Here is a 55,808-nt window from a genome sequence, read left to right as displayed (position 1 = left end):
TGGTCGGCCATTGCCCCGAGTGCAACGGCGAGCTGATCATGATGGACGGCTGCCCTACCTGCTACTCCGGCTGCGGCTGGTCCAAGTGCGGCTAAGCTGAATCGCCGTATCGCAGGAGAGGTGCCCCGGGCTGTCGTCGCAGTCCGGGGCTTTCTTGTGTAGCGCCGGTTGCTCGGACATCGATATCATCCAGGGAAGCAGCGCACGTCCTTTGACGCAGGTCACGCCGCGTCGAGACAGCCCCGCCGGAAGCGGAGGGCTGTTCTAGGCTGTCAGCGACACGGGTTATCCCGCGGGGGGCTTATGGACATCGAGCTGCTCTTCAATGCCAGTTTCGCGCGAGTGCTCGACCAGGAAGTCGAGGGGAAAACGTTCTTCGCGGCCTTCTATGAGCGTTTCCTCGCCGCCTCGCCTGAGGTTGCCGAAAAGTTTCGTCATACTGACATGGCCCGACAGCAGCAAATGCTAAAGAAATCCTTCTACTACCTGCTTGCCTTCTATGGGTCGAGCAATGCCGGTTATTACCTGGACCAGGTGGCGATCAGCCACAGTCGTACTCACCTCGACATACGTCCCGAGATCTATGATCTGTGGCTAGATGCTCTGGTCGAGACGGCGCGTCGCTTCGACGCCTGCTTCGAGGATGACATCGAATTGGCCTGGCGGTTGGTGATGACGCCTGGCATCGTCTACATCACCTTCTACTATGACCGTGTCGCGGGCCCGCCCGGGGCGCGGAGTTGATCATCGACATGCCACACTGGACGCTGGTGAATATCCTCCAGGCCGAGGGTCCCGGCGTGCTTATTCGCAGCCACGCAACTGGACCTCGCCTGGGTGGATGCCTTCTCCGGGCCGCAATGTCGGGGGATGAGCAATAGGCGTTAATGCAGCGTTAAATACTAGACAAAAGTGGTTTGATAGGGTTTGAGGCAGCTGATCTTTCGCATGTGATCTTACGCATGACGGCTATCAATCCAGTAAACCTCGGAGTTCTAAATCCTATGCGTACCAACAACAAGATGCTTATGACGCTGTCTCTCGCCACCCTGACACTGGGTGTCGCTGCGTCCGCCTCCGCGGCGACTCTGGACGAGGTCAAGGAACGCGGCCAGGTGGTCTGTGGCGTGAGCACCGGCCTGCCGGGCTTCTCCACCCCCGATGACCAGGGCAACTGGCAAGGCCTCGACGTGGACGTCTGTCGAGGTGTGGCCGCCGCGGTGTTCGGTGACGCCTCGAAGATCCAGTTTGTGCCGCTGAACGCCAAGGAGCGATTCACCGCCCTGCAGTCCGGCGAGGTCGACCTGCTGTCGCGTAACACCACCTGGACCGCCACTCGAGATACCACCCTTGGGGTCAACTTCACCGGCACCAGCTTCTATGACGGCCAGGGCTTCCTGGTCAAGAAGGCACTGGGCGTCGACAATGCCAAGCAGCTGAACGGGGCGGCCTTCTGCGTGCAGTCCGGTACCACCACCGAGCTGAACCTGGCCGACTACTTCCAGGCCCACGACATGACCTTCCAGCCGGTGGTCTTCGACACCTCCGACCAGACGGTTCGTGGCTTCGAGTCCGGTCGCTGTGACGTCCTCACCTCCGATACCTCCCAGCTCAATGCCCTGCGCATCAAGCTTGCCGACCCGTCGAGCGCCAAGGTGCTGCCCCAGGTGATCTCCAAGGAGCCACTGGGCCCAGCGGTTCGCCAGGGTGACGACCAGTGGTTCAGCGTCGTCAAGTGGTCTCTCTTCGCGATGATCAATGCCGAGGAGATGGGTATCACCAGCGAGAACGTCGAGGAGATGAAGAACTCCGAGAAGCCGGGCATCGCACGTTTCATGGGCCAGGACGCCGACTTCGGCGAAGCCATGGGCCTTGCGGACGACTGGGCCTACAGCATCGTCAGTGAGGTCGGCAACTACGGCGAGATCTTCGAGCACAACGTCGGCATGGGCTCGCCGCTGGAGATCGAGCGGGGCATCAACGCCCTGTGGACCGAAGGTGGCATCATGTACGCGCCGCCGATCCGCTAAACCCTCCACCGACCCCGCCCTTTCACAGGGCGGGGTCCGTCGTTGTGTCATCGCTAGTGGAGAGGACCTTCCATGGCTACGCCTTCCTCGCCCCCGCCTCGCACGGAGAAACCGCCCTTCTGGCGTGATCCGGCCAAGCGGGCGCTGCTGTTTCAGGCGCTGATGCTGGCTGGCCTGTTCGCGGTCGTCGGCTTAATCGTCAACAATACTCTGACCAACCTGGATGCCCGTGGCATCACCACCGGTTTCGGCTTTCTCGACAACACCGCCGGCTTCGGCATCGTCCAGAGCCTGATCGAGTACACGCCCCAGAGCACCTACGGGCGTACCTTCCTGGTCGGGCTGCTCAACACCCTGCTGGTCTCGGCTCTCGGCATCCTGCTGGCCACGGTGATCGGCTTCCTGATGGGCATCGCGCGACTCTCTCCCAACTGGCTGCTCGCCAGGCTCGCCTCCGCCTACGTCGAGATCTTCCGCAACATTCCGCTGCTGCTGCAGATCTTCTTCTGGTACTTCGCGGTGTTGCGTTCCCTGCCCTCGCCGCGCCAGAGCATGAGTCTCGGCGAGGTCGTGTTCCTCAACGTTCGCGGCCTGGTAGTGCCCGACCCGGTGGGTGGGCCGGGTTTCGGTTGGACGCTGGTGGCGCTGGCCGTGGCGGTGGTCGCCGCCATCGTGCTGGTGCGCTTCAACCGCCGGCGCCAGGAGGCCACCGGGGTCCGGCTGCCGGCCGGCTGGATCAGCGCCGGGCTGATCATCGGCCTGCCCGCCCTGGTATTCGTCGCCAGCGGCATGCCGCTGACCTGGGATGTTCCGAAGCTCACCGGCTTCAACTTCTCGGGCGGCATCACCGTCCTGCCGGAGCTCCTGGCGCTATGGCTGGCGCTGTCGATCTATACCGGTGCCTTCATCGCCGAGATCGTGCGCTCGGGTATCCAGGCCGTCTCCCATGGCCAGACCGAGGCCGCACGGGCGCTGTCGCTCTCCAGCGGCATGACCCTGCGCCTGGTGGTAATTCCCCAGGCGATGCGGGTGATCATCCCGCCCCTGACCAGCCAGTACCTCAACTTGATCAAGAACTCGTCCCTGGCGACCGCCATCGGCTATCCGGACCTGGTGTCCGTCTTCGCCGGCACCACGCTCAACCAGACCGGCCAGGCCATCGAGGTGATCATGATGACCATGGCGGTCTACCTGACCCTTAGCCTGCTGGTCTCGATGTTCATGAACTGGTTCAACTCGCGCATGGCGCTGGTGGAGCGATAGGTGACCCACATGAAACTCAACGATACACCCGTGGCCGCACGCTCGGCGCCCAAGCGCAGCCTGGGACCGATCGCCTGGTTGCGCGCCAATCTCTTCCAGGGCCCGATCAACAGCGTGATCACGCTTCTGGTGCTCTGGGCACTGGTCACCGGGCTCGCGCCGCTGATCCAGTGGGCCTTCATCGATGCCGACTGGATCGGCACCAGCCGCGAGGCCTGTTCGTCCGGTGGGGCCTGCTGGGTCTTCATCTCGGCACGTTTCGAGCAGTTCATCTATGGCTTCTACCCTGCCGAGCTGCGCTGGCGGGTCGATCTCACCTTCGTGCTGTTCGCGGGGCTGATCGCCTGGCTAGCGATCCCTCGCCTGCCGGCCAAGAAACTTGCGGCGGTGGTGACCCTGCTGGTCTTCCCGGTCGTGGCCTTCTTCCTGCTGCACGGTGGCACCTTCGGCATGCCGGCGGTGCCGACCCATCGCTGGGGGGGCCTGATGCTGACCCTGGTGCTGGCGGTGGTGGGCATCGTCGCGGCCTTGCCGATCGGGGTGGTGCTGGCGCTGGGGCGCCAGTCGAAGATGCCAATCATCAAGAGCATCTCGGTGGTGTTCATCGAGTTCTGGCGTGGCGTACCGCTGATCACGGTGCTGTTCATGGCCTCGGTGATGCTGCCGCTGTTCGTGCCTTCCGGGGTCGACATGGACAAGCTGGTGCGGGCGCTGATAGGTATCACGCTTTTCCAGAGCGCCTACATGGCGGAGGTGGTGCGCGGCGGCCTGCAGGCAATACCCAGGGGCCAGGAAGAGGCGGCCGCGGCGCTCGGCATGGGCTACTGGAAGCGCATGGGCCTGATCGTGCTGCCCCAGGCGCTGAAGATGATGATCCCGGGGATCGTCAATACCTTCATCGCCCTGTTCAAGGACACCTCGCTGGTGCTGATCATCGGGCTCTTCGACCTGCTGGCGATCGTCCAGGCGGCGCTGGCCGACTCCGACTGGCTTGGCTACTCCATCGAGGGCTACGTCTTCGTGGCGCTGATGTTCTGGGTCTTCTGCTTCAGCATGTCCCGTTACAGCCAGTACCTGGAACGCAAGCTGCATACCGGTCACTAGAACCCTGAGCCGCGGTCGGCGACCTTCCCCCAAGTGGGAGGGTCGCCCCAAAGAACAAGGACATCTGCATGAATACTCAAACGGCAAAGGCCGATACCCCGATGGTCGAGATGCGCGGCCTTAACAAGTGGTACGGCGACTTCCACGTGCTGCGCGACATCGACCTGACCGTCCAGAGCGGCGAGCGTATTGTCATCTGCGGGCCCTCGGGTTCCGGCAAGTCGACGCTGATCCGTTGCATCAACCATCTCGAGGAGCATCAGCAGGGCGAGATCCTCGTGTCCGGCATCCCCATGACCCAGGACGTCAAGCGCATCGAGCAGATTCGCCACCACGTCGGCATGGTGTTCCAGCACTTCAACCTCTTCCCGCACCTGAGCGTGCTGGAGAACTGCAGCCTGGCCCCGATCTGGGTGCAGAAGAAGCCGCGCCGTGAGGCCGAGGCCCTGGCGATGCAGTACCTGGAGCGGGTGCAGATCGCCGAGCAGGCCCACAAGTATCCCGGTCAGCTCTCCGGCGGCCAGCAGCAGCGCGTGGCGATCGCCCGCTCGCTGTGCATGCATCCCGATGTGATGCTGTTCGACGAGCCGACTTCGGCCCTGGACCCCGAGATGATCAAGGAGGTGCTGGACGTCATGGTCGAACTGGCCAAGGAGGGCATGACCATGCTTTGCGTTACCCACGAGATGGGTTTCGCCAAGACCGTGGCGGATCGGGTGATCTTCATGGATCAGGGCCAGATCATCGAGGAGAACGCCCCGGAGCCCTTCTTCAACAACCCCCAGTCCGAGCGTACCCAGCTCTTCCTGAGCCAGATCCTCGGCCACTGACCCCTCCTTCCAGGCGGCATCCCATCGGCTGCCGCCTGCCCCTCCTTTGCCCTTCGGCTTACATGCAGCCGGCCTGGATGTTTCGCATGACGCTGCCCGAAATAGAGTCATACCCGATTCCTCACCATCCTGAGCCTTGCTGGAAGGCGACGAGTGGTCTGAGGATCGTTCCCGACCACGAGCCCCTGGTGCCGGTGAGCCTGGCGCCTGAACCGCTCAAGGTATTCCCCGCCTATGCCCGGTTGGGCATCCCCGGCGCGGTACCGGAGTGCTTCGTTCGGGAAGGCGTTTATCGGCGGCTGCTCACGGTGGCCCGCGGCCTGCCCCCCGGCTTCGGTCTGGTGGTCCTGGACGGCTGGCGCCCCTGGCGTGTTCAGCAGTACCTGTTCGATACCCTCTTCGAGGTGATGCGTGGCCGGCACCCGGCCCTGGACGAGGCCGCGTTGCTCGACCGCACCCGGGAGTTCGTGGCCATGCCAAGCCGTGACCCCCGGGCTCCCAGCCCGCACCTCACCGGCGGTGCGGTGGACGTGACGCTCTGTGATGCCGACGGCCTGATGCTGCAGATGGGCTCGCTGTTCGACGAGGCGAGCCCGGCCTCCCACAGCGACTACCTGGAGCGCCTCGAGGCCCCGGATGCCCGCCAGCGCCGGGCACGGGGCTGCCGGCGATTGCTCTATCACGCCATGTGCGCCCAGGGGTTCACCAATCTGCCCAGTGAGTGGTGGCACTTTGACCATGGCGACCAGCTGTGGGCCTACTACACGGGGAGGTCAGAGGCACACTACGGGCCGGCGGAACTGGACACCATCGAGCAGCGCTGGAAGCGTTAGTCCCTGAGGGAGGGCTGCCTCGGCTATAGTGGTTGCCTCATGCGAGAGGGAGGCGCGATGTTGCTGCTGGAGGGCCTGTCACCACTGTCGGGCGCGATCAACCTGCTTCTGGTCCTGCTCTCGGTGCTGACCTCCGCCTTCACCGCGGCGGTGGGTGTCGGGGGCGGGGTGCTGATGATCATGGCGCTGGCACAGGTGATGCCGGCGGCGGCGCTGATTCCGGTTCACGGCATGGTGCAACTGGGCTCCAACGTCGGCCGCACGGCGATGACCTGGCGCCATGTCGACCGCAAGACGCTCGCCGCCTTCCTGCCCGGGGTTGTGCTGGGGGCCCTGGGGGCCGCCTGGTTGCTGGTGCGCCTGCCGCCCGGAGTGCTGGAACTGTGCATCGCCGCCTTCGTGCTTTTCACCTGCTGGGGACCGGGGCTGCCAAAGTGCGCCTTGGGGCCAGTGGGCGTTCTGTTGGCCGGTGCGGTCACCACCCTGCTCTCCAGCCTGGTCGGCGCCAGCGGCCCCATGGTGGCGGCCTTCATCAAGCAGCGTCAGTCGGGGCGGCTGGCCAAGGTGGCGACCTTTTCCGCCTGCATGCTGCTTCAGCACCTGTCCAAGGCCTTCGTGTTCGGTGTGGCCGGCTTCGTCTTCAGTGACTGGCTGCCGTTGTTGCTTTCGATGGTGGCCGCGGGCTTCCTCGGGACCTGGTTGGGCCTGCGCCTGCTGCACCGCCTCTCCGAGCATCGTTTCGAGGCCCTGTTCCGGTGGGCGCTGACGCTGCTTGCCCTGCGACTGATCTGGCTAGGCGGCCAGCGCTTGGTAGGCCACTGACGGGCCTGCACGGCGGCGAAGATGTCGGTCTTCTGCATGGTGATGGTTTCGCTTCGGGAGGGCGCAAAGGTCATCAGGGGCGAGTCGCCGTGATAAATTAAATATATTAAATAAATTAAACTAATAGAAATATATTATCAAATGGGCGGCAGTTTCTTGTGATCGGGGGCTATTGCTTGGAAATATAGGGAAAAAAGCCTGACATCGATCATTTACAGGGCGTAGATGCCGGCCATAATGTCAAAGCGCTACTGGAAAAACCTCGAGGGAACGCATCATGGTGCCTATCACAACAACTAACCGGTGCCGTATAGGGCCAGTCTTCATATTGCTGGCCTGCCTGTTGGTGTCCGGCCTCGCCCAGGCCGGGAATCCGCGTTATGCCGGTATCGTCATCGATGCCGACAGCCAGCAGATCCTCTATGCGGAGAATGCCGACAGGCTTCGCTATCCCGCTTCACTGACCAAGATGATGACACTCTACCTGCTCTTCGAGGCACTGGAGGGTCGCAGTCTCAGCCTGGGGCAGCCGTTGCCGGTCTCGTCGACCGCTGCGGCCATGCCCGCCACCAAGCTCTGGCTCAAACCGGGTGACAGCATTCCGGTGGAGAAGGCCATCGAGGCTCTGGTGATCAAGTCCGCCAACGATGTGGCCGTGGTGGTGGCCGAGGCGCTGGGCGGCAGTCACGTTCACTTCGCGAAGATGATGACCAACAAGGCCCGTGCAATCGGCATGGACGATACCGTCTTCCGCAACGCCTCGGGGCTGCCCGATAACCGCCAGGTCACCACGGCACGCGACATGGCAGTACTAGCCCGTCACCTGATGCGGGACTTCCCGCAGTACTACCCCTATTTCTCGCGCCAATCGTTCACCTGGCGGGGCAAGACCATGACCGGCCACAACCGCCTCTTGAAGCACTATCCAGGTGCCGATGGCCTCAAGACAGGCTACATCCGTGCCTCCGGCTTCAACGTGGCCACGTCGGCAGTGCGTGACGGCCGTCGCCTGCTCACCGTGGTCATGGGGGGCTTCACCGCCGCATCGCGGGATGCCCACACGACCGACCTGCTCGACCGCGGCTTCATGCGTGCCTCGCTGGCCGATGGCCGCGGCTGGCTGGCCAGTGCGGATCTCTCAGGTGGGCGGCTCATGCCCGGCGAGCCCCAGGCACCGGGCCAGCAGGTCGGTCGCGAGGTGCGTCTGGCCAGCCTCGGTAACCCTCCGGCACTGAGCTCATCGGTTCCGGCCAGGCCAGTGGCCTCGGTCATGTCTCCCGCCCCCGCGCAGGCACCGACGGCGGCAATGGCCGAGCCGCTGCCGGAGCCACGGGTCGCCAGCGTCGAATACCGCGTGTCCCCTGAAGCGACGGACCGGGCGCAGGGTTCGGCCGACGACCCCATTCGTCAGCTGATCGCCGACAGCGCCACACCGGTGATGGCCATCCAACGGGGGAGCTGGGGCGTGCAGGTCGGTGCCTTCAGCGATGCCGGGCATGCCCGCATCCTGGCTTCCCGGGCCGCCGACCGGCTCGCCAATGAACTGGCGAATGCCCGGGTCGAGGTGGGCAACGTTGCGTCAACCGGCATCTACCGGGCGCGGCTGTTGGACATGAATGAGGGGCAGGCGCATACCGCCTGTCGTCGTCTGGAGGAACAGGGCATGGAGTGCATGGTGGTCCAGGCCAGCCTCTGAGGCCTTGCCGTGCAGCGTGTCACCGACTAGCCTGAGCGACTCGCACCCCGTCGGCCCCTGGCCGGCGGGGTTGCTTTTTTAGACCCGCCAGGAGAGCGCCGTCGACATGTCATCGACTTACACCTCATCGACCTTCAAGGGCATCGGCTGCATGTGCCTGGGCGTACTCTGCCTGGCCCTGGGGGATGCCCTCACCAAGTGGCTGGGCGAGACTCACTCGCCGTTGCAGATCATCTTCCTCCGTACCTTGGTGTCGCTGCCGCTGATCGCCTTGATCGCGCACTTCAACGGCGGGTTGCGCACCCTGGCGACCCGTCGGCCGGGGGTGCACCTGCTTCGGGGATTGATCTTCGCTGCCACCATGATCTGCTTCATGTGGGGGCTGACCCTGTTGCCGCTGGCGGAGGCCACTGCCATCGCCTTTTCCGCCCCCCTGTTCGTCACGCTGTTGTCCGTGCCCCTGCTCGGCGAGCGGGTCGATCGACCGACCCTGCTGGCCACGGCCCTGGGCTTCGTGGGGGTGCTGGTTGTGGTGCGCCCTGGAGGCGAAAGCTTCCAGCCTGCTGCCCTGGTGGTGGTCGCCGCGGCGGTCTTCTATGCCCTGATGATGATCACGGCGCGACGCTACGGCGGGCGCGAGCATCTCTGGGCGATGGTCTTCTACATGACACTGGTGCCGCTGGTGGTCTCCGCCGGGACCATGCCCTGGGTGTGGCAGACCCCGGCCCCCTGGCATTGGCCCGCTTTCCTGGTGGCGGGCTTCCTCGTGGTGGTCGCCATGACCGGCCTGACCCTGGCGTTCCGTTACGCGCCGGCGGCGCTGGCCGCCCCTTTCGATTATACTTCCATGCTGTGGGCGGTGCTGCTGGGCTGGTGGTTTTGGGACGAGGTGCCGGACCTCTGGGTCTTCGTCGGCGGCACCCTGATCATCACCAGCGGCCTGGTCATCGCCTACCACGAGGGTCGCACCGCCCTGAAGCGCCGGCCGACCTCCTGAGACGACGACTCACGCTCCTCTATTGATTGCGACTTGGGGGTGGGGCGGCCGCGACCCTCGCGGGTTGGGGTGCGTTAGCGCGCCGATGGAGGCCATCAGTCAATAGCGCCGTATCTCGAACTATAAAGGCCACCGTGTTACATGGTGACTCCCGCTCGGATTCAGTGATACGTCATCGAGATAATTTATATTGCGTATTTTTCATTGGACATGCGTCTTTGCTAGGTTAATTTTCATGGCAATGAACTGCCCAGCGACTCTTACTGGACTACTCACTCGACTCCCATGACCGCACGTCATTCCAATGTTCCGAACCTGACAGACTTCGACCTCAAGCTTCTTCGCGTCTTTCATGCCGTGGTGCAGGCTCAGGGGCTCGCTCCGGCCCAGCAGGTATTGGGGCTGTCGCTGTCGACGATCAGTATCCAGCTAAAAAATCTTGAGGAACGCCTTGGATTTACCCTCTGCGAGCGTGGGAGGAAAGGCTTCGCCCTGACGGAGGAGGGTGAGCGAATTCACCAGAGCCTGAAACCGCTATTCGATTCAGTCGCTGGCTTTAGCGACGTGGTGGCGGAGGTCCGAGGCCAACTGACCGGTGATTTGCATTTCGGCGTCGTGGATGCCCTTGCAACGAATCGGGTGGCACCGCTGCCCAAGGGGTTCCAGAATTTCACCGAGCTTGCTCCCGAGGTTCACCTTCACGTGGATATCTCCTCGCCGGAAGAACTCATCCAAGGACTGGTCGATGGGCGATACCACTGCATCCTGACACCCGTTGAACCGACTCACGACTCCGTCGATAGCGTGCCCGTCTTCAAGGAGTCCCAACAGCTCTATTGCGGGGCTGATCACCCGCTATTCAACGAATCCGATCCTGCCCGTATCCTGAAGGCCCTGCAGCACACGACGTTTACGGGCAAGAGTTACGTGTCATTTCCCGCAAACGATGATCTGTCCGTCTCCATCGAGCGGCCGACCGTCTCCCACATGGAAAGCAACGCCCTGCTGATACTCAGCGGACACTACATCGGCTACCTGCCAGCACACTATGCCGAATACTGGGTCGACGCGGGCCTCATGAGGGTGCTGCTGCCCGATACCCTAGGACATGAAACGCGTTTCTATCTCTGCACCAGCAAGCACCACAGATACCGCTCTGCTGATGTGCTCCTCGACTGCATGATCGAGGTGCTGTCGGACGGTTCAAACGCTGCATCCTGACCGTGTCCACTGCGGCCGGTGGCGTAGCTGTGATCCGCTGCGGCGGCAGCGGAGTTCGGAAGTGCCCCGCCTGTCATCAGGCCCTTGAGGTCATAGCGTGACGACATGCTTGCCGTTCATGCCGGCTCGTCGGGGCATGAGAAAAGCGGAGGGGGCTTGCATCACGTGTCTCGCCTGGAGACCGCGTCCGCTAGGACACACAGGAGCTCGAACATCAGCGTCGCCCCGGTCAGGGCGGTGATCCCCGAGGAGTCGAACGGTGGCGATACCTCCATGACGTCTGCACCCACCAGGTTGAGTCCCCGAAGGCCGCGTATCATCTGCTGGGCTTCGCGCGTACTGAAACCGCCGACCTCAGGTGTGCCGGTGCCTGGCGCGTAGACGGGGTCCAGGGCGTCGACATCGAAGGTGACATAGGTCGGCACATCGCCGACCACCCGGGCGATTTCTGCATTCACCCTTGCCGGTCCCAGATCGAAATACTCCTCAATCTCGATGATGCGAATGCCCTGTTCACGTGCCCAATCAAGGTCACTCGCTTCATACAGTGAACCACGAATGCCAATCTGGACCATGCGTTTCGGGTCGAGGATGCCCTCCTCGATGGCGCGTCGGAACGGCGTGCCATGGGTATAGGGATTATCGCCGAAGTAGGTATCGTTGGTATCGGAATGCGAGTCGAACTGGACCAGCGCCATGGGCTCATCGCGTGCGATGGCTCGCAGTATCGGCAGGGTGCCGAGATGGTCGCCGCCAGCCGTCAACGGTATGGCACCGGCATGGTGGATCTGTCGATAGAACTTACGGGTCCGCTCGAGCGTATCGCAAATGTCGATCGGGTTGACCGGTACATCCCCCAGGTCCGCGATGCGGCACAGGTCGTAGGGCGCGATGCGGCTCGCCTGATGCACCAGCCGCATCATGGTCGAATTGTTGCGGATCTCGCGCGGTCCGTGACGCTGGCCGACACGATTTGTCGAGCCGCTGTCCCAGGGCAGGCCCACGATGGCGATGTCGACCTCGGACGGGTCCTCGATCTGCGGCAGTCGCATGAAGGTGGAGCGTCCTGCGAAGCGCGGCACTTCGCTGCCCCCAAGTGGCCGGAAAAAAGCGGCGTCGTGAGCCATTGTCATTGTCCTTTATGGGTTGTCAGGGTGTTCATAACATGACGCTACCGCCGTTGACGCCATAGGTCTGGCCGGTAATGAAGGTGGCCTGTGGCCCCGCGAGGAAGGTGACCATGTTGGCGATTTCCTCGGGGCGTCCGATGCGCCCCAGCGGTATAGCGCTTTCCTTCTGGCGCTGGGCCTCGCTCATCACCTCGGCGCCGAGCATGTCGGTGTCGACGGGGCCTGGCGCAATGGCATTGACCAGAATCTGTGGCGCGAACTCGAGGGCCCAGGCGCGCGTCATGGCACCGATACCCGCCTTGGATGCGCAATACGCGCTGTTGCGCTCCCTGCCGAGATATCCCAGGTCGGACGCGATATTGATCACGCGTCCACTGCCTTGCTGGACCATGTGGCGGATCGCCTCGCGTCCCACCACGAAGGTGCCGCGAAGGTTCACCGCAATGACCGTGTCGAATGCATCGACGGAGGTCTCCAGCAAGCCCTCTTCATGCAGGATGCCGGCATTGTTGACGACCACGTCCAGACCACCGAGCCCCTCGATGGCACGCTGGACCATCCCGACGGTCTCGGCTTCCTTGGCGACATCCGCCTCAATCGAGAAGGCCGACGCATCGTGTACCCGCACATCGGCCAAGGTGACCGCCGCCGCGACGTCATCACCGTGATAGCCAAATGCCACTCGGGCCCCTGCCGAGGCTAGCGAGATGGCGGTGGCACGTCCGATGCCCCTTGAGCCTCCGGTCACCAGGATACGAACGCCTGCCAGTGAGTCATTCATGCCATCACCTCCCCGCGGTCGATCGGAATCGCCTGGCCCGTCACGTTGGTGGCGGCCTCGGAGGCGAGGTACAGGTACAGTCCCGCCACATCGTCAGGCTCCATCAGGCCGCCCAGAGACTGGTCGGCGGCAATCGACTCGGCAAGCTCATCCTCGCTGACCGCCTGCTCCTTGGCCATCACCGCCAGCGAGCGAAGCGACGCCTCGGTGCGCACCCACCCCGGGCAGACGGCATTGACGCGGATCGAGCGTGGCCCGAGTTCTCTGGACAGGGTCCGCGCGAGGCCGATCAACGCATGCTTGGAGGCCACGTAGGCGGCAAAACCGGGAACGGCGGTGCGCCCCCAGATCGAAGACGTGATGAGAATGCGCCCCCCTGGCGTCATCTTCGGCAGCGCGGCCCGCGTCATTCGCCAGGTGCCCAAGACGTTCACGTCCATGATGCGCTCGAAGGCATCATCGACGTCGTCATGGCCGTCCTCCACCGGCGTCGGCAGCTCTACCCCGGCATTGTTGACCAGCACATCGAGTCGTTCGATACCCCGCAGGGCGCTGTTGACTTCATGGCGATCGGTGATGTCGCAGCGCTGGGCCCAGACCTCGCTACCGGTTTCCGCCGCGAGTAGCCGTGCCGCTTGAATGATGCCGGCATCCTCGGCTAGCACACAGACTCTCGCCCCGGCAGCGGCGAACGCCTTCGCCACGGCAAACCCGATGCCGCGGCTGGCCCCGGTTACGAGCACTGTCTGGCCACTGAAATCAAAGGAGATCGCCATCATTCCCTCCCGGAGCCAACTTGGACGCCATTACCTCAGCTGGAATGCCTGAGCATCTCGTATGCGGCTTATTCACGAGAGGAGCTCTCGCCTCACGGCAGCCGACATGTCGTCGCGATACTGCTTCACCATGGCCGCCCCCTTCTCGGGCGAGGCTAGTGCAGCCGAGGTGAGCGCGCCCGAGGCCGGCACCCACTCCGGGCGTGCCGGCCAGACGTCATAGGGCGGGGCGTCCATGGGGGCGTTGTCGGGAATTCGGTCGGTACGCACAAGGTCGGGATAGAAATGCATCATCAGTGACGTCTCGAGTACCGCGGCATGCTCCAGTTCGATCCCCGGAAAGCCATCAGGGAAGACCACATCAAGGGTATCCCGAGTAAGAAACTCCCAGTGCTGAAGACACATCACCCGCAGCCCAGTATCACCCACCTCGCGCATCGCCAGGTCGATCCCTTCATTGAGGAACCATAGGTTTTCGAAATGACCGTCGATGACACAAATGCGACGCACGCCATGACGCGCCAGTTCACGAATCACGTCGCGCACCGTATGAATCAGCGTGGTTCCGTCGAGTCCGGTGCTTCCGGGAAAGGAGGGCCCCCCCCCGGTGCGGGGCATCGACTTGTATCCATAATTGATGGGCGGGGCCACGATGCCGTCGACCTCTTGCGCCACCATCTCTGCGATGGCGGTGGGCAACAGGTGGTCCACGCCCATTGGGAGGTGCGGTCCGTGTTGTTCCAGCATGCCGGTAGGTAGAAACACGACCGGCTCGTTTTCCAGGCGCGCGCTGAACTCCGGCCACGTCATTTCTGCCATCAAAACCGTCGCTTTGTTCATGGGGCCTCTCTGTTGATCTTGTTTACAACTGTAACGCGATGTCGTTTTTAGGTCTCATCTCTGCCCTGTTCTCGCATCAGATGCAGGATATGGCGCTCAAGATCGCCGTATCCGGCCAGGCCTATCAGGTCCTCTTTCTGGCCGATCCGTTGTCCCTGCTTGAACGCTGGGATGATCTCTTCATGAACCCTGCCCGGGTGTCTTGACATGAATTCGATCCTGTCGGCCAGGAAGATGGCTTCCTCGATATCATGTGTCACCACCAGTACCGTCGTATTGGCTGCCTCAACTATCTCCATCATCAGTTCCTGCATCTGCCAACGCGTCTGAGCGTCAAGTGCCCCGAATGGCTCATCCATCAGCAGAATTGCTGGTTCGTTAGCCAGCGTTCGCGCGATCGCCACTCTTTGTTTCATGCCGCCGGAAAGGTGACGGGGGTACGTCCCTGCGAAACGACTTAGCCCCACCAGTTCGATGAAGTGCTCGGCGCGGTCTCGTCGCTCCTGCTTGGGAACGTGGTTCAATCGCATGCCGTATTCGACATTTTGCTGGACGGTAAGCCAGTCGAAGGAGGTGTAGGCCTGGAACACCATCCCCCGTTCCTGTGCCGGGCCGGTGATCCTCTTCCCGTCCAACATGAGCTCGCCCGTGGTTGGTTGCTCAAGACCAGCCACCATGCGAAGAACGGTAGACTTGCCGCAACCGGAAGGGCCTAGCAGCACACAAACCTCATTTTCATGGGTATCGAAGCTCACATTCTCGATTGCTTGAATGTCCTCGCCGCGCGGCAGATGAAACGATTTTCCTACCTCGTTTAGCCGAAGTTTGGGTGTATCGTTCACGGCGAATGTTTGGCCGGTTGTGGCGGGCATTGCATCATTGATTGACCTACTCATTAGTCACCCTCCTGGCCGAGGTAGGGGAATAGTATCCGTTGTAACCAACGGAAAAGCAGGTCGAATGCCAACCCAAGTATTCCGATGATAAGTATGCCTGCCATTATTTCGTCGGTATTGAGGAAGCGGCGTGCTCGCATCATCATCGCGCCTATTCCGGTCGTCGAGGCGATGATCTCGGCAATGACCAGGTAGGTCCATGCGATCGCCAGCATTTGCCGCATGGACGTCACTATGTTGGGCATCACCGCGGGTACCACGACCGTCCAGAGGATCTGCCACCGCTTGCCACCAAGCGTCATCGCGGTTTCGATAAGCTCTGCGCGCACTTGGCTCGTATGATCCATGATCAAGGTGATCAGAAAGAAAATGACTCCTAAAAACAGGAGCGCCAGCTTGGGTGCCTCACCCGTGCCAAACCACATCAGCAGGATGGGAATGAAGGCGGGTGCCGGAAGATACCGCCATGCCGAAACGAAAGGGTTGAACAGCCCCTCCACCGTCTTGAATGATCCCATCAGGATACCCAGAGGAATCGCGATGAGACAGGCCGCCAGAAAGCTCGCGACTATGCGCGCAATACTGATGCCGACATCCCCCAGGAAGCCGCGCTCTGCGAACAGCTCGTATAGCGTTCCGACAACCTCGAAGGGTGAAGGTACCAGCAACGTATTGACCCAACCGCGTAATACTGCTGTTTCCCATAGGCCAAAAAATATCACCCATACCAGCGCGCCCAGTACGAGGCGCCACCTTCGCGGTATGGGTGTCAGGAACTCGAACCAGCGTGATCGATAGGCACCTTGTCTTGATTCACCCGACATTCCCATTCCTCATCTGTAAGATGCTATCAGCTCGTCGGCCGGGTTGAGGACCATTCCACGGGGAGCACCATTGGCGCTGGTGCTCCCCGAACAGCATCAACGCGCGGACATGGACTGACGATAACCGCTGTCAACCAGGTCAGAAATCAGGCTACAATCGACTCCTTTTGCTGCGTCCTGCACTTCATCCATCAGGCCCAACTTCACCCACCACTCGTTGGTTCGTGTGACGCTCTGAATGATGGAGTCTTGCTCGATGCCATGCGGCGGTTCTCCGTCAAGAGCACCGCAGATGCGAGCTGTTTCATTAAAGTCAAGCATGTACAGACCATCGTCCAGATACTTGCCGTTGGTTCCCACCACCGATTCTATATCAGCCACAGGCCACTGGAGATAATCTGAAAAAAGCTGATTCACTTCTGCGGTATTGTCATGCCAGTATTGCAAGGCATCGAAGCGGGCCATGACCATGTCCATGGCTGCTTGCCTTTGTTCCTCAATGAACTTCTTGTTCATGTACATCGCATCCATGAAGATGCCTGTATCGAGGTAGTAGGGTTCCGCAGTATCTGCCGCAATCTTCGCGGTATCGAGATTCTCCAGAACACGTGTTACCCAAGGTTCATACATGTAAGCTGCCGCCAGATCACCCGACATGACCGGACCTACAGCTTCGTCAGCATTCAGGTTTACCCACTCCACATCGTCTGTAGTCAGTCCTTCTTTGTCGAGCCACATACCCATCAATATTTCGCCTATGTAGGCTTGTGGTGCGCCGACCTTCTGTCCTTTCAGATCCTCTGCAGTCATGTCTTTGGCAATCAGAACCTTGTCGACGCCGTAAGATATGTTGAGATGAGATACCAGTACGGTGTCTGTACCGCGCTCAATGGCAAACGGGGTATATTCAGCTGTACTGAGGTATACATCTATCTGCCCTGCTGCCAGAGCTGCATGGCCCCCAAGAGGATCCTCGAAGATAGTGAGGTTAAGATCATGGTCACCTGCGAGTCCTTTTTGCCGCGCTACCTCCAAAAAAGAAAAACCCGGCCATGATACGTTGAGGCCAATGTTGATCGCCTCTTTTTCCTGGGCAGCAGAGACTCCGGGAAATGCCATAGCGGAGGCACACAGCAGTTTCGCGATCAGTGCTTTTTTACTGGGAAAATACATTGTCTTCATTTTGTTGTTCCTATTATTGATTGGGAATATTTTCATCTTTCCATTCGGATGTTGTCGAATAATCCTTTACATTACCACTTTGTGATTTTCTCTTTCTGAAAATTAGCATATCTTCCGAAAGTTGATCGAGCAATTGTCGGATAACAAAACTAAGCTTTGAGGTATGCCAAAGTGACTCGAGCGCTTCTTTCTAGCGCTTCTTTCTGGTGCTTTTTCTGGTGTGGCTCATCAGGATTTTATTATTTTGGTGCATGCAGGATAGAAGTTCCTGCAAGTTTCTGCCTATGCGCCGTGGGCTGACTGATGCTCGCTTGCTGTGTCGTCATTCCGACATGCGATTGCTTACCTGTTCGACAACTGTGCTGCCGCCCTGATGGTTCTGGGACGAGGTGCCGGACCTCTGGGTCTTCGTCGGCGGCACCCTGATCATCGCCAGCGGCCTGGCCATCGCCTACCACGAGCGGCGCATCTCCCTGAAGCGCCGGCCGACCTCCTGAGACGATGCTGCATGCCCTTCTTCGACCTCGCCGGTGAAGTTTTTCCACGGCGTTAAGTCTTCCGTAAGTCAGGCACCCGATGATGACCCTGTTCCCTTACGGCGGCTGCCGTCGGGAACTGCCACCGTCCGACGGTCGGGTGACCGTCTGTTACTGACTTTCTGGAGGTTTTCCAATGAATCGCACTGTACTCAAGGGCATCTTGGCATCCAGCCTGCTGGCGGTAAGCGTCACAGCCCTGGCCGAGCCGACCTGCACCGATGCGCCCCAGAGCGACTGGATGAGCGAGGACGCGATGCAACAGCAGATCGCTGACATAGGCTACAAGGTCAAGGAATTCAAGATCACCGATGGCAGCTGCTATGAGATCTACGGTCGGGACGACCAGGAGCGCATTGTCGAGCATGCAGTCGACTGAAGGAGGCCGCATCATGGGCGTCAAGGCGAGCAGCACGCGGGTCCGCGTCTGGGACCCGCTGGTCAGGGTCGTGCACTGATCGGCGCGCCCCTGGAGGGCCGCAAGGGGGGCGATAACCTCATCGCCGGCGTGCTGCACGGCTACCATCGACACCCCGGGAAGGCGCGTTCGGACGCCTGAGCTGGGCCTGATCCCGTCTTGTCCTGCCAACGCCATCACCGCTCGCAGGAGCGGTGATGGCGTTTTTGGATGCTCAGCGGCGTGACGGCCGTGCGAAGGCCCGTGCCGCCATTTCCGGGTCCGGGGTGCCGCAGATCGCCGAGATCACCGCGAGGCCTTCGGCACCGGCGCCCCATGTCGCTGCCAGGTGCTCGGCCTTGAGGCCGCCGATGGCCACGCTCGGCAGGGGGCTCGCGGCCGCGAGAGCTGCCAGGCCTTCGAAGCCCAACGGCTCGGCGTGGTCGTGCTTGCTGGGGGTGGCGAACACCGGGCCCAGCCCCAGGTAGTCCAGGGCGCTCGGGTCGATGCAGGCGAGCTGGTCATGGGTCTGCACCGAGAGCCCGAGGATCGCCTGCGGGCCCAGAGCGGCGCGGGCCTCTGCCACGTCGCCGTCATCCTGGCCGATGTGCAGCCCGTCGGCCCCGGCGGCCAGGGCCACCTCCAGACGGTCATTGATGATCAGCGCCACGCCCGTGCCGGTGAGTGCCGCTTTGAGGCGACGCGCCTGGTCGACCAGCTCGGCATCGCTGGCATGCTTGTCGCGCAGCTGCACCAGCGTCACCCCGCCACGTACCGCCGCCACTACGGTCTCCACCAGGCCATGCTCCGCGCAGAGCCCGCGGTCGGTAATGAGATAGAGCGAGAGATCAAGGCGCATCTTCAACCTCTATCCGGGCCCGCTCGGCCAGGGCGTCGGCGTCCAGATGGTAGAGCGCGTCGAGGAAGGCCACCGCGAAGCTGCCCGGACCTCGTGCCACCTCGCCGGCCAGTTCGCCGGCCATGGCATAGCCGGCCAGCGCCGCCACCGTTGCCTCGAAGTGGTCATCGGCGCCTGCCACGAAGGCCGCCACCACGCCGGTCAATGCGCAGCCCAGGGTGGTGACCCTCGGCATCAGCGGATGCCCCCCCCGGACACGGGCGAGGCGTTTCCCGTCGGTGACCAGATCCACCTCGCCGGTCACCGCCACCACGCCGCCCGTGCGCTCGGCCAGTCGACGGGCGGCATCGAGGGCGGCCTCGGCGGGGTCGGTGCTGTCCACGCCGCGTCCGCCGCCGGCCTGTCCCGCCAGGGCGATGATCTCCGAGGCATTGCCGCGTATCACGTCCGGCGAGAGCGCCAGCAGCCGCGCGCCGGTCTCCCGACGGTAACGGGTGGCGCCCACCGCCACCGGGTCCAGCACCCAGGGGCGTCCCGTCTCCCCGGCCGCCAGCGCCGAGGCCTCCATGGCGTCGACCCAGTGGGGCGAGAGGGTGCCGATGTTGATCGTCAGGGCGCTTGCCAGGGCCGTGAACTCGGCGGCCTCCTCGCGGGCATGGACCATGGCCGGCGAGGCGCCGATGGCCAGCAGCACGTTGGCCATGCTGTTCATGGCCACATGGTTGGTGATGTTGTGGACCAGCGGGCTGGTCTCGCGCACCCGGGCCAGGTGCGCGGCGGGATCGATGTGGTGCATGGTGCCTCCCCGGCGAGAGAGGTGCGCCTCGACGGGAGATTCGTCGCTGCACGACTCCCTACGCCGGCATTGTCCGGGTCAGGTTCCGAGGGTGCTTCTCAGCCACGGCTTTCTCGCCGCGGCGCCCCTGTCGTCAAGCCTCACTATCCATGCCGGCCCCATGGCTGTAAAGGCCGGGGTCAGGCCAGCCGGGGTGCATCCTTCCCGGCGAGCCAGCGCAGGGCGATCCCCCCCCTGGCCCGCCCCGGTCGTTCAGGCGCGGATGTAGGCCCAGCCCTCGCTCTGGCACTCGGCGAGGGTGACCACCGCGGCCTCGACCACCGGCAGGCCGGCCGGATTGTCGAGTCCCTGGGCGGCCAGGGAGTTGCCGCAGAGCCTCAGGTGAGTGTCGGTGTCGTCGGGCGTCGCCAGGGCCGAGGCGACCGCGGCCGCATTGGCGATGATCAGCACCTCGGCCTCGGGGCGCGCCATTAGCAGGTTCCGGGCGTTGCGCCGGGCCCGGGCGAGGGCCTCGGCGGTGGGGGCGTGCAGCAGGACCCGAAGATCGGTCATGGGAGCTCCTCCAGTCGGTGGCAGTGGGCTCAGTGGGCCGCGCCGATGTGGCGCTCCACGGCCTGGAGGCAGTCGGCGAAGCCGGGATGGTCGCGTCGACCGTCCAGTGGCAGGGGAATGTCGAGGGTCTCCACCACACTGGCGGGCTGGCCGGGCGCCTGGTCACCGAGCACCATCACCCGGTCGGCGAGCAGCACGGCCTCCTCGATGTCGTGGGTGACGAAGACAATGGCGGCCTCGGTACGCCGGCGCAGGTCGACCAGCTCCTGCTGGAGGCGGCGGCGCGTGATGGCGTCCAGCGCCGAGAAGGGCTCGTCCATGAACAGTACCCGCGGACGCACCGCCAGGGCCCGGGCGATGCCCACCCGCTGCTGCTGGCCGCCGGAGAGGGTGTGCGGCCAGCGTTCGGCCAGCTCCTCCAGCCCTACCAGGGCCAGGGGCTCCAGGGCCCGTCGACGGCGCTCGGCCCGGGAGAGCGCGAGTCCCTCCAGGCCCAGTTCCACGTTGGCGCGCACGCGCCGCCAGGGAAAGAGGCGCGGCGCCTGGAAGACCATGGACCAGGCGCGGGTATCACCGCCGCTGCCTTCGGGGATCTCCACCGTGCCGGCCTCGGGGGCGAGCAGGCCGGTCAGGGCGCGCAGCAGGGTCGACTTGCCGACGCCCGAAGCGCCGACCACGGCGACGAATTCCCGGGGGTGAAGGTCGAGGTCGACCCCGGCCAGCACCGGGGTGCCATCGAAGCCCAGGCGGATGCCGCGGGCGCGAAGTACCGGGGGCAGGGTGGTCTGGGCGGCGGTCATGGCTGCCACCTCAGCAGCCGCCGCTGCAGGGTCATGAAGACAAGGTCAAAGACCGCGTAGAGCCCGGCGATGGTCAGCATGTAGACCACCACGATATCGGTAGCGAGCAGGCTGGAGGCTTCCATCATGCGCTGGCCGATGCCGGGAATGCCGAACAGCTCGGCGGCCACCACCGTCATCCAGCCCTGGCCGAGGCCGGCGCGAATGCCGCCGAGGACGCCCGGCGCCGCCGCGGGCAGGCTGACCTTGCCCAGCCGTGACAGGAAGCCGCCCTGGCCGAAGGCCCGGGCGACCTCATCAAAGCCCGGGTCCACCGAGCGCACCGCGCTGTAGCTGGCGAAGTAGTTGATCCAGAACACGCCGATGCTGATGATGAAGGCCGCCGCCGAGGGCTGGATGCCGAACCAGATGATGGCGAAGGGAATCCAGGCCAGCGGCGGGATCGGGCGCAGCAGCCGGGCCAGCCAGGCGTGCAGAGCGTCGAAGACCGGCAGCAGCGCCGCCGCGACCCCCACCGCGATGCCCAGCAGCGAGCCCAGCAGCAGCCCGACGCTGTAGTGGGTGAGGCTCGCCATCACCACCTCGAGCCAGATGCCGTCGCGGATCTCGGCGGCGAGCACCCCGGGGATGGCCGACGGTAGCGGCACCAGGCTGCCGGGCAGCAGGCCACTGCGCAGCGCCAGCTCCCAGAGCAGCAGGAAGCCGGACAGGCCCATGGCGCCCAGCAGGCTGCGACGGTGGCGCGTGAGCAGCGGTGTCATGATCCCGCCTGCGCTCCGATCACGGCGTCATAGAGGGTCGTGTCGAACAGCGCCTCCAGGTCGACGGGCTTCTTGAGCGTGCCCTGGGCGGCCTGGAAGTCATGCATGGTGCGGGTCGCCTCGCGGATCGCGTGGGGGTCGGCGAGGTAGTTCGAGGAGGGTGAGCGCAGGGCGGCTTCCACCGTGTCGAGGGAGATCAACCGCTTGCCGACGAATTCCCGCACATGTGGTGCGGCCCGGGCGGGCTCCTCGAGCAGCACCCGAGTGGCCCGCACATGCAGGTCGATCAGGGCATGCATCGCTTCCGGGTGGTCCACCAGCACTTGCTCCCGGGCGGCCACCACCGCGCCGGGCTGCCCCGGCAGCATCTCGTCGGCGCGGGCTACGACCCGAGCCCCCTCGACCCTTTCCTGCACGGTGGTGAGGATCGGCTCGAGTATCGAGGCGGCGTCCACTGCCCCGGCCAGCAGGGCCTGCTGGACCCGATCGGCGCCCATGGCGACGATCTCGACGGCTTCCTCTCCCACGCTCAGGTGCTCGACCAGCCAGTAGCGCAGCACGGTGTCAGGCACCGAGCCGCGGGGGAAGGTGGCGATCTTGGGTTTGCGGCCTTGCTCCTCGGTGAAGCGGGCGATGGCCTCGGCGGGGTCCTCGACGCGGGCGAAGGTATCGGCCAGCTCGCCGCGGGCCACCAGGCCGATCTGCTCGCGGATGCTGGCCGCCAGCACCTTGATCGGCACACCATTGGCGCGGGCCACCATGGCGGGGCCGATGCCGAAGTACATGACGTCGAGCTCGCCGGCCGCCAGGGCCTGGACCATCGCCGGACCGCTGGAGAAGCGGGTCAGTTCGAGCTCGAGACCGGCCTCGCCGGTCCACCCCTCACCCTCCATCACGAACAGCTGGGCGACAGGCAGGATCGGCATGTAACCCACCTCGAGCGTTGTGGTGTCTTCAGCGCCCTGGACGGGGCCGGTGGCCATCAGCAAGGCCGCCAGGGGGGCCAGGAAACGGGGCATTCTGAACATGGGCTCTCTCCGCGAGGGAATGACGACCCACCATCCTAGTGGTCCACTTCATATGCCAAAAGCGTTTATATGAAACAATTTTTTATACACATATGTTATTTTTGTCGTTCCATGAATCGCCATGTCGCCCGCCGCCGGGGTCTGCATGGAGGAGTCGAGGTCAGGGAGCAGGCGCAGCGGCCCCCAGGAAGCGTTCCTGCCAGTAGTCCAGGGCGATGGTGGTGGTGGTGACCCGGCGGCCGCGTCCCGGGGCATGGATCATCTCGCCGTCGCCGAGGTAGATGCCGACATGGCTCGCCTTCCCGCCCCCGGAAGTGGCGAAGAACAGCAGGTCGCCGGGCCGCGCCGCATTCACCCGCGGCAGGGCCTCGAACTGCGCACGGGAGGTGCGCGGCACCCGGATGCCGGCGTGGGAATAGGCTCGCTGCACGAGGCCCGAGCAATCCAGGCCCCGCTCGGTGGTACCTCCGTATCGGTAGGGAATGCCGAGGGATCGCCTGGCCTCGGCCAGTATCAGCGCCCGGTCGATCGTGAGTTCGCCCGGAGCGTCGCGAGTGGCCAGCTCGCGCCCCGCACACCCCGCCAGCAGGAAGACGACCAGCAGGCCGACCAGCAGTCGAGAGGCTCTCATCAAGGGGATGTTGCCGGTCGAGGGGCGAGGCAGTCGGAGCGGGGCAGAGTGCGGCTCGATCATCACCGCATCACTCATGAGGCCTGCCATCAGCCTGGGCCCTGTCGTGCATCAGCGGAAGGCGATGCGCGTGCCGCTGGCCAGCATCTCGTCTGGTGTGAGGGCGTGGCCCGGCACGCCGATCATCTCGTCACCGCACTGGTCGCCCCAGGTCAGCACGCCATGCGTCAGGCCGATGCCACTCAGCAGGTCGCGGATCTCGCCGGTACCGAGGAAGGTACGTGTCCTGCCCTGGTTGTCGGAAAGCCCCGAGACATCGTTGGCGTGGTGGAAACGCACCGCGTAGATGCCATCCATCGACTCCACCTCGACGATGGGCATGAGGCCGTTGGCGACGGCAGTGGCGATCTGTTTCAGGGTGACATGGTCGCCCAGTTGGTAAGCCGGGATGGACATGGGGTGCCTCGCGTGTGCGTAAAGTAAGGGGGGTTGGTCTTTGTACAACTAGTGTAGAAGAATGTTCGAGCACATCAAGCGGTATCTGCGGCGCAGGACGCCCCTCGCGTCACCAGGCTATGCCGTCTGTACATGCCTGTTAAACAAACCTTGGGCTTGCGGAGAAGACCCTGCGGGCTGGCCGGGGCTGGAAAAGCCCCGCTCTCGCCCCCAGTTCTCCGGGGTACCCAGGGCATCAAGCCGCCATTTCCTTACAGGAGGAGTCCCGCATGAGTTTCCAGGGAGAACAGCACCCCGGTGTCCAGGCCCCCACGGCCGAGAGTGACGGCTTTCGCCTCAACCACACCATGCTGCGTATCAAGGACCCCGAGAAGGCGCTGGCCTTCTATACGCGCGTCTTCGGCATGCGGGTGCTGCGCCGGCTCGATTTCGATGAGATGCGCTTCTCGCTCTACTTCCTGGCGCGACCGGAAGACGGCGAGAGCGTCCCCGAGGAGACCGATGAGCGCACCGTCTGGACCTTCGGCCAGCGCGGCTTGCTGGAACTGACTCACAACTGGGGCACCGAGACGCAGGATGACTTTGCCTACCATGACGGTAACGCCGAGCCCCAGGGCTTCGGCCATATCTGCTTCTGCGTCCCGGACCTGGCAGCCGCCGAGGCCTGGTTCGATGCCAACCAGGTCGAGTTCGTCAAGCGCGCCGACCAGAGCAAGATGAAGGACGTGGTCTTCATCAAGGATGTCGACGGGTACTGGATCGAGGTAGTCGAGGCGGCACGCATGGCTGGCAAGGTTAACTGAGTACCTCACCACGCGCCTGATGACGAGGCCGCCTCCGCAACGGGGGCGGCCTCGTCGTCGTCTGGGGTCTCAGATGACGCCGATCTCGGGCGGCGCTGCTGCCGGGGCGAGCGGGTATGCCGGCCTGACATTGTCGGACAATGACAGTAGGCCGGCAGGAAATTGCTCGCTTTGTCCAGTCGGGAGGGGGCTGGCTCGCGGCCCCATTGATGATCATATGATTCTGATATAGAGGTTCTTTTTACCCTCGTGGCCATGTTGGTCCGGCGCGTGCAGTGAATCGGCAATACCATCCGGTGCGCGACAGGCGTACATCACTGCAGGACCACGAGGAGCGACACCATGACCACCGCCAGTACTCCCGAGACCGTTACCACCCACCTGCGCCCCATCGATCGCGAGGGTCTTCTGGGGTTCGCCGAGAAGGGCCGCAACAATCCCGGCGCCCGTGGAACCAACAAGGTACATACCGTCACCGAGGGGCAGTATCGCACCATCAGTCATGTCAATGAGCATGAGGTGATCGTCGACGAACCGTTGCACCTGTTCGGCCAGGATACGGCCCCGGCCCCGGGCGAGATCGTGCTCTCCGGGCTTGGAGGCTGCCTGGCGGTAGGCATCACCGCGGTAGCGACCTGGAAGCAGGTCAAGCTGAGCCGCTTGGAGATCTTTCTGGAGGGGGATATCGGTAATCCCGCGGCCTGGGGTGCCGGTGGCGCCGAGAAGCAGCCCCCCGAAATGGGCTTCCAGGAGATCCGCGTGAAGGTGGTGATCGATGGCGACGCCAGCCGAGAGGAGCTCGACGAGATCGTCCAGCATGCCAACTTCTACTCTCCCGTGGCCAACACCATGCGTAACCCGATCGCCTTCAGCATCAGCCTGATGGATTGAGTGCTCGGGCGGCCGGTTTCGCCTGGCCGCCACGCCTTGCATCTCCTCCTCACTTCCATATCACGAGGTTCGCCATGAACAGCGTTGCCGCCCCCCTCTTGTCCAGCGCCTGGAACGACGATGCCCAGGTATTGGGCGAGGTCCGCCAGGTGGCCCGGGAGCAGCTGGCTCCTGCCGCCTCACGCATCGACCAGGGCTATTACCCTCTCGATATCATGGCTCGTCTCGGCGAGGCCGGAGCCTTTGCGGCTCATCTCGACAAGCATGGCACACGCTTCGATCTGGCCCTCGGCAGCATGCATGAAATCAGTCGTCGTTGCGGCTCCACCGGTTTCATGACCTGGTGTCATGATGTCTGCGGCCTCTATATGGAGCAGTCCGGCAATCCGGCCCTGCTGGCACGCCTGGATGACCATGCCGCCGGCAAGACCTTCGGCGGCACCGCGCTATCCAATCCGATGAAGGCGATGACCGGCATCGAGGCGATGGCACTCAAGGCGGTCCCGGTGGCTAACGGGGGCTATCGCGTCAGTGGCACCCTGCCTTGGGTCAGTCACATCCAGCGAGGACACTATTGCGGCCTCATCGCCGCCGTCGATAAGGCCGACGGCAGCCGCTCCCACGAGGTGATGTTCCTGCTCGACCTGGACGAGCGGGTCAGGCTGGGCAAGTGCCCCGAGTTCTCGGGAATGGAAGGCACCAGCACCTGGTCGATCCACCTCGATGATTATCACGTCACACCCGAACAGATCATCGCCGACCCCGTGCGCCCCTTCATCCAGCGCATCCGTGGTGCTTTCGTGATGCTGCAGGCGGGCATGGCCACCGGCGTGACGCAGGGGGCCATCGACTCGATCCATGAGGTCGAGCCGTCACTGGGGCACGTCAACCAGTACCTCCACCACCGGCCCGACGAGCTTCAGGCCGAGCTCGATGAGCTCCAGGACCGCGTGCTGACCCTGGCCCAGACGCCCTACGAGACCGACAAGGCATTCCTGATCGATGTGATGGATGCGCGTGCCCAGGGCGCCGAACTGGCCCTCAAGGCCACCCAGTCGGCCCTGCTGCACCAGGGAGCCCGAGGCTACCTGATGAGTGCCGCACCCCAGCGGCGCATCCGTGAGGCCCATTTCGTGGCCATCGTCACGCCGGCGATCAAGCACCTTCGCTGGGAGATGGCCAAGCTGATGAAAGAGGAGATGCCGTCATGAGTGCGACGTCTGCCGAGAGCCCCTGGCGCCTGTATATCTGCCGTGCCTGCGGGCTGATCTACGACGAGGCGGAGGGCGATCCCGACAGCGGTCTGGCGCCCGGCACGCGCTTCGAGGACATCCCGGATGATTGGGAATGTCCGCTATGCGGGGTGACCAAGGCCGACTTCGAGCCCTTCGAGCGTCCCGATGTGAGTGCGGTCGACATGGGGCCTGTGATGGTGGCCCGTGAGCCGGGGATCCTCGTCGTCGGCGCAGGCCTGGCCGGTTGGGGCATCGTCGAGGCGATTCGCGAACTCGATACCGAGACACCGATCACCCTGGTGACGGCCTGTCGCGGCGATCGCTACCACAAGCCCGAACTCTCCGTGGCACTGAGTCGTGGCCAGACCCCCGATCAGCTGGTGCGCGAGACCGGTGCCGAGGCGGCAAGGCGGCTTGGCGTCCGCCTGATGGCCGAGACATTCGTGGTCGGGGTCAGCGCCGAGCGGCACCAGCTTCGCACCACCCGCGGCACCTTCTCCTATACCCGGCTGGTGCTCGCCCAGGGGGCCCGGCCCGCGCTCCCCGATAGTCTGCCCGCCGCCCTGTGCTGGAGGGTCAATGACCTGGCCGGATGGAGTGGTCTTCAAGCGAAGCTGGCCGAGGGTCCGCAGCGTGTGGTGCTGGTTGGCGCCGGCATGGTGGGGTGTGAGCTGGCCGAGGACCTGGCTCGGGCCGGCCACCGTGTGACGCTTCTGGGCCGCCGTGCCTACCCCCTGGCCTCCTTGCTGCCTGAGGCGGCCTCCGAGCGTCTGCTGCACAGCCTCGAGGGACTGGGGGTGACCTATCGGGGCGATGTCGACGTGACGAGGGTGGAGGCCGATGCCATGGGCGAGCGCCAGCTGCATCTTGCCGATGGAGACGTGCTCACGGCCGACCATGTGGTGGCGGCCACCGGGCTCGCCACTGACGGCAGGCTGGCCCGCCTGGCGGGACTCGACTTCGAGCGCGGCATCCTGGTGGACCCCGAGACGCTGCAGACCAGCCAGCCGGACGTCTATGCGCTGGGGGACTGTGTCAGCTTTGGCGGCGTGCCGTGTCGTTTCATCGAGCCTCTGCCCGCCCAGGCGAGGGCCATCGCCCAGGTCATGCTGGGCCATGACGCCGCACCCTACCGTCACCAGACGCCGGTGATCCGGCTCAAGACTCGCAGCCTGCCCATCGAGATGCATGGCATGCCGGATCGGTACGCCAGTTGGCAGGTCGAGCACGATGACGATGACAGCCTGGTCATGAGCCAGGTCCGCGACGGGCGGCGCCTGGTACGCCTGACGGTCGGGGACGCACCGCGCAAACGGGTTGCCTGATACCAAACGGCGTCTGAACGGATGTCACCGCTCCCGAGCGCGTGTCACCACCACAGCACGACATGACTATGATCTGTAGACGCGAGGGAGTGACCGGCATGTCGATCCCCTCTGGATCCCTGGAGGCGCAAGACGACAGGCGACCGACGCATCGTGACAGGAGACACCGCCATGTCAGCCATGCTGCTGGCTCAAGAACCGCTGATTCGTGGCACCGTCTTCACCGTCTGCCTGCTGGCGATGATGCTATGGGAAGTCGCTGCCAGGCGTCGGCCCCAGCGCATGGATCGCCGCCACCGCTGGCCAGGCAACCTGTCGATCGTAGCCCTCGATACCCTGGTGGTGCGTCTGGTCTTCCCACTGTCCGCCGTAGGTGCCGCCCTGGTCGCGGCCGAGGGGGGATGGGGCCTCTTCAACATGGTCGATGCCCCGATCTGGCTGGCCCTGATCGCGTCCGTGGTCGTGCTGGACATGGCCATCTATCTTCAGCACCGCCTGTTCCATGCCGTCCCCTGGCTCTGGCGGCTGCATCGCATGCACCATGCGGATCTGGAATGTGATGTCACCACCGGACTGCGCTTCCATCCCCTGGAGATCCTGATCTCGATGGTCATCAAGCTCGCCGTTATCACCTTGCTCGGGGCGTCGGCGATGGCAGTGCTGATCTTCGAGGTGCTGCTCAATGCCACATCGATGTTCAACCACGGCAACGTCCGTCTGCCGGTCGGGGTCGATCGCCATCTTCGCCTCGTCGTGGTGACGCCGGACATGCACCGTGTCCACCACTCCATCGTCCGCGAGGAAACCGACAGCAACTTCGGTTTCAACCTGCCCTGGTGGGATCGACTGTTCGGCACCTACCGAGACCAGCCTGCGGCCGGGCATCTCGGCATGACGATCGGCATCGAGTCATTCAGGGAGTCGCGTGACTTGCGGCTGGGCCGCATGCTGCTCCAGCCGTTCGTGACCCCTGATCGGGACGGGAAGTGACAGCGCCCTTGAGGGGGCGAAGTATTCCGCTCATCGGCTTCGCGTCGTGTCTCGCGAGTCCCGCCGGCAGCATCACGCGTCGTGAAGGCCCAGCTTGTCGAGCCGGTAGCGGAACTGCCGGGGGGTCATGCCCAATACGGCCGCGGCCTGCGTCTTGTTGCCCCCCGTGCGCTCCAGCGCTTCTCGCAACGCCGTCGCCTCGTCCTCGCGCACCCATTGATAGGGGCGAGAGTGGCCGTGTGGCTGGGGCTGGCCGGATGCCGAGGCAGACGGCGATGACGGAAGCGGCGCCTGGCCCGTGGCGGTGGCCTGGATCCCCTGGCGGGCCTCCAGGTGGCCGCTGATGGCTGATTCCTGGTGCAGAATCGTCTCGATGTCCTCGATGCGAATGTCTCCCTGCTGGGCGACCAGCACCGCGCGCTTGACCACGTTCTCAAGCTGTCGGATGTTGCCTGGCCAGTGATAACTCTCCAGGCGTTCCATGACGCCCTGTCCGAACCGGGTATAGCGGGCATACTCCCGGTTGGCGGCGAGCAGGAAGTGTCGAGCCAGCAGGCGGGTGTCGCCCTCGCGTTCGCGCAGCGGGGGCAGGTGAATCGGAAACACGTTGAGGCGATAGAAGAGGTCGAGCCTGAATTGCCCCTGGTTGACCGCCTTCTGAAGGTTCTTGTGGGTAGCGGTAACGATGCGCACGTCCACAGGAATATCCTTGACGCCCCCGACATGCTGGATGACCTTGCTCTCGAGGACGCGCAGCAGCTTCGATTGCAGCTCCAGGTTGAGATCGCCGATCTCGTCCAGGAAAAGGGTGCCGCCGTTGGCCATCTCGATCTTGCCTTGCTTGGTCGCGGTGGCACCGGTGAAGGCGCCCCGCTCATGGCCGAACAGCTCCGATTCCAGCAGTTGTTCGGGAATGGCGGCGCAGTTGATGGCCAGGAAGGGCTGGTCTCGCCGGGCGCTGTTCAGGTGCAGCAAGTTCGAGAAGCGCTCCTTGCCTGTCCCGGACTCGCCGGTCAGCAGCACGCTGACCGAGGTATCGGCCACCCTCATCAGCTGGCCCAGGGCATCGCGAATGGCCGGGCTTTCGCCGAGGATGCCGTGGTTGGTCTGGCTTTTCTGAAGGGTCTCCTTGAGCTCCTGGTTTTCATCCTTCAAGAGGCGCGTGCGCTCATCGATCAGGCTGTTGATCCTGAGAATCTGGGCAATAAAGGTGGTCAGGACCTGCAGGATCACCAGGTCGGCCTGGATCGGGCGAGGCCGCATCCGCAGTCGATGGCAGGCCAGCACGCCCAGCGGCATGCTGCCGTCCATGATCGGCACCGCGATGTAGGCGACCACGCCATCCGGCAGTGTGGTCCGGTCCACGGCACGGAACAGGTAGTCCGGCTCCTCCTCGATATTCTGGACCACCGCCAGCTGCGCGGTCTTCATGACCCGGCCGGTGATGCCTTCATCTGCGCGATAGAGTCCCCGCTTGCTCTCTTCGAGCGTCAGCCCATAACTGTAGCGAATCCGCAGGACAGCCTGGTCGTCGTGTCCGGGCAGCAGGACTCGGCCTCGGTTGAGGCCCAGCATCTGCGACATCAGCCGAAGCGTTCCGGTGATGGCGAGTTCGGGCGTGGCGGACTGGCCCAGCAGCTTGGCGGCCTCGTGCAGCAAGGTCAGGTCTGCGGCGCCGTCGCCCGGGTCGCGGGACGTCGTGTTCATTGAACCAGGCAGAGGCGGTGAGACAGGCTCCATGGCAGAGGCTCCTGGCTGAAACATGAACCACCCCACCGGCACCCATGGGGGACGGCGGGGTGGGAAAGCGAGCGTCGAGAGATTATTCGACGTGCCAGTTGAAGCGCTGTATCAGGATGTTGCATATGGAATCCAGGCCATAGCCGATGATGCCGATCACCACCACGATGGCGGCCAGAGTGTCGTAGGCCAGGATATCGCGGGCATCATTGATGGCATAGCCGAGGCCGCTGGTCACGCCCAGGTACTCCGCCGGCACCAGTACCACCCAGGCGACGCCGACGGCCATGCGAATACCGGCCATGACATCCGTCATGATGGCCGGCAGGACGATCCGGAGCAGCATCTGGGGGGGCGATGCCCCCAGGTTACGGGCCACCTTGAACCAGTTCGGGTCGATACGGCGCACCCCGTGGGCGGTGGAAAAGATGATCGGCCAGACCGTGGCCATGACGATCAGGAAGATGATCGCCGCGTCCCAGGTGTAGAAGGCCAGCACGGCGATGGGCATCCAGGCCAGTGGGCTGATCATGCGCAGGAACTGGAAGGGTACGTTGGCAATCTTCATGGCGGGGCCCACATAACCGACCAGCACCCCCACCGGAACCCCGATCGCGATGCCCCAGCAGAGTCCGGCCAGGATGCGATAGAGGCTCGAGGCAATGGTCTGCCACAGATCGCCACCGGCGACCAGGGCGACCAGCGCCTCGAAGGTGGGCGCCGGGGCGAAGGCCGAGAAGGCCACCAGGTCCGGGTTCCGATTGATCAGGTAGCCGCCCAGCCACCACAGGGCCAGCAGGATGCTGATGCCGCAGGCGGGATAGGCCAGGGCCACGAGCCGTTGCTGCAGCCAGCTCGATACCCTGAATTGGGCGGCAAGACGGGGTGCGGCAGAGTCGACCAGGCTCATAGCTTAATCATCTCTTCTCGATCGAACGGGTTGGCCGCATTGAAGCCCGGCGCCTGTTGCCAGCCGGTGTGCTTCTCCATCGCGGCCTTGACGAAGCGGTAATCGACGAGATCATCGACCACGAAGTCGGGGTCGAGATCCTGCAGGAAGCTCGTATCGCCACCGACCAGGGTGTGCTGCAGTTCCTCGACGATCAGCCGGGTAGCCGACGGGAACGGCCAAGGCTGGAAATCGATGCGTCCGCTGCCCCATTCGGCATTCTGGATGGCATCCGGCGTGGCATAGCTCTCGTCGTCATAATGCGTCATGGAGCGTTCGACGACCGGTGACGGCATGGGCAGGTAGCCGGCACCATCCCGCGACAGCATCTGGGCGACTTCCTGCTTGTTCTGCTGGGCATAGTCCTGAGCCTTCACGATGGCGTTCATCACCTTCTGGGTCCACGTCGGATTGGCGTTGACCTGCTCTTCGTTCATGCAGACCACACAGCAGGGATGGTTCTTCCAGATGTCACCCGTGAAGCGCAGCATCTTGCCGCCGGCCAGCAACTCGCCGGCGGCGTTGAAGGGTTCGGCGACGATGTAGGCGTCGATCTTGCGCGCGGCGAGTGACGCCGGCATGTCCGGCGGAGGCAGGATCTGCAGGTTCACTTCATCGGGCGCCAGGGTATCGCCCTGCGCCTTGATCACCGGAGTGAGCCCGGCATGCCGGAGCCCCATCTGCAGCACGATGTTGTGCATGGAGTACCAGTAGGGGACCGCCACCTGCTTGCCGCCGAGATCGGCGAAGCTTTCAACCGAGGTGTGTTTGCCCACCACCAGCCCGGAGCCATTGAGGTGCGCCCAGGACATGATCTTCACCGGGAAGCCGTTGTTGTAACGCATCCAGATCGGGATCGGCTTGAGCAAGTGCACCAGGTTGAACTTGCCGGCGGCGAAGCCCTCCACCAACGGCGACCAGCCGCGAATCAGCGTGGGGGGTTCGCTCTTGAGGCCTTCCTCGGCGAAGAATCCCATTTCGTGCGCCACCAGCAGCACCGTGGCGTCCGTGATAGGAAGGTAGCCGATGCGTACCACCTCATCATCCGGCGCCTGCAGGTTGCTGGCCCAGGCAGAGCTGCTGGCCGTCATGCCTAGGGAGGCGGCGAGTCCACCCATCGCCATGCTGTCGAGCAAAAAGTCACGCCGGCTCATTTCATGCTGCTGCAGATATTCCAGTTCTTCGGCGGACAGGGTGTCACTATCGGGATGTTGTTTTTTCATTGTGGGGTGCCTGTAGAGAGGATGAGCCAAGGGATAAGGGGGATGGGATCAGGCGGCGCGTTCGGCGTCGCCTTTCCCGACCGGGTTAGCGGAATGCCCGGGTTTATCGTCGTCCGTGGTCTTGAAACGTTGCATCAGTCCTTCACGCAACGACTGGAAGCCGTTGTCCATGTGTCGGCGAGGCCAGGGCAGGTCGACATCCAGTTCGTCCACGACCCTCCCCGGGTTCTGGGACATGATCAGCACCCGGTCGGCCATGGTGATCGCCTCGTCGATGTCGTGGGTCACGGTCACCATGGTGATGCCGCGCTCACGACAGATAGCCGGCACTTCCTCCTGGAGAGCCGAGCGGGCGAAGGCATCGAGTGCCGAGAAGGGTTCGTCGAGGAGCAGCACATCCGGGTCGGTGGCCAGCGAGCGGGCCAGCGCGACCCTCTGCTGTTGCCCGCCCGAAAGGCTCTGCACCTTGACGTCGCGCTTGTCGTTCAGGCCCACCATCTCGAGTAGAGAATTGACGCGCTTGGCGGCGGCACGCTTGGGCATGCCGGCGAATAGCAGCCCCAGGGCGGCGTTTTCCTCGACGCTCATCCAGGGGTAGAGCGAGGCCTTCTGAAACATCATGTTCCACTTGGCACTGGGACGAACCACCTGATGGCCATTGATCCGGACACAGCCTTCCGAGGGCATCATCAGGCCTGCGAGCATGTGCAGCAGGGTGGACTTGCCGCAGCCGCTGCGCCCGATCAGCGCCACCAGTTCGCCAGGGGCAATGCGCCCTTCGATCTTGTTCAGGGTAGGGGCGGCGCCGGGGGAAAACCGGTGGGTGATGTAGTCCAGCGAAATGGATGCGCCCATGTATGGCTCCGGGTCGAATGATTTACCCGAATCTAAGCATTAATAGTGCCAAATGCAGGGTTAGACACAATCTTTCATGGGGTTGTGGCGTGCTTTGTGGCTTGCCGACAGGCGCGTGCCTGTCTCGCTGGGTGGACATTGTCCGACAATGACGAACATTTTCCGCTGACGGGGCCGCAAAGGGGCATTGTCAGGCCTCGAGGACGCGGGTCAGTAACCGGTCATCTCGAGATAGCCCCGTCCTCTCGCCTCGCCGCTGGCGTGGTCGGTGACCCGCACCTCACCCTCCCAGTAGCTCACCTTGGTGGTCATCCAGCGATCAGCATGGGGAGCCGTGACGATCAGGTCGAGCCCCTGGTCCGGCAGGATCAGCCGCCAGCGGGTGGGCATCTCGCGGCCGGCGACGGTCGAGGTGGTCAGCGGCTCGAGGGCGAGGGAGTCGTCATCGAGGGGCGTTGCCTTGCCGCCGGGGGTGATCCAGGTGCCGGAAAGGTAGTCGTCCCCGCTCTCGTCACCCCCCTGGCCGCCACCTCGCAGGCGGAAGGCCATCAGCCTGTGGCCGTCGCTCAGGTGCAGCGAGAACCAGTCCCAGCCGGTCTGCTCCGGCCCGAGCAACTGGCTGCTCCACTCGCGGTCGAGCCAGGCATTGCCGGTGACGGTGCGGGTCTCGCCCTCCAGGGTGACCTCGCCGGCGACCCGGTAGAAGGGCTGGCTGACGTAGATAGAGCCCTGGCCGTCGGCGGACTTCTGGCTGAAGCCGCCCTCACCGTGCAGGACCAGTGGCCCCTGGGCCTGCAGGGTCAGCCGATAGCCGAACGCATCATCGCCCGCCCCGGCGCCGGCGCTGACCGTCAACCGGTCCAGGGCATCCTGCTGTGGGTCACCGACGCGGCTCTCCATCGTCCAGTCGTCGAGCCAGGCCCGGAACGGCCGGGCGGTGACGCCCGCCTGGTCCCGCTCGGGCGACGCCTCGCCGGCGTGACCCCGGGCGAAGCGCTCGGCGACGCGGTGGGTGGTCCCCCGGGAGACGGCCATGTGCGCCATCCACAGCTGGTCGGCGGCCCAGGGGCCGGGGGGCGAGGCCGGCCGCTCGTCGGGCGCGCGCTGGGCCCGGCGGAACAGCGTCCATTGCACGCCCAGCGGCTCGCCGGCCGCATCCTCCAGGTTGGCGGTGAGGTACCACCACTCCAGCCGGTAGTCGGGGTGGGGGCCGTGGTCCGCCGGGAAGCGCAGCGTGGTCCCGGGGGCGGCCTGCGCGAAGCCGTCGGCCTCGGCGCCCAGCCCGGCAAAGCCGTCGGTCGGGGGTGGGGGCGTCGGTTCCCCGCAGCCCGCCAGCAGCGCGACCAGCAGCCCTACCAGCCATGGCCTAATGCCTCGCCTCATGTCGTCTCCTCCTCGGCCAGCAGGGCCCGGGGCGGCGTGCGCCACAGCGTCAGGGCCGGCAGGCCGGCCGCCAGCAGCGCCACCCCGAGGGCGGTGGCCAGGGTCAGCGCGATCTCGCCGGGAAAGACATGCAGGGGCAGGCGCCAGCCGAAGGCGGCCACGTTGATCACCGCCACCAGGCAGGTCGTGATGGCGATGCCCAGCGGCACGGCGAGAAGCCCGGTCACCAGCGCCGCCCCGCCCAGCTGGGCCAGCTGGATGCCCGCCAGTTCACTGCGCGGCACGCCCAGTGCCCAGAGCGGGGCCAGCCGGCGGCGCCGCTCCCGGGCCTGAGCCAGCAGGCTGGCCAGCAGCGCCAGGGCCGCCACGGCCAGGGTCAGGGCATTGAGGGCACGGGTGATGGCGAAGGTGCGCTCGAAGATGTCGGTGGAGAGCGCCTTGATCCGGCGCTGGTCGACCAGCGCCTCGTCATCGAGGTCGAAGCGGGCGGCCAGCGCCTTGGCCAGCTCCCGGGAGTGCAGGGCGGTCTCCTGCCCTTCGGCGAGCACGATGCCGATTGACCTGGGCGGTGCGGCGAAGTGCTCGCGCAGTCGGTGCGTGGCCAGCAGCACCTCGCCGCGGGGGTTGCCGTAGTCCGGGTAGATGGCGGCAACCATCACCGTCTCTCTGTTCAGGCTTGTGTCTGGGCCCCGGCCCTGGCCTCCGGGGGCCTGCAGGCTGAGCCGGTCGCCGGGGGCGATGCCCTGGCCGAGGGCCAGCTGCTCGTTGATGAAGGCGTCGCCCGCCGTCAGGGAGGCCCAGGCCGCGTCCCGGCCGGCCATCGTCGCCAGCAGCGGCCAGCTCGGCGTGAGACTCGCACCCGGGGTGATGCCGAACAGCGTGATCGGGAGCCGCATGGGTCGATCATCGGCCCCTCGTGGCGCTATCTCGAGCAGGGTCGACTCGGCGCCGGCGGTGGGCAGCAGCTCGGCCACCTGGTCGCGGCGGGCCAGCCAGGCCTGTACCTCATCGAACTGCTCGACCGGCGGGCGCAGGTAGAGATCCGCGGTCAGCCGCTGGTCCAGCCAGTCGAGGAAGGTCAGGCGAAAGCCGCCGACCATGCTGCCCACCCCGAGGTTGGCGGAGAGGGCGATCAGAAGCGCCATCATGGCCAGCGACAGCCGCGGCAGCTGGAGCTGCAGGTCGGCCAGGGCCCACTGGGTCAGCGGGTGATGCCTGGCGAGCCTGGCGAGCCTCGCGAGGCCGGCCGCCAGCAGCGGCGAGAGCCAGAGGGCGCAGGTCAGCATCAACGCCCCGACCAGCAGGAAGCCGGCCAGCAGCCCCTCGCCGGCGGGCTGCGTGGACAGCCAGGCCCCGGTGGCCAGGGCCAGCAGGGCGGCGAGGGTGCCGGCGATGGCCTGCCCCCGCAGCTGGCGCTGGAAGCCTGCTCGCCAGGCCTGGGCCTGGCCAAGCCCCAGCACGCCGAGCCGGGCGGCCCGCCACAGGGTGCCGCTGCCGGCGACGGCGAGCCCGCCCAGGGTCACGCCGAGCCCGCCGAGCCAGTAGTGCCAGGGCAGGTGAAGCGTGGTGCCAACCGACTCGCCGTAGAGGCTCTGCAGGGTGGCGGCCACATCCGGCAGCAGCGCACGGGCGAGCCAGACGCCGCTGGCGATGCCGGCCAGGGCGCCGGCGATGCCCAGCAGGGCGAGCTCGAGGGCCAGCAGGCCGACCAGGTTGCGGCCCGGCACGCCCAGGGCGCGCAGGGTGCGCAGCAGCCCCAGGCGCTGCTCCAGCGCTAGGCCCAGCGCCGCCTGGACGATGAACATCCCGACGATCAGCGCCAGCAGGGCCATGGCGGTGAGGTTGAGGTGGAAGCTCGCGGTAAGTTCGCCCGGGTCGACCAGGGTGTCAGCGCGGATCAGCCGGTAGCCCGCGGGGGTCGAGTTCAGGGCGCCTGTCTCGGCCATCAGCCGGCTGACCCTGTCGCCGCTGCCCAGGAGCCTCGCCGCGGCGGCGATATCCATCACCAGGGTGCCCGGCGGCAGAGCCGGGGCGAGGACCAGCGGCGGCAGCGCCTGGCCGTCGGCGAGCACGGGTTCGGCGCCCGCGGCCGACTGCCGGGTGAGCCCCAGCCGTGGCGCGGTGTCTGGCGCGAGTCGGGTCTGCCAGGGGGGCGTGAAGAAGGGCGTCGGCTCTCCCGGGTCTGAGGTGGGTGGGCCGCCGGTCGTGGCGAACGCGCTGTCACCGGGCAGGGTCAGCGGGTCGATGCCGATCACCGTCAGCCGCTCACCCTGGGCGGTGGCCACCTCGCCCTCCAGCAGCGGCGAGACGGCAAGGCCGGCGCGGCGAAGGCTCACGAAGTCTGCGTGGTCGAGGGCCCCGCCGTCGCGGCGTTCCAGGCGGTCCAGGCCGGTGGTGAAGAGCGCCTCGGCTCGAGCATAGCTATCCCGGGCCGAGGCATTGATCGCCTGCACGCCGCTCCACAGGGCACCGGCCACCCACAGGCCCAGCAGCAGCATGGCGAGCTGGCCGGGGTGGCGGCGGTAGTGGGAGAGCAGGGTGGCCAGGGCGGTGAGCATCAGGCTCATGCATCGCGCTCCGACGGGTGATGCGGCGCCAGCCCCCCGCGGGAGAGCTTGAGGCAGCGCGCAAGCGGCGCGGCCACCCGTGGGCTGTGGGTCACCATCAGCAGGCTGCAGCCGGTGTCGCGCACCAGCGTCATCAGCAAGTCGAGCACCTCGCCGGCGGTCGCCTCGTCCAGGTTGCCGGTGGGCTCGTCGGCGAGCAGCAGGGCGGGGCGCGGCGCCAGGGCCCGGCCGATGGCCAGACGCTGCTGCTGGCCGCCGGAGAGCTGCTCGGGGTAGCGCCTTTCCAGCCCGGTCAGGCCCAGGCGCTCGACCAGCTCGGCCGTCGAGTCGGCCCGCTCGCAGCCCGCCAGTCGCGCCTGCAGGCGCAGGTTGTCGATCACCGAGAGGCTCGGCACCAGGTGGAACTGCTGGAACACCAGGCCCAGGCTCTCGCGGCGCAGCCGCGCCCGCGCCGGCTCCGAGAGCGTCGAGATCGCCTGGCCGGCCAGCCGGACCTCACCGCGATCAGGCAGGTCCAGCCCCGCGGCCAGGTGCAGCAGGGTCGACTTGCCGCTGCCCGACTCGCCCATCAACGCCAGGCCCTCGCCGGCCGAAAGCGCAAGGTCCACCCCCGCGAGGACCTCGAGCGGTCCCTGGGGCGTGGCATAGGCCTTGGCGACCTGGCGGAACTCGAGCATGGCGATGCTCCTGGCGCAGAGGGATGTCTCGATGGTGTCACAAAACGGGCGCCACCCGTAGGCGACGCCCACGTCGGAGGGGAGCCGGCGGACGCGGCGGGATCGCCCGGGCCGTGCGGCCTCAGTGCGCGTGGTCGGGGTGCGCCTCTTCCTGGGCGTCATGCCCGTGATCATGAGCCCGGTCGCCGTCGCCGTCGCCGTCGCCGCCCCGGTGGCCCGGCTCACCCAGGGCGTCGTGAAGGGTGAGGGCGTTGTGGAGCATCATGCCGAGCCAGGTGCTGGCCTCGCCGTCGCTTGCCAGGGCGTCGGCATGCAGGGTGCCGGCCACCGGCAGGCCGGTCTCCTCGGCCAGCTGGTCGATCATGGCGGGGCTCGTCATGTTCTCGTGGAACAGCGCCCGGACGTCCTGTTCGCGGATCACGTCGATCAGCCGCGCCATGTCGGCCGCGCTCGGCTCTGCGGCGGTGGAGAGCCCCTGGGGCGAGAGGAAACGCAGGCCATAGGCGTGGGCGAAGTGGCCGAAGGAGGCGTGGCCGGTGATCACCGCGCTTGCCGCGGGGATCTCGTCGAGCAACGCGCGAAGCTCGCTGTCGGTGCGTTCGATCGCCGTCAGATAGCGCTCGGCATTGGCTCGGTAGGCGTCGGCATGCGCCGGGTCGGCCTCGATCAGGCCATCGCGGATATTGGTCACATAGACCTCGCCCAGGCCCAGGTCCTGCCAGGCGTGTGGGTCGAGGGGGCCGTGGTCGTGGCCGTGGTCGTGGCCGTCGTCCATCGCCTCCGGCATCTCGATGCCGTCGGTGGCCACCACCAGTGGGCCGTCGAAGTCGCTGGCGTCGATCAGCCGCTCCATCCAGCCCTCGAACTGCAGACCGTTGAACACCACCAGGCCGGCCTCGGCCAGTTTGCGGGCATCGCTGGGTCGCGGTGAGTAGACGTGGGCATCGCTGTCCGGCCCCACCAGGGCCGTCACCTCGACCCGCTCGCCGCCGACGTTGTCGATCATGTCGGCGAGGATGCTGAAGCTGGTGACTACCCGAACACGCTCGGCGGCCAGGGCGGCGGGCATGGTCAGCAGAGAGGCCAGCAGGATGGAAAGCCCTGCGAGCAGGGCAGCGGTGTGGGAGAAACGCATGGCAGGCTTCCTCGGTTCGTTCATTCGGTCAGTGGTGTTCGGCGGTGCCCAGCGGCATGGCACGGCGGCGCAGGCGAGCGGCCAGGCTGTGGTGGCGCCCGAACAGAGCGGAGAGCAAATAGCCGGCACCGGCCAGCAGGATGATCGCCGGGCCCGAGGGCAGGCTGAGGTGGTAGGAGATCAGCAGGCCACCCGTGCTGGCCACCAGGGCGATGGCGATGGCGATGGCGATCAGCCCCTCCAGGCGCTGGCTCCAGAAGCGCGCCGTGGTGGCGGGCAGCATCATCAGGCCAACCGCCATCAGGGTGCCCAGGGTCTGGAAGCCGGCGGTGAGGTTGAGCACCACCAGGCCCAGGAAGATGCCGTGGACGAGGCCGCCGCGCACCCCCTGACCGCGCAGGAAGAGCGGGTCCAGGCACTCCACGACCAGAGTGCGGAAGATCACCGCCAGGATGATCACGATCAGGCTGCTGATGCCGGCGATCAACACCAGGGCGGTGGGGTCGACGGCCAGAATCGAGCCGAACAGCACATGGGTGAGGTCGACGCTGCTGCCGCCCAGCGATACCAGCATCACCCCCGCGGCCAGCGAGATCAGGAAGAAGCTGGCCATGGCCGAGTCTTCCTTGTGGCCGGTCATCTGCGACACGCTGCCGGCGAGCACGGCGATCAGCAGCCCCGAGAGGATCCCGCCGAGGCTCATCATTGGCAGCGAGAAGCCGGCGGCCAGGAAGCCTAGCGCGACCCCGGGCAGGATGGCGTGTGCCATGGCGTCGCCGATCAGGCTCATGCCGCGCAGCATCAGGAAGACTCCCAGCGGCGGGGCGGCCAGCGACAGCGCCAGCCCCGCCACCAGGGCGCGCTGCATGAAGCCGTAGTCGAAGGGGGCGATCAGCCAGGCGTCAAGCAGTGCCAGCATGGGGAGCATCCGGAAAGGTCAGGGGCAGGCGCGGTGCCCGGGGCACCAGGCCGCTATGGTGATCGAGCAGGACGTCGGGCTTGACCCAGCGGCCGTGGCCGCCGGCCAGCAGCAGCGCCTCGTCGGCCAGCCGCGCGAGCTGCTCCATGTCGTGGAGCACCACGATGATGGTGGCGCCGTGCTTGGCCATGTCGCGCAGCACGTCCATCAGCACGTCCACCGTCTCGGTGTCGACGTTGGCGAAGGGCTCGTCGAGCAGCAGCAGCTCTGCATCCTGCATCAGTGTGCGGCCAAGCAGCGCGCGCTGGCGCTGCCCACCGGAGAGTTCGCCCAGCGGGCGGTGAGCCAGGTTCGAGATGCCCAGCCGCGCCATGATCTCGCGGCCGCGACGGTAGTGAGGGCCGCAGTAGCCTTTCAGGGCGCCGTGACTCGGCCAGGTACCGGTCATGATCAGCTCTTCCACGCTCATCGGGAAGGTCAGGTCCAGCGCCAGCTGCTGAGGCAGCCAGGCCCGGCGTTCCCGAGTCACTCGGCATTCGACCCGGCCGGCGACGGGAGACAGCATGCCCATGATCGCCGAGATCAGGGTGCTCTTGCCGGCGCCGTTGGCGCCGATCAGGGCGGTGATGGCGCCGTCCATGAAGCGCCCATCCAGGTGCTCGAGGATCGTCTGGCCGCCGCGGGCCAGCTGCAGGTCGTGCAGTTGCAAGCGCGCCATCACTGCCACCAGCCTGCGGCCCAGGAGACCGCCAGCCAGAGGGCGGCCAGCGGCGCGGCGGCCAGCAGCAGCCGGCGCGCCGCGGAGAGCGACATCAGCGAGAAGTGGCAGGGCCCCTCGGGGCGGTGCCGGTGGGTCGGGTGTGCCATGGGGAACGCCTCCGGGAATGCGGCGAAGGTTATAACATAACAATACGTCCCCGGGCCACCGAGAGAAACGCCCCAGCGCCTGGATGCTGCTCCATGCGCTGACGGCGCTGGCCGCCTACCCCGATGTCGCCACCTGGTCGCTGAACGGCTGAGGTCTGGCGGCCTCAGACCATGTGCTGCCAGCCTGCCGGCGTGTAGAGCTCGAGCCCCGCCTCGGTGTGCCGGCACAGCCAGAGCCAGCGGTGGTGAACCAGCTCGGCCACCGCCGGCTGCCGTTCCACTATCGCCTCGATCCGTTCCCGCGGCGCGTCGATCACCACGCTGAGGCGTAGCGGCTCGTGGCGCCAGGCCGTGCCGTCATGCAGCGACTGCAGGGGCAGACCGGTACGCAGCTGCGGCGAGTTGCCCTCGATCACGCCGACATGGCCTCCCACCACCGAGTGCAGCAGCTTGTTGCCGGCGCCATACAGTGACGGTACCGCCACCGAGGCGTAGTACTGCAGGTTGATCCAGCTGGCCACCAGCATGGGCGCCGTCATCAGGGCCTCCAGTACGCTGCCGTCGTCGTCGTGCTGCGGGTCATACTCGTGCAGGAAGACCCGGCCCTCGAGGTCGAGGCCACGGCTGAGCGCGCGAGGCGCCAGCAGCAGGGCGGCGTTGTTGGCCAGCCCCCACTCGGGGCGCGGCTGTGACCAGTCGCCGCCGCGCCGCTTGAGCGTGTCGAGGCGCGCCTCATCGCTGGTCTCTTCCACTCCCAGCGCCATCGCGCGCTCCTCGCGGGTCGCGCGGCCGGCCTGCTCGAGGGCCTGCTCGAAGCGATGCATCGCGGGCCCGAGCCGCTGGGGAACGGCATCGGTATCCAGCAGCGTGACGCGATCGGTCAGGGTGCAATGGGTGGCGGCCAGCACGTGCGTGGTATCGGGCAGGCCGGCACCGCGGGCCGCCAGGCTCCGCCGTACCTCGGCGTCGTTGAGCAGGCGAGCGGCCAGGCGGGCATTCACCCCGCCGCCCTGGCCGCCACAGGCGCCGCAGGCGAGCCCGGCATGATGCGGGTTGTTGTCGCTCTGCGAGTCGTGGCCCACCAGCACCAGCAATGGCGCCGCCTCGTCTCCCAGCGCCAGGCCGTCGAGCAGCCCCCGGGCGAGGGCTATCCGCTCCTCCAGGGTCAGCGGTTCGCCGCCATAGGCGTGGAAGGGCCCCTCGAGGGTCGTCGGCGCGGGGGTCGCCGCCGGCCGGCGGATACTGTCCTTCAGCAGCTTCCAGCCCCAGGCCAGGCCGGTCGTCTCGACCAGCGTGAAGGTCGACAGCGCATGGTACTTGGCGTGGCGAATGCTCTGGCGACGGGCCTCCTGCCGGAAGCGCAGGCGATGGCGAGCGTCCTGCGGCGGCGACTCCTCGGTACGGTAGCGGTGCGTCAGCAGGCCGGGGACCCGGGGCAGGGCGCGCTCCGGTCCCGCACTGGCGTGGGTGATCGGCATGCCGAAGAAGCCGGCCACGCCGAGGGTGTCAATCTCGGGCGAGGCGCTCTCGAGGTGGCGCCGCAGCCGCTCGGAACGGACATCGATGCAGAAGGCCGCCTGCACCTGTGTCGCCTCCGACGTCGAGGCGGGGCGGGAGGTGAGGGTCGCCGATAGCTGGCGCTGATAGCCCAGTTCGTAGGCGGTCTGCCAGCACCACAGGGCGTCTTGCTCGGCCCGCCGCGGCGCCGGCGACGACGCCCATTGCGCCTGCCACCGGGCGCGTTGCAGCGACTCCAGCATACCGAGCCCCAGCCACTCCCAGGCCAGCAGGACCACCAGCAGCTCGTCGATGCCGGCGTGACGCGCGGCACGGGGCGTGTGCCAGGCCAGTCCCTGGCACCACGAGGCCCAGCCGTTGACCCTCAGCAGCAGGGTGTGGGCCAGCGATTCCAGGGCCTCGGGCGACAGCGCCAAGGCGTCGAGCAGCATTTCCCGGGCGGCCGCGGTGTCGGCGGGCAGGGCCGCGACGCGCCCGCGTAGAACGGCGTTCAGGCGCCGGTCGTGCCGGGTCTGCGTCCGCCATGTGCCATAGAGGGTCTCGTCCGGTGTCGTCTCCCAGCGCTGCTGGTGATGGTCGAAATAGTCGGCGCAGCACTCCGCGACGGCGTCGAAGGCGTCACCGGCGGCCTGCAGGCCATCCCCGGCCGCCTCGCCGGCCAGCTCCCAGGCGCTGGCGCAGCGCCTCGTCGGCTGCGGCGCGCGCTCCAGCCGGGTCGCCTGCGTCAGGTCGGCCAGCAGGGCCGATTCGTCCAGCGCCGTGCCGCGCATGGCGATGGCGCGGCTCAGGTCCTCGGGTTGGATACGACCGCTGGCCCAGGCCTCCTCGTAGAAGGCGGCCGGCATGGTCAGGCTCACCCCGGCGGCGTCACGCAGGCGCGCCTCGGCGTCCTCGATGGTCATCGCCTTCATCCCCCACCAGGGGTTGACGGCGATCCAGCGGTCGAGCGGCCAGCTGGGAGCGATCTGCTCGGCGGCGCGCGAAAGCGCGGTCAGTTGGGTCTCGTCGGTGCCGGACGAGGCTGCAAGGGCGGACGAGGTCATGACCACTCTCCTTTGACGGTGACGGTGTCGATCCGGGCGGGGGTCGGGCGGCGGTGGCGCGTCAGGTAATCGATGGCGCGCTCCAGCGGCAGATGGGCATAGAGGCCGTTGCGGAAGTGGATCCGCCACTGCGCGATCGCCGGGTGCCGGGGCATGAGCATGACCAGCAGGGCCAGGCTCACCAGCGCCAGAAGCACCGCGGCGCCGAGCAGGCCGGCGGCCAGGGTGAGCGGCTCGGCCGCCTTTGGCAGGGCCGGCGACACCAGTGCGTGCAGCAGCGCATACACCGGCACCAGCGACAGCGCCATGGCGGCCAGGGCCAGGCGCTGAGGACGGCCCAGCCCGGCGGGCATTCCCAGCAGGGTGCTGCCCACCGCCAGCATCAGCAGGGCGCTCAGGACCGGATTGTGGCTGACCAGCGCGGGCCACCCCCAGAGGATCGCCCCCGCCACGCCGGCGGTGAGAGCGGCCATCGCCAGCCGCACCGACAAGGGCGCCAGGGTCAGCCGGGAGGCCTGCGCCGCACGAACGGTGCGGCCGCTGGCGAGGAAGGAGTGGGCCTTGTAGAGCGAGTGGGCGAGCAGGTGCACCAGCGCCAGGGTGTAGGCCCCCATGCCGATCTCGAACAGCATGAAGCCCATCTGTGCACAGGTGGACCACGCCAGGGCGTGCTTGACGGAGGCCTGGGTGAGCATGGCCATCACCGCGACGATGGCGGTGGTGCCGCCGATGGCGATCAGCATCAGGTGCCCCGCGGTGATGCCGTCGAACAGCGGGTAGAGGCGCAGCCAGAGGAAGCCGCCCAGGTTGATCACCCCGGCATGGAGCAGCGCCGAGACCGGGGTGGGGGCCTCCATCACCTTCATCAGCCAGCCGTGCAGCGGCAGCTGGGCGCACTTGCACAGCGCGGCCAGGGCCAGGGCCAGAGAGGCGGCCTGCAGGACCCAGCCCTCGCCCGGGGTGGCCGCCGCCTGGGCCAGCAGCACCGTCAGTTCGAGGTTGCCGTAGTGGTGGTAGATCAGGCCCACCGCGGCCAGCAGGGAGAGGTCGCCCAGGCGGCTGACGGCGAACTTCTGCCAGGCGGCCCGCCGCGCCTCGACACGATCGGGGTAGAGGGTCAGCAGCTGATGCAGCGCCAGGCTGACGCCGAACCAGGCCACCAGCATCACCCCCAGGTGATGGGTGAACACCAGCAGCAGGACACTCGCCAGCACCACCAGGCACCAGGGCAGGAAACGGGCGCGTCCCCGGTCCCCCTGCAGGTAGCCATCGGCGAAGCGCAGCATCACGGCGCCGAGGAAACTGATCAGCAGCGCCATCCACACTGCCAGCCCATCCGGATAGAGGCCCAGGGGAGTGGCGGCTTCGGGCAGCCCGGTGGCCACGCCGGCCGCGTCGGCCACCAGCAGGCCACCGAGCAGTGCGCTGGTGGCAAAACTGCCGATCATCAGCCCCTGACCGATCCGCCAGCAGCGCTGCTGGCGTTCCGGGGCGGCAAGGCGCCCTGATACGCCGGCAAGGATCAGCAGGGCCACCGGCAGTGCCAGCCAGGCCGCCAGCGAGGCATGGATTGCCGCATCGAGCAGGTTCGTCATGGATCGGCTCCATCGGGAAAGGTTAGGCGTATCATGCACCTGCTGAATCGTTGCAAAAAATAGTTTATCAAGAAGGAACCGTTCGTTTAAAAAGAACGGAGTGGTTTGCCACCGAGTCCCGATCGAAAATGAAGCTCAACTATCACCATCTCTACCACTTCTGGCAGGTCGCCCGGTCTGGCCACCTGACACATACCGCCGAGAAGCTGCACATCTCGCAGTCGGCGCTCTCCCACCAGATCCGTCAGCTGGAGGAGCGTCTGGGTCAGAAGCTGTTCATACGCGAAGGGCGTAAGCTGCGCCTGTCCGAGGCGGGTAGGCTGGCATTCGACTATGCCAACGCCATCTTCCGTCAGGGAGAGGAGCTGACGGCGCTGTTCGCCGAGGGCGGCCATGCCCATCGCGAGGTCATTCGGGTGGGCGCAGTGGCGACGCTGTCCCGCAACTTCCAGATGGAGTTCCTGGGCCCGCTGCTCGACCGCGAGGACATGGAGCTGAGCCTGCAGAGCGGGGGCCTGGATGACCTTCTGCGCCGCCTCTCCGCTCATCGACTGGATGTGGTGCTCGCCAATCAGTCGGTTCGTGGCGACGATCAGCATCCGTGGCGCTCACAGCGGCTGGCGCGCCAACCCGTCAGCATCATCGGGGCGTCGAGCCTCGCTCCTCTGCCGGCATTTCCCGACGCCTTGCGCGGCCGCGGCCTGATCGTGCCCGGCCCCGACAGCAGCGTGCGCCATGCCTTCGACCAGCTCTGTGACTACCATCGGCTGTCGCCCACGATCCTCGCCGAGGTAGACGACATGGCCATGATGCGTCTGCTGGCGCGCGATACCTCCCATCTGGCGGTGATGCCGCCGGTGGTGGTGCGCGACGAACTGCGCACCGGCACCCTGACCGACTTCGGCGCCCTGCCCGGCGTGTTCGAGGAGTTCTACGCCATCACCATCCGCCGGCGCTTCGAGTCGGTCTTGCTCAAGCGCCTGCTGGACCAGTCGAGCGATGCGCTGCTGCCGAAGACGCGGGAATGATGGCCTCTTCGGAAGGTCGGGGAGTGCTACGCTTGAGGTTCATCACCCGTCACGGATGACCGCCCACCATGCCTGCCTTCTTGCCCACATCCTTCCGCCACCTGCTGCCGTTCCTTCTTCTGCCGCTGATCCTGCTGGGCACCGCCCTGGGCCTGGCCGGCTGCGATGGCAACAGCCTCGATGATTCACCGCGCCCCAGCGTTCCCCAGGAGGCGGGCCGCTTCTCCGGCGAGGCGATGGTGCGTCAGGCGGATGTCGCCGGTGCCGCCCTGCCGGCCAATGGCGCGGCCGAGGCCCCGGATTTCCGCATCGAGGAGCGCCGCGGCTACAGCCTGCAGTTCGAGGAGGCCGAGCCCCTGCTGGCCGCCTATCGCGAGACCCACGAGGCCTGTGTGGCCACCCCGGATTGCCGGGTGGAGCAGGGGCGCCTGCAGACGCCCCGGCATGGGCTGGCCAGCGGCTATCTCGCCATGCGGGTGGCGCGTGACCGGGTGGATGAGGCCGAACCGGTGAGGCTGGTGGCCGAGTCGCCGGCGCTGAGCGGCGTGGAGATCACCCGCAACGACCGCACCCAACAGATGATCGACACCGAGGCCCGGTTGGCCCAGCAGGTCGTGCTGCGCGAGCGGCTCAAGGAGCTGGCCCAGGAGGGGCGCGGCTTCAGCGAGCGGCGCATCCAGGACCTGCTGCAGGTGGAGCGCGAGCTTGCCAGGGTGCAGGGTGAGATCGAGTCGATGCAGGGCCAGCAGCGCCACCTCACGCGGGTCACCGACACCGTGGCGATCACTGCCAGCTTCCAGGAACAGCGCTGGGTGGAACCTCGCGAGCATGGCGTGCTCGCCCCCCTGTGGCGGGCGCTGGACCGCAGCATGGCGCTGTTCTTCGAATCCGTGGGTCAGGTCATCCTGGTGGTGGTGTTCCTCACCCCCTGGCTGGTGCTCGGCCTGCCCGTGCTGTGGCTGCTCAGCCGGCTGTGGCGCCCGGTGCGCCGGGCGTTCTCCCGGCTTGGCGAGAAGCGGCGGAAGACGCCCCGCCGTGACCCCGAGGCCTGAGCCACGGCGCGCCTAAGGTCGCATCCGCGCGGCACCTGTTTCCCCTTACCCTGAGACCCCGCCCGGCGCCACGCCGGCGGGGTCTTTGTTTTGGCGAGGCCAGGGCTCGGCCTCACCCGTTCCCAAGGAGAGCCAGGCATGGCGAGCTGTTTCCCTCTTTCCCCGCGCTTCAGGGTGTTGCTGGCCGGGGTGTTCAGCCAGATCCTGTGCATCGGCGTGGCGCGCTTCGCCTACACGCCGCTGTTGCCGGTGATGCAGCAGCAGACCTGGATGAGCGAGGCCGATGGTGGCTGGCTGGCCGCCCTCAACTATGCCGGCTACATGCTGGGCGCCCTGGTGGCGGCCTCGATCCACAGCATCCGGCTCAAGGACACCCTCTACCGCCTGGGGCTCGTGCTGGCGGTGTTCTCCACGGCGGGCATGGCGCTGACCGACGACTTCTGGGCCTGGGCTGCGCTGCGCTTCGTGGCGGGGTTCTCCAGCAGCGCCTCGATGCTGCTCGCCTCGGGGCTGATCCTGCACTGGCTGATCGCGCACCGGCAGCGCGGCGAACTGGGCATCCACTTCGCCGGGGTGGGGCTCGGTATGCTGGTGGCAGCCCTGGCGGTGGAGCTGATGATTCAGCTGTCGTTCGACTGGCGGGCGCAGTGGTGGGGCTTCAGTGGGCTGGCGCTGGCGCTGATGGTGCCGGCCTGGCGCTGGCTGCCGCGCCCGGCCCGGCCCCTACCGGGCTCAGGCGGTGGCGACCAGCACCTTGCCACCCCGCATACGCGCACCTTCATGCGGCTGATGCTGGCCGCCTACTTCTGCGCGGGCTACGGCTACGTGATCAGCGCCACCTTCATCGTCGCCATCGTGGAGCGCGAACCGCTGCTGGCCGGCGCGGGCAACTGGACCTTCGCCCTGGTGGGCCTGGCCGCGGCGCCGGCGGTGATGCTATGGGACCTGGTCGCCCGGCGCATCGGCTACCTGGGGGCACTGGTCACCACCATGTCGCTGCAGGTGGTGGGCATCGTGCTGCCGGCGATGACCACGCATCTCGGCATGGTGCTGCTTAGCGCCGTACTCTTCGGCGGCACCTTCCTGGGCTGCGTGAGCCTGGTGCTGACCATGGCCGGCCGGCTCTATCCCCAGAGCCCCGCGCGGCTGATGGGGCGCATGACCCTGGCCTATGGGGCCGCACAGATCATCGCCCCGGCGCTTACCGGCATGCTCGCCGAGGCCACCGGCCACTATGACACCGGCCTTTGGCTGGCCGGGGGCTTCGTAGCGCTGGGCGTGGTGCTGCTGATCTGGCTGCGTCTGGTGGACCAGACCGCACAGCGCCTGGATGCCGAGGGGAAGCGGGCGGCGGAAAAATAACGCGAGCTGGCTGATCGGGGACGGAGCCCGGCCCTGTCCTCCTATCGGCGAACAGGGTAACAGGTGCAGGGGGTAGGCCTCGCTGCAACACGCGGGGCGACGACATGAAAATATTATGTTGCACTGCACAAAAGTGCCTGCTAGGATGCACAGCATCAGGACGGGGATCTCCCGTTCCACGGCAACAAAACCCTTGGAGGTTCCTATCATGACCAACGTATTCAACTTCGACACCAAGCAATTCGATACCGCTCAGGTCGAGTCCATGTTCATCGCTCCGGCGCGTGCCTTCGCTGCCCTGTCCGTCGACTTCACCGAGAAGATGGTCAATGCCCAGCTCGATGCCACCAAGGCCTATGCCGACACCAACCTGGCGCAGCTGCGCAAGCTGGTAGAGGTCAAGGATGCCGAAGGCCTCAAGAGCTATCTGGAAGGCCAGCAGAAAGTCTCCAAGGAGCTGACCGAGACCCTGAAGGGCGATGCCGACAAGGTCGTGGCCCTGCAGCAGGAGTTCGCTCAGGAAAGCCAGAAGCTGACCGAGGCCAGCGTCAAGCAGGCCCAGGAAAGCGCCCAGAAGGCTACCGAGACCGCCACCAAGGCCGTCAAGGAAGCCGCTCCCAAGGCAGCCAAGTAAGCCTTGCTCCCGGCCTCAGGGCCGGGATGACGAAAGTATCCAGGAGGCCGCCGATCATTGATCGGCGGCCTCTTTCATGTGGCTGAATGCGGCTGATCGGAGACGGATCCTGCCCCACCCCCATGCTCATCCATGGCCGAGCAGGGCATCAGATGCCGGGGATAGGCCTCGCTGCAACACCCCGGGAGGCGACGTGAAAAAATTATGTTGCACTGCATCAAAGTGCCTGCTAGGATGCACAGCATCAGGACGGGGATCTCCCGTTCCACGGCAACAAAACCCTTGGAGGTTCCTATCATGACCAACGTATTCAACTTCGACACCAAGCAATTCGATACCGCTCAGGTCGAGTCCATGTTCATCGCTCCGGCGCGTGCCTTCGCTGCCCTGTCCGTCGACTTCACCGAGAAGATGGTCAATGCCCAGCTCGAGGCCACCAAGTCCTATGCCGACACCAACATGGCTCAGCTGCGCAAGCTGGTAGAGGTCAAGGACGTCGAAGGCCTCAAGAGCTACCTGGAAGGTCAGCAGGAAGTCACCAAGGAGCTGACCGAGCGCCTTAAGGCCGATGCCGAGAAGGCCGTGGCCCTGCAGCAGGAGTTTGCTCAGGAAAGCCAGAAGCTGACCGAGGCCAGCGTCAAGCAAGCCCAGGACAGCGCCCAGAAGGCTACCGAGACCGCCACCAAGGCCGTCAAGGAAGCCGCTCCCAAGGCAGCCAAGTAAGCCTTGCTCCCGGCCTTCGGGCCGGGATGACGAAAGTATCCCAGAGGCCGCCGATCAATGATCGGCGGCCTCTTTCGTGTGGATGATCTTGTGGGTGAGCGCGGCGATCGGGGACAGCCCCATGTCAGCCTGCTCAACGGCAGAATGGCCACACCTGATAGAAGCGGTCGCAGCGGAACTCGGCCTCACAGGAGGCGAGCTGCGCCTGATAGTGTCTGGCGGTGCTGGCCACCTCTCGGGCGGCGCGCTGAACGGCCGGCTTGCCGCGATAGGAGCCTCGGCGATAGCCGCCCTGCCCTTCGTGATAGGCGAGGTAGAGGTGTTCGGGGTTGTGGAGCGACACCCCGGTCATGCGATGGGTGCGCGCGTTGTACCAGCCGATGAAATCGGTGGCGTGCTTGATATGCGTGCGCCGGGCGAACAGGCTGCCCGCCTCATCCTCGTATTCGCCCCATACCGGGTCCTGGGCCTGGGCATACCCATAGGCCGATGAAGGCCGTGTCCAGGGGATGAACCCCAGCAGATGCTGGCGGGGCGGCTTCACATGGCTGCGGAAGGAAGACTCGCGCTTGATGAAGGCCATCTGGGTCGCGATGGGCGTACCCCAGGTCTCCTGGGAGCTGCGTGCATGGTCGTACCAGCTCGGCTGTTCGCGAAAGATCTCGCAGACATTGCGTTGATCACTCGGCGGCGCCGGCGCCAGCATCGCGCAGCCGGTCATCCAGAGCAGCGTGGTCATGGCCAGCAGTGGCCTGAGCCATTTCATGATCATCAACTCTCTCCTCCGACCCGGCCCGATCACTCGCTTCAAGGCGCTTCACCATCACCGATCTGCCAGGCCTGCTTGAGCCGACTGACAGTATGGGACCACTTGGGCGTGATGAACTTGGTGCAGATATCCCGTTCGCTGAGGGACTTCTTGTCGCGAGCATCCATGCCTGATCTCCCTGGTCCGCAGCCACCGTGTCTGCTGCTGGAAACAGTCTTGCACGTTTTCGATTGCTCATCATTCTTTGCCATCCGGTAGCGCGATTCCGCCCCCTGAGGGTCGTTGGCGGGGATGTATTTGAATGTTCAATCAAAATAAAGGAGGATAGATAAGTCTTCGATAAATAACGAAATGCAATGAATTGGGAGCGCATTTGATGAGCAAGCGACTCGAACGACTACTACTTGCCGGCCTGCTGGCCGGCGCGTCGGCGGCGACGCACGCCGATGTCAGCATCACCCGTGGCGCCACGGCGATTCCCGATGGGGAAGCCCTGGCGAGCGAGGACCTGACGATCGCCAATGAGCGGCTGGCCTTCTCCATCGCCGTGGAATCCGCGCCGCCCTGGGGCGTGCCACGCGGCACCCTGGTCGACCTGGCCGCCGTCAAGGATGGCGAGATCGACCTCGACCGCATCGCCTTTGCCGACTTCATCCCCAACAACTGGTCCTCCTGGCCCAACGATGGCAAGGAAGTGGAGATCGTCGAGGACTCCGCCGAGCGTGCCATGGTCCGCATTCGTCGCAACTGGGGCGATGCCTGGGTCACCACCACCTACACCCTCGAGGCCGGCAGTGACCGCATCGGCCTTGAGACCGAGATGGAGAACGCCGGCGAGGCGCCGCTGGAGGCCATCCGCTCGGGTTACACCCTGTGGCCGGATACCGGCTTCCTGTTCGGTATCCCGGGGCTGGGCGATGCCAAGGAAACCGTGGCCGATGAGGCGCTGACCGATCGCATGGTCGCCTACGATCGCGACTGGGTCTTCGCGCTGCATGCGCCCTACTTCGATCGCGTGAACTACGAAGGCCAGGACATGTACCTGGAGCATGACCTCGCGCCCGGCGAGTCACGCACCTTCGATGGCTGGCTGCAGGTGGTGCCCGAGGGCGACCTGGCGCCGGTGGTAGCCTATGAGGCCGAGCGCCATGGTGATCCCGTCGGTCGGATCGCGGGCACCCTTCGTAACGACAGCGGCGAGGCGCCGCAGGGCGGCCTGGTCATGGTCGAGCAGGACGGCCACCCCTACGCCTGGACGCTGGCCGAGGAGGGCACCTTCGAGATGTCCCTGCCGGCCGGCGAGTACAGCGCCTACGCTACTGGCCTGGGCCACGCCAACAGCGAGCCCGTCGAGCTGACGGTGACCGAGGGCGGAGAGCAGACGCTCGAGTTCGCGGGCATGAAAGGGCCCGGTACGCTGAGTCTCGACGTGCAGGATGCCGAGACCGGCGAGCCCCGCGACGCGCGCCTGGCGATCCTCGAGGGACAGCAGCCGCCCGTCGAGTTCCTCGGCAAGCAGACCTTCTTCACCGACCTGGATCCGGCGGGCAAGGCGGAGCTGGCGTTGGCGCCCGGCGACTACCGCTTGAGCGTCAACTCCGGCGCCGGCTTCACCGCCGAGCAGCAGGAAATCGAGGTGAGCCTGGCCTCCGGTGAGTCCGTGCAGAAGACCCTCGAGATCAACCGGCTCGCCGAGCCCAACGACGATGCCTGGTACGGTGCCGACCTGCACCACCATGCCAACATCCTCGAGGGCACGACTCCGCCCGAGATGGTCGTCAAGGCGCAGCTGGCCACCGACCTCGACCTGACGTTCATCAGTGACCATGACTCCACGGCCAACCATGAACGCTTCCAGGAGCTCTCCGATCAACGCGGCTTGCCCTTCATCCCGTCCATCGAGGTGTCGGCGTCCTGGGGTCACATGAACCCCTTCCCCATCGACCTCGCCGGCGAGATGCAGGTGGACCCGGGGACCGACAGCGTCCAGGAGATCCTGGCGGATGCCCGTCGCCTGAACGCCGAGGTCATTCCCCTCAACCACCCGTTCAACGACTACGGCTACCTGCGTAACCTGGCCAACGACACCGTGCCGGGCGGCTTCGCCACCGGGTTCGACCTGCTGGAGCTGAATGCCGAGGTCGATAACGTCCCGACGCGCCAGACGGCCCAGAACCTGTGGGACGAGGGCAGCCGGGTCTACTTCACCGCGGGCACCGATACCCACGACGCCTGGAACGACCTGACCGGCCGCATCCGCATGATGGCCAAGGTGCCGGGCGAGCTGACCCCGCGTGCCTTCGCCCGTGCCCTCAAGGATGGTCATGGCTATGCGACCCAGGGCCCGCTTCTGCATCCGCGCAACGGCCTGTTCGGCGACAGCCTGCGTCTGCCCGAGGGTGAGGCATTCACCTGGCAGGTCGATGTCGTGGCCGTCGACGGCCTCAAGGAAGCCCGGCTGATCGGTCAGGGCGGTGAGGTGCTGGAGACCGTCGCCCTGGATGGCCGCGAGGCCAGCCTCTCGCTGACCCTGGACGAGACCGTCGATGGCTGGGTCGCCCTCGAGGTCGATGACCAGGACGACGAGACCGCCTGGAGCAACCCGCTGTGGGTGGAGCGTGAGCAGCCGGGGCCCTACACGTCGGCCGTCGAAGGCTGATCGTTACGGCTGTTCCGCACGACAGGGCCGCACCCCACGGGGTGCGGCCTTTTTCGTGCAGGTGCGGCCTTTGTCGTGTATCGGCAGGCGGACTCTGATCGCGGCGCCGTGCCTCTCAGGCCGGGCGCTTGCGGGCGATGAACTGCACCACGGCCCCCAGTCCGGTATGGCCGCGGCCCTCGATCACCTGGCGGTCGAATTCGCGGCTCCACAGGATCTCGAGGTCGGCGAAGGCCGCTTCCAGTTCCGCAGCGGTGGGGGTTCGGTCCGGGGTGTCGGGCCCGCCGGTGTCCCGCGGCACCTGGGCCGGGGTATACGCCTCCAGGATCAGGATGCCGCCGGGCTTCAGGGTGTGCGCCACCTGGCGATGCAGGTGCGGGCGCCCCGCTTCGGGCACATGGCAGAAGATCGATACCACCGCATCGAAGGCCTCGGCGGCGAAGGTGTGCTCCGTCAGGTCGGCGATCAGCGTCTCGAGCGGCACGCCTTCTCGCTCGGCCAGTCGGGCCGCCTTGCGCAGGCCGACCGGCGAGGTATCCACCGACAGGACCCGATGGCCGAGCCTGGCCAGGTAGACGCCGTTGCGCCCCTCGCCATCGGCCAGGCACAGTACCTTATGCGCAGGCTCACCGATCAGACCTGCCTGTTCGCGCAGGAAGTCGTTGGGCTCGGTGCCGTAGAGGTAATCGTCGGTGTCGTAGCGTTCATTCCACATGGCATTCCCTCAACATGTCGGTGGCCATCGATGCTTCGACCCTAGGCGGGCGCGCTCATGCCAGGGTCGGCGAACTCCTCGGTGTCGACTTCTGCCTGCTGGGCCTCGCCATAGCGAGCCCCCGCCACCTGGTCCGGGGTCATCATGGCATTCAGCCGGGTCATGATCTCCGGCGCCAGGTGCAGGCGTTCCGCCGCCAGGTTCTCGCGCATGTGGCCGATGGCGCAGGAGCCGGGGATCGGGATGATGTCGTCGCCCTGGGCCAGCAGCCAGGCCAGCGCCAGCTGGCCTCCGGTCGCGTCCAGCTCCTCGGCCACCGCCGTGAAGTCCTCGAGCAGGCGCAGGTTGCGGGGATGGTTATCGGCGCTGAAGCGTGGCAGCTTTCTGCGCATGTCGTTTTCCGTGAGGCTTTCGGGATCGCGGACGGCTCCCGCCAGGAAGCCGCGTCCCAGGGGGCTGAAGGCCACCAGTGCCGTGCCGGCCTCGCGGCAGGCGTCGATCAGGCCGATCTCGGGATTGCGGGTCCATAGCGAGTATTCGGACTGCACCGCCGCGACGGGCCGCTCGGCCTGCGCACGGCGCAGGGTGGCCGCGGAGACCTCGGAAAGCCCGATCGCGCCGATCTTGCCTTCATCCACCAGCCGGCCGAGCTCTCCCACGCTCTCCTCGATGGCCATGCCCTTGTCCCAGCGGTGCAGGTAGTAGAGATCCAGGTGATCGGTCTGCAGGCGCTCGAGGCTCTCCTCGCACTGGCGGCGCAGGGTGGCCGGGCGTCCGTCGATCACCTTCCTGCCCAGTTCCGGGTCCATGGCCATGCCGCACTTGCTGGCCAGCAGAACCTCACGGTGCTTGCCCACCAGCGCCTTGCCCACCAGCCGCTCGTTGGCGGTGTCGCCATAGAGGGTAGCGGTATCGAAGTGGCGATAGCCCATGTCGAAGGCGGCATCGAGGGCGCGCAGCGCATCGGCTTCGGGGAGCGCCTTGCCATAGCCGTGGGAGAGGTTCATGCAGCCCAGGCCGATCATCGGCGAGGCCACTTTCTGGAGGCGGGCAAAGACAGACGACATGGGAATCCTCTCAAGCGGGCGAACAAGGCGGGCGAATGGAAGA

Annotated in this window: 54 protein-coding genes, 1 pseudogene and 1 riboswitch (1 of these 56 cut by a window edge); of the genes and pseudogenes, 23 read left to right on the top strand and 32 right to left on the bottom strand. The window is 65.8% G+C overall.

Annotated features, from left to right (window positions below; genetic code table 11):
• From ABE960_RS09540 to ABE960_RS09490, 11 genes are all read left to right on the top strand, one after another.
• A protein-coding gene (locus tag ABE960_RS09540) for a ribonucleoside-diphosphate reductase (RefSeq protein WP_349762032.1) crosses the window boundary here: on the top strand, positions 1-95 show its 3' end. 658 nt of this gene lie to the left of the window's left edge; the window shows 95 of its 753 coding nt (coding positions 659-753); its start codon lies beyond the left edge, outside the window; it ends in the stop codon at positions 93-95.
• A 208-nt stretch (positions 96-303) separates the two neighbouring features.
• On the top strand, positions 304-744 hold the full coding sequence (locus ABE960_RS09535; protein ID WP_349762031.1) for a globin: 441 nt from the start codon (positions 304-306) through the stop codon (positions 742-744).
• Positions 745-1,004: 260 nt separating this feature from the next.
• Complete coding sequence (locus tag ABE960_RS09530) at positions 1,005-2,030, top strand: amino acid ABC transporter substrate-binding protein (protein ID WP_349762030.1); 1,026 nt, start codon at positions 1,005-1,007, stop codon at positions 2,028-2,030.
• Between the two features lie 72 nt (positions 2,031-2,102).
• The gene (locus tag ABE960_RS09525) at positions 2,103-3,293 is read left to right on the top strand and encodes an amino acid ABC transporter permease (protein ID WP_349762029.1); all 1,191 of its coding nucleotides are present in this window, start codon (positions 2,103-2,105) and stop codon (positions 3,291-3,293) included.
• A 9-nt stretch (positions 3,294-3,302) separates the two neighbouring features.
• Positions 3,303-4,397, top strand: coding sequence for an amino acid ABC transporter permease (locus ABE960_RS09520; protein WP_349762028.1), 1,095 nt, complete (start codon positions 3,303-3,305; stop codon positions 4,395-4,397).
• Positions 4,398-4,498: 101 nt separating this feature from the next.
• A complete protein-coding gene (locus tag ABE960_RS09515) occupies positions 4,499-5,227 on the top strand; it encodes an amino acid ABC transporter ATP-binding protein (protein ID WP_349762349.1) in 729 nt (242 codons plus the stop codon).
• An 86-nt stretch (positions 5,228-5,313) separates the two neighbouring features.
• Positions 5,314-6,060 carry a M15 family metallopeptidase gene (locus tag ABE960_RS09510; protein WP_349762027.1) on the top strand — a complete coding sequence of 249 codons (747 nt, stop codon included), beginning with the start codon at positions 5,314-5,316 and terminating at the stop codon, positions 6,058-6,060.
• Between the two features lie 57 nt (positions 6,061-6,117).
• On the top strand, positions 6,118-6,882 hold the full coding sequence (locus ABE960_RS09505; RefSeq protein WP_349762026.1) for a sulfite exporter TauE/SafE family protein: 765 nt from the start codon (positions 6,118-6,120) through the stop codon (positions 6,880-6,882).
• 328 nt (positions 6,883-7,210) lie between these two features.
• The gene (locus ABE960_RS09500; RefSeq protein WP_349762025.1) at positions 7,211-8,578 is read left to right on the top strand and encodes a serine hydrolase; all 1,368 of its coding nucleotides are present in this window, start codon (positions 7,211-7,213) and stop codon (positions 8,576-8,578) included.
• Positions 8,579-8,684: 106 nt separating this feature from the next.
• Positions 8,685-9,575 (top strand): DMT family transporter, encoded by an 891-nt coding sequence (locus ABE960_RS09495; protein WP_349762024.1) that lies wholly within the window; start codon positions 8,685-8,687, stop codon positions 9,573-9,575.
• A gap of 285 nt (positions 9,576-9,860) precedes the next feature.
• Positions 9,861-10,796 (top strand): LysR family transcriptional regulator, encoded by a 936-nt coding sequence (locus ABE960_RS09490; protein WP_349762023.1) that lies wholly within the window; start codon positions 9,861-9,863, stop codon positions 10,794-10,796.
• 161 nt (positions 10,797-10,957) lie between these two features.
• Here ABE960_RS09490 and speB read toward each other — a convergent pair whose 3' ends face one another.
• The 7 genes from speB to ABE960_RS09455 form a co-directional block, all read right to left on the bottom strand.
• A complete protein-coding gene (gene speB, locus ABE960_RS09485) occupies positions 10,958-11,848 on the bottom strand; it encodes an agmatinase (protein WP_349762022.1) in 891 nt (296 codons plus the stop codon).
• Between the two features lie 106 nt (positions 11,849-11,954).
• Positions 11,955-12,707, bottom strand: a complete 753-nt coding sequence (locus ABE960_RS09480) for an SDR family NAD(P)-dependent oxidoreductase (protein WP_349762021.1) — start codon at positions 12,705-12,707, stop codon at positions 11,955-11,957.
• Positions 12,704-13,483, bottom strand: a complete 780-nt coding sequence (locus tag ABE960_RS09475; RefSeq protein WP_349762020.1) for an SDR family NAD(P)-dependent oxidoreductase — start codon at positions 13,481-13,483, stop codon at positions 12,704-12,706. Before ABE960_RS09475 ends, ABE960_RS09480 begins: the two co-directional genes overlap by 4 nt.
• 72 nt (positions 13,484-13,555) lie before the next feature.
• A complete protein-coding gene (locus ABE960_RS09470) occupies positions 13,556-14,323 on the bottom strand; it encodes a creatininase (RefSeq protein WP_349762019.1) in 768 nt (255 codons plus the stop codon).
• 47 nt (positions 14,324-14,370) lie between these two features.
• On the bottom strand, positions 14,371-15,219 hold the full coding sequence (locus tag ABE960_RS09465; protein WP_349762018.1) for an ABC transporter ATP-binding protein: 849 nt from the start codon (positions 15,217-15,219) through the stop codon (positions 14,371-14,373).
• Positions 15,219-16,043 (bottom strand): ABC transporter permease, encoded by an 825-nt coding sequence (locus tag ABE960_RS09460; RefSeq protein ID WP_349762017.1) that lies wholly within the window; start codon positions 16,041-16,043, stop codon positions 15,219-15,221. The genes ABE960_RS09465 and ABE960_RS09460 overlap by 1 nt, the downstream gene beginning before the upstream one ends.
• 96 nt (positions 16,044-16,139) lie before the next feature.
• The gene (locus ABE960_RS09455) at positions 16,140-17,225 is read right to left on the bottom strand and encodes an ABC transporter substrate-binding protein (RefSeq protein WP_349762016.1); all 1,086 of its coding nucleotides are present in this window, start codon (positions 17,223-17,225) and stop codon (positions 16,140-16,142) included.
• Positions 17,226-17,897: 672 nt separating this feature from the next.
• Between ABE960_RS09455 and ABE960_RS09445 the strand changes: the two genes are divergently transcribed.
• Complete coding sequence (locus ABE960_RS09445) at positions 17,898-18,140, top strand: PepSY domain-containing protein (protein WP_349762015.1); 243 nt, start codon at positions 17,898-17,900, stop codon at positions 18,138-18,140.
• A 253-nt stretch (positions 18,141-18,393) separates the two neighbouring features.
• Here ABE960_RS09445 and thiE read toward each other — a convergent pair whose 3' ends face one another.
• The 8 genes from thiE to ABE960_RS09405 all read right to left on the bottom strand — a co-directional run bounded on the left by thiE (position 18,394) and on the right by ABE960_RS09405 (position 24,041).
• A complete protein-coding gene (thiE, locus tag ABE960_RS09440; protein ID WP_349762014.1) occupies positions 18,394-19,017 on the bottom strand; it encodes a thiamine phosphate synthase in 624 nt (207 codons plus the stop codon).
• Positions 19,007-19,813, bottom strand: a complete 807-nt coding sequence (gene thiM / locus ABE960_RS09435; protein WP_349762013.1) for a hydroxyethylthiazole kinase — start codon at positions 19,811-19,813, stop codon at positions 19,007-19,009. Before thiM ends, thiE begins: the two co-directional genes overlap by 11 nt.
• 38 nt (positions 19,814-19,851) lie before the next feature.
• Positions 19,852-19,952: riboswitch (TPP riboswitch) on the bottom strand.
• 113 nt (positions 19,953-20,065) lie between these two features.
• Positions 20,066-20,365: a hypothetical protein gene (locus ABE960_RS09430; RefSeq protein WP_349762012.1), complete on the bottom strand. Its 300-nt coding sequence runs from the start codon at positions 20,363-20,365 to the stop codon at positions 20,066-20,068.
• Between the two features lie 29 nt (positions 20,366-20,394).
• Entirely contained in the window at positions 20,395-21,165 is a 771-nt protein-coding gene (locus ABE960_RS09425) for an ABC transporter ATP-binding protein (RefSeq protein WP_349762011.1), read from the bottom strand.
• Positions 21,162-21,926, bottom strand: a complete 765-nt coding sequence (locus ABE960_RS09420) for an ABC transporter permease (protein ID WP_349762010.1) — start codon at positions 21,924-21,926, stop codon at positions 21,162-21,164. Before ABE960_RS09420 ends, ABE960_RS09425 begins: the two co-directional genes overlap by 4 nt.
• Positions 21,923-22,954, bottom strand: coding sequence for an ABC transporter substrate-binding protein (locus tag ABE960_RS09415; RefSeq protein ID WP_349762009.1), 1,032 nt, complete (start codon positions 22,952-22,954; stop codon positions 21,923-21,925). Before ABE960_RS09415 ends, ABE960_RS09420 begins: the two co-directional genes overlap by 4 nt.
• A gap of 160 nt (positions 22,955-23,114) precedes the next feature.
• Positions 23,115-23,585, bottom strand: a complete 471-nt coding sequence (locus ABE960_RS09410; RefSeq protein WP_349762348.1) for a C40 family peptidase — start codon at positions 23,583-23,585, stop codon at positions 23,115-23,117.
• Between the two features lie 111 nt (positions 23,586-23,696).
• Positions 23,697-24,041, bottom strand: coding sequence for a hypothetical protein (locus tag ABE960_RS09405; RefSeq protein WP_349762008.1), 345 nt, complete (start codon positions 24,039-24,041; stop codon positions 23,697-23,699).
• A gap of 269 nt (positions 24,042-24,310) precedes the next feature.
• Between ABE960_RS09405 and gloA the strand changes: the two genes are divergently transcribed.
• The 5 genes from gloA to ABE960_RS09380 all read left to right on the top strand — a co-directional run bounded on the left by gloA (position 24,311) and on the right by ABE960_RS09380 (position 29,285).
• Positions 24,311-24,844 carry a lactoylglutathione lyase gene (gloA, locus tag ABE960_RS09400; protein WP_349762007.1) on the top strand — a complete coding sequence of 178 codons (534 nt, stop codon included), beginning with the start codon at positions 24,311-24,313 and terminating at the stop codon, positions 24,842-24,844.
• Between the two features lie 342 nt (positions 24,845-25,186).
• Positions 25,187-25,735 (top strand): OsmC family protein, encoded by a 549-nt coding sequence (locus ABE960_RS09395; RefSeq protein WP_349762006.1) that lies wholly within the window; start codon positions 25,187-25,189, stop codon positions 25,733-25,735.
• 74 nt (positions 25,736-25,809) lie between these two features.
• The gene (locus tag ABE960_RS09390; RefSeq protein ID WP_349762005.1) at positions 25,810-26,946 is read left to right on the top strand and encodes an acyl-CoA dehydrogenase family protein; all 1,137 of its coding nucleotides are present in this window, start codon (positions 25,810-25,812) and stop codon (positions 26,944-26,946) included.
• On the top strand, positions 26,943-28,295 hold the full coding sequence (locus ABE960_RS09385) for an FAD-dependent oxidoreductase (RefSeq protein WP_349762004.1): 1,353 nt from the start codon (positions 26,943-26,945) through the stop codon (positions 28,293-28,295). Before ABE960_RS09390 ends, ABE960_RS09385 begins: the two co-directional genes overlap by 4 nt.
• 171 nt (positions 28,296-28,466) lie before the next feature.
• Positions 28,467-29,285 carry a sterol desaturase family protein gene (locus ABE960_RS09380; RefSeq protein WP_349762003.1) on the top strand — a complete coding sequence of 273 codons (819 nt, stop codon included), beginning with the start codon at positions 28,467-28,469 and terminating at the stop codon, positions 29,283-29,285.
• A 72-nt stretch (positions 29,286-29,357) separates the two neighbouring features.
• On the opposite strand, the gene ABE960_RS09375 is transcribed toward ABE960_RS09380, so the two are convergent.
• The 13 genes and pseudogenes from ABE960_RS09375 to ABE960_RS09315 form a co-directional block, all read right to left on the bottom strand.
• On the bottom strand, positions 29,358-31,025 hold the full coding sequence (locus ABE960_RS09375; RefSeq protein ID WP_349762002.1) for a sigma 54-interacting transcriptional regulator: 1,668 nt from the start codon (positions 31,023-31,025) through the stop codon (positions 29,358-29,360).
• Positions 31,026-31,107: 82 nt separating this feature from the next.
• Complete coding sequence (locus tag ABE960_RS09370; protein WP_349762001.1) at positions 31,108-31,935, bottom strand: ABC transporter permease; 828 nt, start codon at positions 31,933-31,935, stop codon at positions 31,108-31,110.
• On the bottom strand, positions 31,932-33,197 hold the full coding sequence (locus tag ABE960_RS09365; protein ID WP_349762000.1) for an ABC transporter substrate-binding protein: 1,266 nt from the start codon (positions 33,195-33,197) through the stop codon (positions 31,932-31,934). The genes ABE960_RS09370 and ABE960_RS09365 overlap by 4 nt, the downstream gene beginning before the upstream one ends.
• Positions 33,198-33,245: 48 nt before the next feature.
• Positions 33,246-34,052: an ABC transporter ATP-binding protein gene (locus ABE960_RS09360; RefSeq protein ID WP_349761999.1), complete on the bottom strand. Its 807-nt coding sequence runs from the start codon at positions 34,050-34,052 to the stop codon at positions 33,246-33,248.
• Between the two features lie 210 nt (positions 34,053-34,262).
• Complete coding sequence (locus tag ABE960_RS09355) at positions 34,263-35,435, bottom strand: lipocalin-like domain-containing protein (RefSeq protein WP_349761998.1); 1,173 nt, start codon at positions 35,433-35,435, stop codon at positions 34,263-34,265.
• Positions 35,432-38,002: an FtsX-like permease family protein gene (locus ABE960_RS09350; RefSeq protein WP_349761997.1), complete on the bottom strand. Its 2,571-nt coding sequence runs from the start codon at positions 38,000-38,002 to the stop codon at positions 35,432-35,434. The genes ABE960_RS09355 and ABE960_RS09350 overlap by 4 nt, the downstream gene beginning before the upstream one ends.
• 167 nt (positions 38,003-38,169) lie before the next feature.
• A pseudogene (locus tag ABE960_RS09345) lies at positions 38,170-38,679 on the bottom strand (ABC transporter ATP-binding protein); the annotation flags it as partial.
• Positions 38,680-38,800: 121 nt separating this feature from the next.
• Positions 38,801-39,814, bottom strand: a complete 1,014-nt coding sequence (locus ABE960_RS09340) for a metal ABC transporter solute-binding protein, Zn/Mn family (protein ID WP_349761995.1) — start codon at positions 39,812-39,814, stop codon at positions 38,801-38,803.
• Between the two features lie 28 nt (positions 39,815-39,842).
• Entirely contained in the window at positions 39,843-40,733 is an 891-nt protein-coding gene (locus tag ABE960_RS09335) for a metal ABC transporter permease (RefSeq protein WP_349761994.1), read from the bottom strand.
• Positions 40,717-41,451 (bottom strand): metal ABC transporter ATP-binding protein, encoded by a 735-nt coding sequence (locus ABE960_RS09330; protein ID WP_349761993.1) that lies wholly within the window; start codon positions 41,449-41,451, stop codon positions 40,717-40,719. The genes ABE960_RS09335 and ABE960_RS09330 overlap by 17 nt, the downstream gene beginning before the upstream one ends.
• Positions 41,451-41,600 (bottom strand): hypothetical protein, encoded by a 150-nt coding sequence (locus ABE960_RS09325; protein WP_164508629.1) that lies wholly within the window; start codon positions 41,598-41,600, stop codon positions 41,451-41,453. The genes ABE960_RS09330 and ABE960_RS09325 overlap by 1 nt, the downstream gene beginning before the upstream one ends.
• A 164-nt stretch (positions 41,601-41,764) precedes the next feature.
• Entirely contained in the window at positions 41,765-44,161 is a 2,397-nt protein-coding gene (locus ABE960_RS09320; RefSeq protein ID WP_349761992.1) for a putative inorganic carbon transporter subunit DabA, read from the bottom strand.
• Entirely contained in the window at positions 44,158-45,756 is a 1,599-nt protein-coding gene (locus ABE960_RS09315; protein ID WP_349761991.1) for an NADH-quinone oxidoreductase subunit L, read from the bottom strand. The genes ABE960_RS09320 and ABE960_RS09315 overlap by 4 nt, the downstream gene beginning before the upstream one ends.
• Before the next feature lie 128 nt (positions 45,757-45,884).
• On the opposite strand from ABE960_RS09315, the gene ABE960_RS09310 reads away from it, so the two are divergent.
• From ABE960_RS09310 to ABE960_RS09290, 5 genes are all read left to right on the top strand, one after another.
• Positions 45,885-46,784 carry a LysR family transcriptional regulator gene (locus ABE960_RS09310; protein WP_349761990.1) on the top strand — a complete coding sequence of 300 codons (900 nt, stop codon included), beginning with the start codon at positions 45,885-45,887 and terminating at the stop codon, positions 46,782-46,784.
• Positions 46,785-46,852: 68 nt separating this feature from the next.
• Positions 46,853-47,836, top strand: a complete 984-nt coding sequence (locus tag ABE960_RS09305; protein WP_349761989.1) for a DUF4349 domain-containing protein — start codon at positions 46,853-46,855, stop codon at positions 47,834-47,836.
• A 138-nt stretch (positions 47,837-47,974) separates the two neighbouring features.
• On the top strand, positions 47,975-49,198 hold the full coding sequence (locus tag ABE960_RS09300) for a YbfB/YjiJ family MFS transporter (protein ID WP_349761988.1): 1,224 nt from the start codon (positions 47,975-47,977) through the stop codon (positions 49,196-49,198).
• A 208-nt stretch (positions 49,199-49,406) separates the two neighbouring features.
• A complete protein-coding gene (locus tag ABE960_RS09295) occupies positions 49,407-49,832 on the top strand; it encodes a phasin family protein (protein ID WP_349761987.1) in 426 nt (141 codons plus the stop codon).
• 297 nt (positions 49,833-50,129) lie between these two features.
• Entirely contained in the window at positions 50,130-50,555 is a 426-nt protein-coding gene (locus tag ABE960_RS09290; protein WP_349761986.1) for a phasin family protein, read from the top strand.
• A gap of 133 nt (positions 50,556-50,688) precedes the next feature.
• Here ABE960_RS09290 and ABE960_RS09285 read toward each other — a convergent pair whose 3' ends face one another.
• Together ABE960_RS09285 and ABE960_RS09280 are read right to left on the bottom strand one after the other, a co-directional pair.
• The gene (locus tag ABE960_RS09285; protein WP_349761985.1) at positions 50,689-51,327 is read right to left on the bottom strand and encodes a transglycosylase SLT domain-containing protein; all 639 of its coding nucleotides are present in this window, start codon (positions 51,325-51,327) and stop codon (positions 50,689-50,691) included.
• Between the two features lie 35 nt (positions 51,328-51,362).
• Positions 51,363-51,491 carry a hypothetical protein gene (locus ABE960_RS09280; RefSeq protein WP_349761984.1) on the bottom strand — a complete coding sequence of 43 codons (129 nt, stop codon included), beginning with the start codon at positions 51,489-51,491 and terminating at the stop codon, positions 51,363-51,365.
• A 209-nt stretch (positions 51,492-51,700) separates the two neighbouring features.
• Here ABE960_RS09280 and ABE960_RS09275 point away from each other — a divergent pair, with 209 nt between their 5' ends.
• Positions 51,701-53,983, top strand: coding sequence for a CehA/McbA family metallohydrolase (locus ABE960_RS09275; RefSeq protein WP_349761983.1), 2,283 nt, complete (start codon positions 51,701-51,703; stop codon positions 53,981-53,983).
• A gap of 115 nt (positions 53,984-54,098) precedes the next feature.
• On the opposite strand, the gene ABE960_RS09270 is transcribed toward ABE960_RS09275, so the two are convergent.
• Both ABE960_RS09270 and ABE960_RS09265 read right to left on the bottom strand, forming a co-directional pair.
• The gene (locus tag ABE960_RS09270; RefSeq protein ID WP_349761982.1) at positions 54,099-54,698 is read right to left on the bottom strand and encodes an SAM-dependent methyltransferase; all 600 of its coding nucleotides are present in this window, start codon (positions 54,696-54,698) and stop codon (positions 54,099-54,101) included.
• Positions 54,699-54,739: 41 nt separating this feature from the next.
• Positions 54,740-55,765 (bottom strand): aldo/keto reductase, encoded by a 1,026-nt coding sequence (locus ABE960_RS09265; protein WP_349761981.1) that lies wholly within the window; start codon positions 55,763-55,765, stop codon positions 54,740-54,742.
• Positions 55,766-55,808: the final 43 nt, after the last annotated feature.

The organism is Halomonas aquatica, from assembly GCF_040196335.1.
Taxonomy (GTDB): Bacteria; Pseudomonadota; Gammaproteobacteria; order Pseudomonadales; family Halomonadaceae; genus Halomonas; species Halomonas aquatica.
The sequence above is the reverse complement of the archived record's forward strand: the minus strand, read 5'-3'. Positions and strand labels throughout refer to the sequence as shown.

Coding starts and splice junctions, on each gene's coding strand:
- ABE960_RS09535 (WP_349762031.1), top strand. CDS start 304: ATGGACATCGAGCTGCTCTTCAATGCCAGTTTCGCGCGAGTGCTCGAC.
- ABE960_RS09530 (WP_349762030.1), top strand. CDS start 1,005: ATGCGTACCAACAACAAGATGCTTATGACGCTGTCTCTCGCCACCCTG.
- ABE960_RS09525 (WP_349762029.1), top strand. CDS start 2,103: ATGGCTACGCCTTCCTCGCCCCCGCCTCGCACGGAGAAACCGCCCTTC.
- ABE960_RS09520 (WP_349762028.1), top strand. CDS start 3,303: ATGAAACTCAACGATACACCCGTGGCCGCACGCTCGGCGCCCAAGCGC.
- ABE960_RS09515 (WP_349762349.1), top strand. CDS start 4,499: ATGGTCGAGATGCGCGGCCTTAACAAGTGGTACGGCGACTTCCACGTG.
- ABE960_RS09510 (WP_349762027.1), top strand. CDS start 5,314: ATGACGCTGCCCGAAATAGAGTCATACCCGATTCCTCACCATCCTGAG.
- ABE960_RS09505 (WP_349762026.1), top strand. CDS start 6,118: ATGTTGCTGCTGGAGGGCCTGTCACCACTGTCGGGCGCGATCAACCTG.
- ABE960_RS09495 (WP_349762024.1), top strand. CDS start 8,685: ATGTCATCGACTTACACCTCATCGACCTTCAAGGGCATCGGCTGCATG.
- ABE960_RS09490 (WP_349762023.1), top strand. CDS start 9,861: ATGACCGCACGTCATTCCAATGTTCCGAACCTGACAGACTTCGACCTC.
- speB (WP_349762022.1), bottom strand. CDS start 11,848: ATGCGACTGCCGCAGATCGAGGACCCGTCCGAGGTCGACATCGCCATC.
- ABE960_RS09480 (WP_349762021.1), bottom strand. CDS start 12,707: ATGAATGACTCACTGGCAGGCGTTCGTATCCTGGTGACCGGAGGCTCA.
- ABE960_RS09475 (WP_349762020.1), bottom strand. CDS start 13,483: ATGGCGATCTCCTTTGATTTCAGTGGCCAGACAGTGCTCGTAACCGGG.
- ABE960_RS09470 (WP_349762019.1), bottom strand. CDS start 14,323: ATGAACAAAGCGACGGTTTTGATGGCAGAAATGACGTGGCCGGAGTTC.
- ABE960_RS09465 (WP_349762018.1), bottom strand. CDS start 15,219: ATGAGTAGGTCAATCAATGATGCAATGCCCGCCACAACCGGCCAAACA.
- ABE960_RS09460 (WP_349762017.1), bottom strand. CDS start 16,043: ATGTCGGGTGAATCAAGACAAGGTGCCTATCGATCACGCTGGTTCGAG.
- ABE960_RS09455 (WP_349762016.1), bottom strand. CDS start 17,225: ATGAAGACAATGTATTTTCCCAGTAAAAAAGCACTGATCGCGAAACTG.
- ABE960_RS09445 (WP_349762015.1), top strand. CDS start 17,898: ATGAATCGCACTGTACTCAAGGGCATCTTGGCATCCAGCCTGCTGGCG.
- thiE (WP_349762014.1), bottom strand. CDS start 19,017: ATGCGCCTTGATCTCTCGCTCTATCTCATTACCGACCGCGGGCTCTGC.
- thiM (WP_349762013.1), bottom strand. CDS start 19,813: ATGCACCACATCGATCCCGCCGCGCACCTGGCCCGGGTGCGCGAGACC.
- ABE960_RS09430 (WP_349762012.1), bottom strand. CDS start 20,365: ATGACCGATCTTCGGGTCCTGCTGCACGCCCCCACCGCCGAGGCCCTC.
- ABE960_RS09425 (WP_349762011.1), bottom strand. CDS start 21,165: ATGACCGCCGCCCAGACCACCCTGCCCCCGGTACTTCGCGCCCGCGGC.
- ABE960_RS09420 (WP_349762010.1), bottom strand. CDS start 21,926: ATGACACCGCTGCTCACGCGCCACCGTCGCAGCCTGCTGGGCGCCATG.
- ABE960_RS09415 (WP_349762009.1), bottom strand. CDS start 22,954: ATGTTCAGAATGCCCCGTTTCCTGGCCCCCCTGGCGGCCTTGCTGATG.
- ABE960_RS09410 (WP_349762348.1), bottom strand. CDS start 23,585: ATGAGAGCCTCTCGACTGCTGGTCGGCCTGCTGGTCGTCTTCCTGCTG.
- ABE960_RS09405 (WP_349762008.1), bottom strand. CDS start 24,041: ATGTCCATCCCGGCTTACCAACTGGGCGACCATGTCACCCTGAAACAG.
- gloA (WP_349762007.1), top strand. CDS start 24,311: ATGAGTTTCCAGGGAGAACAGCACCCCGGTGTCCAGGCCCCCACGGCC.
- ABE960_RS09395 (WP_349762006.1), top strand. CDS start 25,187: ATGACCACCGCCAGTACTCCCGAGACCGTTACCACCCACCTGCGCCCC.
- ABE960_RS09390 (WP_349762005.1), top strand. CDS start 25,810: ATGAACAGCGTTGCCGCCCCCCTCTTGTCCAGCGCCTGGAACGACGAT.
- ABE960_RS09385 (WP_349762004.1), top strand. CDS start 26,943: ATGAGTGCGACGTCTGCCGAGAGCCCCTGGCGCCTGTATATCTGCCGT.
- ABE960_RS09380 (WP_349762003.1), top strand. CDS start 28,467: ATGTCAGCCATGCTGCTGGCTCAAGAACCGCTGATTCGTGGCACCGTC.
- ABE960_RS09375 (WP_349762002.1), bottom strand. CDS start 31,025: ATGGAGCCTGTCTCACCGCCTCTGCCTGGTTCAATGAACACGACGTCC.
- ABE960_RS09370 (WP_349762001.1), bottom strand. CDS start 31,935: ATGAGCCTGGTCGACTCTGCCGCACCCCGTCTTGCCGCCCAATTCAGG.
- ABE960_RS09365 (WP_349762000.1), bottom strand. CDS start 33,197: ATGAAAAAACAACATCCCGATAGTGACACCCTGTCCGCCGAAGAACTG.
- ABE960_RS09360 (WP_349761999.1), bottom strand. CDS start 34,052: ATGGGCGCATCCATTTCGCTGGACTACATCACCCACCGGTTTTCCCCC.
- ABE960_RS09355 (WP_349761998.1), bottom strand. CDS start 35,435: ATGAGGCGAGGCATTAGGCCATGGCTGGTAGGGCTGCTGGTCGCGCTG.
- ABE960_RS09350 (WP_349761997.1), bottom strand. CDS start 38,002: ATGAGCCTGATGCTCACCGCCCTGGCCACCCTGCTCTCCCACTACCGC.
- ABE960_RS09340 (WP_349761995.1), bottom strand. CDS start 39,814: ATGCGTTTCTCCCACACCGCTGCCCTGCTCGCAGGGCTTTCCATCCTG.
- ABE960_RS09335 (WP_349761994.1), bottom strand. CDS start 40,733: ATGCTGGCACTGCTTGACGCCTGGCTGATCGCCCCCTTCGACTACGGC.
- ABE960_RS09330 (WP_349761993.1), bottom strand. CDS start 41,451: ATGGCGCGCTTGCAACTGCACGACCTGCAGCTGGCCCGCGGCGGCCAG.
- ABE960_RS09325 (WP_164508629.1), bottom strand. CDS start 41,600: ATGGCACACCCGACCCACCGGCACCGCCCCGAGGGGCCCTGCCACTTC.
- ABE960_RS09320 (WP_349761992.1), bottom strand. CDS start 44,161: ATGACCTCGTCCGCCCTTGCAGCCTCGTCCGGCACCGACGAGACCCAA.
- ABE960_RS09315 (WP_349761991.1), bottom strand. CDS start 45,756: ATGACGAACCTGCTCGATGCGGCAATCCATGCCTCGCTGGCGGCCTGG.
- ABE960_RS09310 (WP_349761990.1), top strand. CDS start 45,885: ATGAAGCTCAACTATCACCATCTCTACCACTTCTGGCAGGTCGCCCGG.
- ABE960_RS09305 (WP_349761989.1), top strand. CDS start 46,853: ATGCCTGCCTTCTTGCCCACATCCTTCCGCCACCTGCTGCCGTTCCTT.
- ABE960_RS09300 (WP_349761988.1), top strand. CDS start 47,975: ATGGCGAGCTGTTTCCCTCTTTCCCCGCGCTTCAGGGTGTTGCTGGCC.
- ABE960_RS09295 (WP_349761987.1), top strand. CDS start 49,407: ATGACCAACGTATTCAACTTCGACACCAAGCAATTCGATACCGCTCAG.
- ABE960_RS09290 (WP_349761986.1), top strand. CDS start 50,130: ATGACCAACGTATTCAACTTCGACACCAAGCAATTCGATACCGCTCAG.
- ABE960_RS09285 (WP_349761985.1), bottom strand. CDS start 51,327: ATGATCATGAAATGGCTCAGGCCACTGCTGGCCATGACCACGCTGCTC.
- ABE960_RS09280 (WP_349761984.1), bottom strand. CDS start 51,491: ATGGATGCTCGCGACAAGAAGTCCCTCAGCGAACGGGATATCTGCACC.
- ABE960_RS09275 (WP_349761983.1), top strand. CDS start 51,701: ATGAGCAAGCGACTCGAACGACTACTACTTGCCGGCCTGCTGGCCGGC.
- ABE960_RS09270 (WP_349761982.1), bottom strand. CDS start 54,698: ATGTGGAATGAACGCTACGACACCGACGATTACCTCTACGGCACCGAG.
- ABE960_RS09265 (WP_349761981.1), bottom strand. CDS start 55,765: ATGTCGTCTGTCTTTGCCCGCCTCCAGAAAGTGGCCTCGCCGATGATC.